The organism is Pseudomonas sp. NMI542_15 (assembly GCF_021283425.1).
Lineage (GTDB): Bacteria > Pseudomonadota > Gammaproteobacteria > Pseudomonadales > Pseudomonadaceae > Aquipseudomonas > Aquipseudomonas fortuita.
The window spans coordinates 1-57441 of sequence record NZ_JAJSRO010000021.1; the positions used below are offsets into that span (position 1 = coordinate 1).

At 62.6% G+C, this 57441-nt stretch carries 54 protein-coding genes (1 of these 54 only partly in view); 18 read left to right on the forward strand and 36 right to left on the reverse strand.

Annotation, left to right across the window (positions count from 1 at the left end):
• Positions 1 to 27 precede the first annotated feature (27 nt).
• Positions 28 to 1857 (forward strand): LTA synthase family protein, encoded by a 1830-nt coding sequence (locus LU684_RS23785; RefSeq protein ID WP_232895136.1) that lies wholly within the window; start codon positions 28 to 30, stop codon positions 1855 to 1857.
• 130 nt (positions 1858 to 1987) lie between these two features.
• Here the strand turns inward: LU684_RS23785 and LU684_RS23790 are convergent, their stop codons facing one another.
• Complete coding sequence (locus LU684_RS23790; protein ID WP_016488371.1) at positions 1988 to 2902, reverse strand: DUF808 domain-containing protein; 915 nt, start codon at positions 2900 to 2902, stop codon at positions 1988 to 1990.
• 132 nt (positions 2903 to 3034) lie between these two features.
• Between LU684_RS23790 and LU684_RS23795 the strand changes: the two genes are divergently transcribed.
• Entirely contained in the window at positions 3035 to 3646 is a 612-nt protein-coding gene (locus tag LU684_RS23795) for a TetR/AcrR family transcriptional regulator (protein ID WP_010955036.1), read from the forward strand.
• Between the two features lie 135 nt (positions 3647 to 3781).
• Here the strand turns inward: LU684_RS23795 and LU684_RS23800 are convergent, their stop codons facing one another.
• Complete coding sequence (locus tag LU684_RS23800) at positions 3782 to 4222, reverse strand: GlcG/HbpS family heme-binding protein (protein ID WP_016488372.1); 441 nt, start codon at positions 4220 to 4222, stop codon at positions 3782 to 3784.
• A 257-nt stretch (positions 4223 to 4479) separates the two neighbouring features.
• Between LU684_RS23800 and gcl the strand changes: the two genes are divergently transcribed.
• The 6 genes from gcl to LU684_RS23830 all read left to right on the forward strand — a co-directional run bounded on the left by gcl (position 4480) and on the right by LU684_RS23830 (position 12053).
• Positions 4480 to 6255, forward strand: coding sequence for a glyoxylate carboligase (gcl, locus tag LU684_RS23805; RefSeq protein WP_016488373.1), 1776 nt, complete (start codon positions 4480 to 4482; stop codon positions 6253 to 6255).
• A 54-nt stretch (positions 6256 to 6309) separates the two neighbouring features.
• Positions 6310 to 7134, forward strand: coding sequence for a hydroxypyruvate isomerase (gene hyi, locus LU684_RS23810; RefSeq protein WP_016488374.1), 825 nt, complete (start codon positions 6310 to 6312; stop codon positions 7132 to 7134).
• 89 nt (positions 7135 to 7223) lie between these two features.
• Positions 7224 to 8117 carry a 2-hydroxy-3-oxopropionate reductase gene (locus LU684_RS23815; RefSeq protein WP_016488375.1) on the forward strand — a complete coding sequence of 298 codons (894 nt, stop codon included), beginning with the start codon at positions 7224 to 7226 and terminating at the stop codon, positions 8115 to 8117.
• Between the two features lie 178 nt (positions 8118 to 8295).
• Positions 8296 to 9570 (forward strand): glycerate kinase type-2 family protein, encoded by a 1275-nt coding sequence (locus LU684_RS23820; RefSeq protein ID WP_232895101.1) that lies wholly within the window; start codon positions 8296 to 8298, stop codon positions 9568 to 9570.
• Positions 9567 to 10982: a pyruvate kinase gene (pyk, locus tag LU684_RS23825; RefSeq protein WP_016488377.1), complete on the forward strand. Its 1416-nt coding sequence runs from the start codon at positions 9567 to 9569 to the stop codon at positions 10980 to 10982. Before LU684_RS23820 ends, pyk begins: the two co-directional genes overlap by 4 nt.
• A gap of 195 nt (positions 10983 to 11177) precedes the next feature.
• Positions 11178 to 12053: an urea transporter gene (locus LU684_RS23830; protein ID WP_016488378.1), complete on the forward strand. Its 876-nt coding sequence runs from the start codon at positions 11178 to 11180 to the stop codon at positions 12051 to 12053.
• Here LU684_RS23830 and LU684_RS30835 read toward each other — a convergent pair.
• Positions 12038 to 12796, reverse strand: a complete 759-nt coding sequence (locus LU684_RS30835) for an RHS repeat-associated core domain-containing protein (RefSeq protein ID WP_442964209.1) — start codon at positions 12794 to 12796, stop codon at positions 12038 to 12040. The two genes, LU684_RS23830 and LU684_RS30835, sit on opposite strands and share 16 nt — an antisense overlap.
• Positions 12797 to 12941: 145 nt before the next feature.
• Between LU684_RS30835 and LU684_RS23840 the strand changes: the two genes are divergently transcribed.
• From LU684_RS23840 to LU684_RS23850, 3 genes are all read left to right on the forward strand, one after another.
• Entirely contained in the window at positions 12942 to 13763 is an 822-nt protein-coding gene (locus tag LU684_RS23840; protein WP_023048605.1) for an ion transporter, read from the forward strand.
• 217 nt (positions 13764 to 13980) lie between these two features.
• Positions 13981 to 14979: a sulfate ABC transporter substrate-binding protein gene (locus LU684_RS23845; RefSeq protein ID WP_060519363.1), complete on the forward strand. Its 999-nt coding sequence runs from the start codon at positions 13981 to 13983 to the stop codon at positions 14977 to 14979.
• A 173-nt stretch (positions 14980 to 15152) separates the two neighbouring features.
• Positions 15153 to 17177: a mechanosensitive ion channel family protein gene (locus LU684_RS23850; RefSeq protein ID WP_070086967.1), complete on the forward strand. Its 2025-nt coding sequence runs from the start codon at positions 15153 to 15155 to the stop codon at positions 17175 to 17177.
• A gap of 119 nt (positions 17178 to 17296) precedes the next feature.
• Here LU684_RS23850 and LU684_RS23855 read toward each other — a convergent pair whose 3' ends face one another.
• Both LU684_RS23855 and LU684_RS23860 read right to left on the reverse strand, forming a co-directional pair.
• Positions 17297 to 18223, reverse strand: coding sequence for a class I SAM-dependent methyltransferase (locus LU684_RS23855; protein ID WP_016488382.1), 927 nt, complete (start codon positions 18221 to 18223; stop codon positions 17297 to 17299).
• Positions 18224 to 18369: 146 nt separating this feature from the next.
• Positions 18370 to 19266 carry a DMT family transporter gene (locus LU684_RS23860; RefSeq protein ID WP_232895103.1) on the reverse strand — a complete coding sequence of 299 codons (897 nt, stop codon included), beginning with the start codon at positions 19264 to 19266 and terminating at the stop codon, positions 18370 to 18372.
• A 133-nt stretch (positions 19267 to 19399) separates the two neighbouring features.
• Between LU684_RS23860 and LU684_RS23865 the strand changes: the two genes are divergently transcribed.
• The 3 genes from LU684_RS23865 to LU684_RS23875 all read left to right on the forward strand — a co-directional run bounded on the left by LU684_RS23865 (position 19400) and on the right by LU684_RS23875 (position 22670).
• Positions 19400 to 19837 (forward strand): Lrp/AsnC family transcriptional regulator, encoded by a 438-nt coding sequence (locus LU684_RS23865; protein WP_019473363.1) that lies wholly within the window; start codon positions 19400 to 19402, stop codon positions 19835 to 19837.
• A 555-nt stretch (positions 19838 to 20392) separates the two neighbouring features.
• The gene (locus tag LU684_RS23870) at positions 20393 to 21925 is read left to right on the forward strand and encodes an NCS1 family nucleobase:cation symporter-1 (RefSeq protein WP_060519372.1); all 1533 of its coding nucleotides are present in this window, start codon (positions 20393 to 20395) and stop codon (positions 21923 to 21925) included.
• A gap of 16 nt (positions 21926 to 21941) precedes the next feature.
• The gene (locus LU684_RS23875) at positions 21942 to 22670 is read left to right on the forward strand and encodes an aspartate/glutamate racemase family protein (protein WP_016488386.1); all 729 of its coding nucleotides are present in this window, start codon (positions 21942 to 21944) and stop codon (positions 22668 to 22670) included.
• 120 nt (positions 22671 to 22790) lie between these two features.
• Here the strand turns inward: LU684_RS23875 and LU684_RS23880 are convergent, their stop codons facing one another.
• From LU684_RS23880 to ccmA, 17 genes are all read right to left on the reverse strand, one after another.
• A complete protein-coding gene (locus LU684_RS23880; protein ID WP_232895106.1) occupies positions 22791 to 23984 on the reverse strand; it encodes a D-amino acid dehydrogenase in 1194 nt (397 codons plus the stop codon).
• Positions 23985 to 24028: 44 nt separating this feature from the next.
• Positions 24029 to 24691: a hypothetical protein gene (locus tag LU684_RS23885; protein WP_016488388.1), complete on the reverse strand. Its 663-nt coding sequence runs from the start codon at positions 24689 to 24691 to the stop codon at positions 24029 to 24031.
• A gap of 207 nt (positions 24692 to 24898) precedes the next feature.
• Positions 24899 to 25237: an FKBP-type peptidyl-prolyl cis-trans isomerase gene (locus LU684_RS23890; RefSeq protein ID WP_016488389.1), complete on the reverse strand. Its 339-nt coding sequence runs from the start codon at positions 25235 to 25237 to the stop codon at positions 24899 to 24901.
• 82 nt (positions 25238 to 25319) lie between these two features.
• Complete coding sequence (locus LU684_RS23895) at positions 25320 to 25727, reverse strand: GFA family protein (RefSeq protein ID WP_016488390.1); 408 nt, start codon at positions 25725 to 25727, stop codon at positions 25320 to 25322.
• A gap of 193 nt (positions 25728 to 25920) precedes the next feature.
• The gene (locus tag LU684_RS23900; RefSeq protein WP_016488391.1) at positions 25921 to 26709 is read right to left on the reverse strand and encodes a PhzF family phenazine biosynthesis protein; all 789 of its coding nucleotides are present in this window, start codon (positions 26707 to 26709) and stop codon (positions 25921 to 25923) included.
• Positions 26710 to 26760: 51 nt separating this feature from the next.
• Positions 26761 to 27699, reverse strand: coding sequence for a 2-hydroxyacid dehydrogenase (locus LU684_RS23905; RefSeq protein ID WP_023047692.1), 939 nt, complete (start codon positions 27697 to 27699; stop codon positions 26761 to 26763).
• A gap of 28 nt (positions 27700 to 27727) precedes the next feature.
• Entirely contained in the window at positions 27728 to 27934 is a 207-nt protein-coding gene (locus LU684_RS23910; protein WP_232895108.1) for a hypothetical protein, read from the reverse strand.
• Between the two features lie 622 nt (positions 27935 to 28556).
• Positions 28557 to 28973 carry a hypothetical protein gene (locus LU684_RS23915; protein WP_016488394.1) on the reverse strand — a complete coding sequence of 139 codons (417 nt, stop codon included), beginning with the start codon at positions 28971 to 28973 and terminating at the stop codon, positions 28557 to 28559.
• A gap of 12 nt (positions 28974 to 28985) precedes the next feature.
• Positions 28986 to 30182, reverse strand: a complete 1197-nt coding sequence (gene ccmI, locus LU684_RS23920) for a c-type cytochrome biogenesis protein CcmI (protein WP_016488395.1) — start codon at positions 30180 to 30182, stop codon at positions 28986 to 28988.
• A complete protein-coding gene (locus LU684_RS23925; protein WP_016488396.1) occupies positions 30175 to 30651 on the reverse strand; it encodes a cytochrome c-type biogenesis protein in 477 nt (158 codons plus the stop codon). Before LU684_RS23925 ends, ccmI begins: the two co-directional genes overlap by 8 nt.
• Positions 30648 to 31184 (reverse strand): DsbE family thiol:disulfide interchange protein, encoded by a 537-nt coding sequence (locus LU684_RS23930; protein ID WP_016488397.1) that lies wholly within the window; start codon positions 31182 to 31184, stop codon positions 30648 to 30650. The genes LU684_RS23925 and LU684_RS23930 overlap by 4 nt, the downstream gene beginning before the upstream one ends.
• Entirely contained in the window at positions 31181 to 33169 is a 1989-nt protein-coding gene (locus tag LU684_RS23935; protein ID WP_016488398.1) for a heme lyase CcmF/NrfE family subunit, read from the reverse strand. The genes LU684_RS23930 and LU684_RS23935 overlap by 4 nt, the downstream gene beginning before the upstream one ends.
• Complete coding sequence (gene ccmE / locus LU684_RS23940; protein ID WP_016488399.1) at positions 33166 to 33621, reverse strand: cytochrome c maturation protein CcmE; 456 nt, start codon at positions 33619 to 33621, stop codon at positions 33166 to 33168. Before ccmE ends, LU684_RS23935 begins: the two co-directional genes overlap by 4 nt.
• Positions 33618 to 33794: a heme exporter protein CcmD gene (gene ccmD, locus LU684_RS23945; RefSeq protein ID WP_012273475.1), complete on the reverse strand. Its 177-nt coding sequence runs from the start codon at positions 33792 to 33794 to the stop codon at positions 33618 to 33620. The genes ccmE and ccmD overlap by 4 nt, the downstream gene beginning before the upstream one ends.
• Positions 33791 to 34558 (reverse strand): heme ABC transporter permease, encoded by a 768-nt coding sequence (locus LU684_RS23950; protein WP_012273476.1) that lies wholly within the window; start codon positions 34556 to 34558, stop codon positions 33791 to 33793. Before LU684_RS23950 ends, ccmD begins: the two co-directional genes overlap by 4 nt.
• 46 nt (positions 34559 to 34604) lie before the next feature.
• Positions 34605 to 35282: a heme exporter protein CcmB gene (gene ccmB, locus LU684_RS23955; protein WP_013973563.1), complete on the reverse strand. Its 678-nt coding sequence runs from the start codon at positions 35280 to 35282 to the stop codon at positions 34605 to 34607.
• Entirely contained in the window at positions 35270 to 35902 is a 633-nt protein-coding gene (gene ccmA, locus LU684_RS23960; protein ID WP_016488400.1) for a cytochrome c biogenesis heme-transporting ATPase CcmA, read from the reverse strand. Before ccmA ends, ccmB begins: the two co-directional genes overlap by 13 nt.
• Positions 35903 to 36105: 203 nt before the next feature.
• Between ccmA and fliK the strand changes: the two genes are divergently transcribed.
• The 4 genes from fliK to LU684_RS23980 all read left to right on the forward strand — a co-directional run bounded on the left by fliK (position 36106) and on the right by LU684_RS23980 (position 43757).
• Complete coding sequence (gene fliK / locus LU684_RS23965; RefSeq protein ID WP_232895110.1) at positions 36106 to 37662, forward strand: flagellar hook-length control protein FliK; 1557 nt, start codon at positions 36106 to 36108, stop codon at positions 37660 to 37662.
• Positions 37659 to 38003, forward strand: a complete 345-nt coding sequence (locus LU684_RS23970) for an EscU/YscU/HrcU family type III secretion system export apparatus switch protein (RefSeq protein WP_060519428.1) — start codon at positions 37659 to 37661, stop codon at positions 38001 to 38003. The genes fliK and LU684_RS23970 overlap by 4 nt, the downstream gene beginning before the upstream one ends.
• Positions 38004 to 38062: 59 nt before the next feature.
• On the forward strand, positions 38063 to 40786 hold the full coding sequence (locus tag LU684_RS23975; RefSeq protein WP_232895112.1) for a dermonecrotic toxin domain-containing protein: 2724 nt from the start codon (positions 38063 to 38065) through the stop codon (positions 40784 to 40786).
• A 175-nt stretch (positions 40787 to 40961) separates the two neighbouring features.
• On the forward strand, positions 40962 to 43757 hold the full coding sequence (locus LU684_RS23980; protein WP_232895114.1) for a dermonecrotic toxin domain-containing protein: 2796 nt from the start codon (positions 40962 to 40964) through the stop codon (positions 43755 to 43757).
• Positions 43758 to 43840: 83 nt separating this feature from the next.
• On the opposite strand, the gene LU684_RS23985 is transcribed toward LU684_RS23980, so the two are convergent.
• The 14 genes from LU684_RS23985 to flhA form a co-directional block, all read right to left on the reverse strand.
• On the reverse strand, positions 43841 to 44236 hold the full coding sequence (locus LU684_RS23985; protein WP_016488405.1) for a DUF2802 domain-containing protein: 396 nt from the start codon (positions 44234 to 44236) through the stop codon (positions 43841 to 43843).
• A gap of 1 nt (position 44237) precedes the next feature.
• On the reverse strand, positions 44238 to 44717 hold the full coding sequence (locus LU684_RS23990; protein WP_003254393.1) for a chemotaxis protein CheW: 480 nt from the start codon (positions 44715 to 44717) through the stop codon (positions 44238 to 44240).
• Positions 44718 to 44760: 43 nt separating this feature from the next.
• Positions 44761 to 45654: a CheW domain-containing protein gene (locus LU684_RS23995; protein WP_232895115.1), complete on the reverse strand. Its 894-nt coding sequence runs from the start codon at positions 45652 to 45654 to the stop codon at positions 44761 to 44763.
• Positions 45654 to 46442 (reverse strand): ParA family protein, encoded by a 789-nt coding sequence (locus LU684_RS24000; protein WP_016488407.1) that lies wholly within the window; start codon positions 46440 to 46442, stop codon positions 45654 to 45656. The genes LU684_RS23995 and LU684_RS24000 overlap by 1 nt, the downstream gene beginning before the upstream one ends.
• A 203-nt stretch (positions 46443 to 46645) precedes the next feature.
• The gene (gene motD, locus LU684_RS24005; protein WP_016488408.1) at positions 46646 to 47503 is read right to left on the reverse strand and encodes a flagellar motor protein MotD; all 858 of its coding nucleotides are present in this window, start codon (positions 47501 to 47503) and stop codon (positions 46646 to 46648) included.
• A 3-nt stretch (positions 47504 to 47506) separates the two neighbouring features.
• Positions 47507 to 48247: a flagellar motor protein gene (locus LU684_RS24010; protein WP_016488409.1), complete on the reverse strand. Its 741-nt coding sequence runs from the start codon at positions 48245 to 48247 to the stop codon at positions 47507 to 47509.
• Positions 48247 to 49371 carry a protein-glutamate methylesterase/protein-glutamine glutaminase gene (locus tag LU684_RS24015; protein ID WP_060519418.1) on the reverse strand — a complete coding sequence of 375 codons (1125 nt, stop codon included), beginning with the start codon at positions 49369 to 49371 and terminating at the stop codon, positions 48247 to 48249. The genes LU684_RS24010 and LU684_RS24015 overlap by 1 nt, the downstream gene beginning before the upstream one ends.
• Before the next feature lie 46 nt (positions 49372 to 49417).
• Positions 49418 to 51661 carry a chemotaxis protein CheA gene (locus LU684_RS24020; protein ID WP_232895118.1) on the reverse strand — a complete coding sequence of 748 codons (2244 nt, stop codon included), beginning with the start codon at positions 51659 to 51661 and terminating at the stop codon, positions 49418 to 49420.
• A gap of 12 nt (positions 51662 to 51673) precedes the next feature.
• On the reverse strand, positions 51674 to 52462 hold the full coding sequence (locus tag LU684_RS24025) for a protein phosphatase CheZ (protein ID WP_016488412.1): 789 nt from the start codon (positions 52460 to 52462) through the stop codon (positions 51674 to 51676).
• A gap of 20 nt (positions 52463 to 52482) precedes the next feature.
• Complete coding sequence (locus LU684_RS24030) at positions 52483 to 52857, reverse strand: chemotaxis response regulator CheY (protein ID WP_161775562.1); 375 nt, start codon at positions 52855 to 52857, stop codon at positions 52483 to 52485.
• Positions 52858 to 52977: 120 nt separating this feature from the next.
• Complete coding sequence (gene fliA, locus LU684_RS24035; protein ID WP_016488414.1) at positions 52978 to 53718, reverse strand: RNA polymerase sigma factor FliA; 741 nt, start codon at positions 53716 to 53718, stop codon at positions 52978 to 52980.
• A complete protein-coding gene (gene fleN, locus LU684_RS24040) occupies positions 53715 to 54548 on the reverse strand; it encodes a flagellar synthesis regulator FleN (protein ID WP_016488415.1) in 834 nt (277 codons plus the stop codon). Before fleN ends, fliA begins: the two co-directional genes overlap by 4 nt.
• A gap of 93 nt (positions 54549 to 54641) precedes the next feature.
• The gene (flhF, locus tag LU684_RS24045) at positions 54642 to 55949 is read right to left on the reverse strand and encodes a flagellar biosynthesis protein FlhF (RefSeq protein WP_016488416.1); all 1308 of its coding nucleotides are present in this window, start codon (positions 55947 to 55949) and stop codon (positions 54642 to 54644) included.
• 11 nt (positions 55950 to 55960) lie between these two features.
• Positions 55961 to 57441, reverse strand: partial view of a flagellar biosynthesis protein FlhA gene (gene flhA / locus LU684_RS24050; protein ID WP_016488417.1) — the 3' portion only. 649 nt of this gene lie beyond the right edge of the window; 1481 of the gene's 2130 nt are visible here — the last part of the coding sequence; its start codon lies beyond the right edge, outside the window; the stop codon is at positions 55961 to 55963.

Consider the following 57441-nt stretch of genomic DNA (forward strand, 5'->3'; position numbering starts at 1 on the left):
CGGATCATCTGCAACTGCTGGCAACCAATCGGCTCAACATTATCAACTGACTGTTGCACTTGGAACCTGAGGCCGCCCTTCCTCACCTACGCCGCACTGCCGCTGGGGTTGTACCTGGCAGTGTGCCCGGCCGCCTTGTGGCGCACACGCTGGCACCACCGGCTGATGAGCGGGGTGCTGGTCGTCAGCCTGTTCGTGATGCTGTTCGTCGCCGTGGCCGAGTGGCTGTTCTGGGACGAGTTCGGGGTACGCTTCAACTTCATCGCCGTCGACTACCTGGTGTACTCCAAGGAGGTGCTGGACAACATCCGCGAGTCCTACCCGCTACCGACCCTGTTGGGCTGTATTGCCGTGGTTGCGGTGCTGCTTGCCCTGACCCTGCACAAACCACTGGCCCGGGCGCTGGCAGCGCCCAGCGCCAACCTGCGCCAGCGCCTGGGCGGTATTGCGCTGCTGGCAGTGCTAGGCGGGCTGAGCGCGCTGCTGGTCGACCAGCAGTTCCCCCGCGGCCAGGGCGGCAATGCCTACCAGCGCGAGTTGGCCAGTAACGGACCGTATCAGTTCTTTGCCGCGTTCCGTAACAACGAACTCGACTACACCCAGTTCTATCCCAGCCTCGACGCAGCACAAGCCGGTGCGCAGATGCACCAGGAACTGGCCGAGCCCAACGCACGGTTCCAGGCCAGCGAGCCCGAGGACATTCGCCGCCACATCAGCGCCAGCGGCGAGCCACGCAAGCCCAACATCATCCTGGTCACCATCGAGAGCTTCAGCGCCAAGTACATGGGCAGCAACGGCGACCCGCGCAACCTCACGCCCAACCTGGATGCCTTGCGCCGCGAGAGCCTGTACTTCAACAACTTCTATGCCACCGGCACCCGTACCGATCGCGGCCTGGAGGCCATTACCCTGTCGATTCCGCCAACGCCGGGGCGCTCCATTGTCAAACGCATCGGCCGTGAAAGCGGCTACGGCAGCCTCGGCCAGCAACTGGCTGCAGTCGGCTATGACCCCGTGTTCGTCTATGGTGGGCGCGGATACTTCGACAACATGAACGCCTTCTTCAGCGGCAACGGTTACCGCATCGTCGACCAAAGCAGCGTGGATGAAAGCGAAATCGGCTTCAAGAATGCCTGGGGCATGGCCGATGAAGACCTGTATCGGCAGGCGCTGAAACTGGCCGATGCCGACCATGCCAAGCAGCAGCCGTTCTTGCTACAACTGATGACCACCTCCAACCACCGCCCTTATACCTACCCGGACGGCCGCATCGACATCCCCTCGGGCGACGGCCGCGAAGGTGCCGTGAAGTACACCGACCATGCCATCGCCCAGTTCCTGCGCGAGGCCAAGGGCAAGCCGTGGTTTGACAATACGTTGTTCGTCTTCGTCGCCGACCACACCGCCGGTAGCGCCGGCGTGGAAGACTTGCCGGTGAGCAATTACCAGATTCCGCTGTGGATCTATGCACCCAAACTGATCGCCCCGCGCGAAGACGCACAACTGGCCAGCCAGATCGACCTTGCACCGACCTTGCTCGGCCTGCTCAACCTCAGCTACACCTCAACCTTCTTTGGCCGCGACCTGTTGGGTGAGGATGCCTTGCCGCCACGGGTCTTGATCGGCAACTACCAGCACTTGGGGCTGTTCGACGGCAAGGACCTGGCGATCCTCAGCCCACGCGGCGGCATGCGGGTGCACCAGGATGCCTTGGGCAACAGCCGGGAAATGGCAGCCACCAGCGACAACCCGCTGATCCGCCGGGCTATCGCGTACTACCAGAGTGCGGCAAACGACTTCAGCAAAGGGCTGCTGGCCTGGAAACCACAGGATCAAGGTGCGGTGGTAGAACAATAAACCCGTGAGCCAACAACGCGGTATATGGCACCGGCTTTGCCGGTGTTCGCGGGCTTGCCCGCTGCCACAGGGTTAAAGCTGTTTCTGAGGTTTGCAGTGTACTTGTGGGCAAAGCCCCGGCCCTGCAGCCTCATGTGCCCGGCCGGATCGCCCGCCACAATTTGCCGGCAATCGCTACCACCGCCAGTACCACGGCACCGGCCACCACCCCGACAAGACCGTTTAGCAGCGCCCCGGTCAGGGCGCCACCGCGCCCCTCGCTGAACGCTTCGATGGCGTGATGCAGCGGCTCGATGCCATGCACCAGAATCCCACCGCCGACCAAAAACATCGCCGCCGTGCCGATCACCGACAGGCTCTTCATCATGTAGGGCGCAGCCCGCAGGATGCCGTTGCCGACGGCCTGGGTCACGCTAGACGCCTTTTGGGTCATCCACAACCCCAGGTCATCGAGCTTGACGATACCCGCCACCAGCCCGTATACGCCGATGGTCATGACGATGGCGATGCCCGACAGCACGATGATCTGCTGGCTCAGCGGCGCATCGGCCACGGTACCCAGGGTAATGGCAATGATCTCGGCCGACAGGATGAAGTCGGTGCGCACCGCGCCCTTGATCTTGGCCTTCTCGAAGGCCACCAGGTCGACATTGGCATCAGCCACGGCTTCCTTTCGCGCCTTGTGCTGCGCGTCGTCCTCTTCCTTGCTGTGCAAGAACTTGTGCGCCAGCTTCTCGAAGCCTTCGAAGCACAGGTAGGCACCACCGATCATCAACAGCGGCGTCACTGCCCACGGAATGAACGCGCTGATCAGCAGCGCCGCCGGCACCAGGATTGCCTTGTTGACGAATGACCCCTTGGCCACCGCCCACACCACCGGGACCTCCCGCTCGGCACGCACACCGGTAACCTGCTGAGCGTTCAGCGCCAGGTCATCGCCCAGCACACCTGCAGTTTTTTTTGCCGCCACCTTGGTCATTAGCGAGACGTCATCAAGCACCGTGGCGATGTCGTCGATCAGTACCAGTAGACTGCTTCCTGCCATGTTTGCCTGTATCCCGATAAGTGTGTGCCACGGATTCTAGCCCAAAGCCGCTGCCTTGAGCGCCCGTCGAGCCCGGTGCTACCATGCCCGATCCCTCTTAGAGGTGGCCAGACACGAGGAAGATCCCTGACCATGAGCACCATTCGCGAGCGCAACAAGGAACTGATCCTGCGCGCGGCCAGCGAGGAATTCGCCGACAAGGGCTTCGCCGCCACCAAGACCAGCGATATCGCGGCCAAGGCCGGCCTGCCCAAGCCGAACGTGTATTACTACTTCAAGTCCAAGGACAACCTCTACCGCGAGGTCCTGGAAAGCATCATCGCGCCAATCATGCAGGCGTCGACGCCGTTCAATGCCGACGGCGACCCGAAGGAAGTATTGAGTGCGTACATTCGTTCGAAGATCCGCATTTCGCGCGACCTGCCACACGCCTCCAAGGTTTTTGCCAGCGAGATCATGCACGGCGCCCCGCACCTGTCGCCGAACCAGGTAGAGCAGCTGAACGAACAGGCCCGGCACAACATCGAGTGCATCCAGCGCTGGATCGACCGCGGGCAGATCGCCCACGTGGATGCGCACCACCTGATGTTCAGCATCTGGGCGGCGACACAGACCTATGCAGATTTTGACTGGCAGATTTCTGCGGTGACCGGCAAGGCCAAGCTGGCCGACAGCGATTATGACGCGGCAGCCGAGACCATCATCCGCATGGTCTTGAAAGGCTGTGAGCCTGAAGCAGCCTGACAGGGCCAGTGGGGCTGCTTTGCAGCCCAATCGCCGGCAAGCCAGCTCCCACAGGATTTCCACAGTTCCTGATCACTGTGGTGTACCTGTGGGAGCTGGCTTGCCGGCGCTGTGGCCAGATCAGGCCACAGCGATTTAGGCTGCTACACCTGCATCCGCCTTCATACCCACCTCCTCGATTGCACTGATTGCACACTGCTCGTCGATATCCGACGTATCGCCGCTGATCCCTACCGCACCCAGCACCTTGCCGTCCTGATCACGGATCAGCACGCCCCCCGGCGCCGGCACCACCGGCCGCTCGCCCATCCCGTTCAATGCGGCAAAAAACGCCGGCCGTTGCTGCGCATCCAGCGCCAGCAAGCGCGATCCCTTGCCCAGGGCAATCGCCCCCCAGGCTTTGCCAGTGGCCACCTCAGGCCGGATCAGGCTGGCGCCGTCCTCACGCTGAAGCGCCAGCAGGTGCCCGCCGGCATCCAGCACCGCCACGGTCAGTGGCGCGGCATTGATCTTGCGGCCCGCCGCCAGTGCGGCGTTCACCAGGCTGACAGCGACTTTCAGGTTCAAGACGTTCATGGAAAGGTCCTCTTCTTGTTGTGAGAAGCCCTGAGGGCAGTTGAAAACCGATAGGGCAAATAGAACACAACGAAAGGAATTTTTGTATACAATATTTTGAAACGATCGTATGCGATGGCGCAAATAGCCGTTTTCACGGCCGCTCTGACGAATCCTGGCCCACCCGATGAAAACCCATTGACCTGAGCCGCCAGCCGTGAATACACTCTATCGCAAAGCAAGTTGTATACAATTACAAAATCGATGAGGCACAACCCATGAGCAAAATGAGAGCAATCGATGCAGCCGTTCTGGTCATGCGCCGTGAAGGTGTAGATACCGCGTTCGGCATCCCAGGGGCTGCCATCAACCCGTTGTACTCGGCCCTGAAGAAAGTCGGTGGCATCGATCACGTCCTCGCTCGCCACGTCGAAGGTGCCTCGCACATGGCCGAGGGCTACACCCGTGCCAACCCGGGCAACATCGGCGTGTGCATCGGCACTTCCGGGCCAGCCGGCACCGACATGGTCACCGGCCTGTACAGCGCCTCGGCCGACTCCATCCCGATCCTCTGCATCACCGGCCAGGCCCCGCGTGCACGCCTGCACAAAGAAGACTTCCAGGCCGTCGACATCACCAGCATCGTCAAGCCGGTGACCAAGTGGGCAACCACCGTTCTGGAGCCAGGCCAGGTGCCTTACGCCTTCCAGAAGGCCTTCTATGAAATGCGCACCGGCCGCCCAGGCCCGGTACTGATCGACCTGCCGTTCGACGTGCAGATGGCCGAAATCGAATTCGACATCGACGCCTACGAGCCGCTGGCCGTCAACAAGCCGTCCGCCACTCGCGTACAGGCTGAAAAAGCCCTGGCCCTGCTCAACGACGCCGAGCGTCCGCTGCTGGTAGCCGGTGGCGGCATCATCAACGCCGATGCCAGCGACAAGCTGGTCGAGTTCGCCGAACTGACCGGCGTACCGGTAATCCCGACCCTGATGGGCTGGGGCACCATCCCGGACGACCACGCACAAATGGTCGGCATGGTCGGGCTGCAAACTTCGCACCGCTACGGCAACGCCACCCTGCTCAAATCCGACCTGGTGTTCGGTATCGGTAACCGCTGGGCCAACCGCCACACCGGCTCCGTCGATGTCTACACCGAAGGCCGCAAGTTCGTGCACGTCGACATCGAACCGACCCAGATCGGCCGCGTATTCACCCCGGACCTGGGTATCGTGTCCGACGCCGGCAAGGCCCTGGACGTGTTCCTGGAAGTGGCCCGCGAGTGGAAAGCCGCTGGCAAACTGAAAGACCGTGCTGCCTGGCTGGAAGACTGCCAGCAGCGCAAAGCCAGCCTGCAACGCAAGACCCACTTCGACAACGTGCCGGTCAAGCCGCAGCGCGTGTACGAAGAGATGAACCAGGTATTCGGCAAGGACACCACCTACGTCAGCACCATCGGCCTGTCGCAGATTGCCGGCGCGCAGTTCCTGCACGTTTACAAGCCACGCCACTGGATCAACTGCGGCCAGGCCGGCCCGCTGGGCTGGACCATTCCTGCCGCACTGGGTGTAGTAAAAGCAGACCCGAAACGCAAGGTGGTCGCGCTGTCGGGTGACTACGACTTCCAGTTCATGATCGAAGAACTGGCAGTTGGCGCGCAGTTCAATCTGCCGTACGTCCACGTACTGGTAAACAACGCCTACCTGGGTCTGATCCGTCAGGCGCAGCGTGGCTTCGACATGGATTACTGTGTACAACTGGCGTTCGAGAACATCAACTCGACCGACGCCGCCACCTACGGTGTCGACCACGTTGCAGTGGTCGAAGGCCTGGGCTGCAAGGCCATTCGCGTATTCGAGCCGGCTGAGATCGCCCCTGCCCTGCTCAAGGCACAGAAGATGGCCGAAGAGTTCCGCGTGCCGGTCGTGGTCGAAGTGATCCTCGAGCGCGTGACCAACATTTCCATGGGCACCGAGATCAACGCGGTCAACGAGTTCGAAGACCTGGCGCTGGTCGGCAACGACGCGCCAACCGCCATCTCGATGCTGGACTGATCGCCTGACGCCCCCAGGCACGCCCTGGGGGCCTTCAACGCAAGGAGACAACTCATGCCTCGCTTCGCTGCCAACCTGTCCATGCTGTTCACCGAACAGGACTTCCTGGCCCGCTTCAAGGCTGCCGCCGATGCTGGTTTCAGCGGCGTCGAATACCTGTTCCCGTATGACTTCAGCGCTGCCGACATCAAGCAGCAGCTGGAAGCCAACGGCCTGACCCAGGTGCTGTTCAACCTGCCTGCTGGCGACTGGGCCAAGGGTGAGCGCGGTATCACCTGCCACCCCGACCGCATCGAAGAATTCCGTGCCGGTGTCGACAAGGCCATCGAGTACGCCAAGGTGCTGGGCAATACCCAGGTCAACGCCCTGGCCGGCATTCGCCCACAAGGCCCGGACTGCGCCACCGTGCGCAAGACCTTCGTGGAGAACCTGCGCTACGCCGCCGACAAGCTCAAGGCTGCCGGTATTCGTCTGGTCATGGAAATGATCAACACCCGCGACATCCCGGGCTTCTACCTGAACACCACCCAGCAGGCGCTGGAAATCCAGGCTGAAGTGGGCAGTGACAACCTGTTCCTGCAGTACGACATCTACCACATGCAGATCATGGAAGGTGACCTGGCTCGCACCATGGAAACCAACCTGCAGCTGATCAACCACATTCAGCTGGCCGACAACCCGGGCCGTCACGAGCCTGGTACTGGCGAAATCAACTACCGCTTCTTGTTCGAGCACCTGGACCGCATTGGCTACCAGGGCTGGGTGGGCGCGGAGTACAAGCCCAAGACCACCACCGAAGCGGGCCTGGGCTGGCTGAAAACCCATGTGGGAGCGGGCTTGTCCCGCGAAAGCGCCCGCAAAGACACCTCCATTGCCTGACCGATCGCATTCGCGGGGCAAGCCCGCTCCCACAGGGTTTTGTGGCAGCCCCGCAGTCAGGTATCAACAAATATAAGAGGCACATTATCATGGCTAAAATCGGTTTCATCGGCACCGGCATCATGGGCAAGCCCATGGCCCAAAACCTGCAAAAAGCAGGTCACAGCCTGTTCGTTTCCACCCACCACGACGCCGCGCCAGCCGACCTGATCGCCGCCGGTGCAGTGGCCCTGGCCAACCCGAAAGAAGTTGCCCAGGAAGCCGAATTCATCATCGTCATGGTGCCGGACACCCCGCAGGTGGAAGCCGTACTGTTCGGTGAAAACGGCGTTGCCGAAGGCGTGGGCCCGAACAAGGTCGTGATCGACATGAGCTCGATCTCGCCTACCGCCACCAAAGCGTTCGCCGAAAAAATCAAGGCAACCGGCGCAGCCTACCTGGACGCCCCGGTGTCCGGTGGTGAAGTCGGCGCCAAGGCCGCGACCCTGAGCATCATGGTCGGTGGCTGCCCGAAAGCCTTCGAGCGCACCCTGCCGCTGTTCGAAGCCATGGGCAAGAACATCACCCGCGTGGGTGGTAACGGTGACGGCCAGACCGCCAAGGTTGCCAACCAGATCATCGTTGCCCTGAACATCCAGGCCGTGGCCGAAGCCCTGCTGTTTGCCGCCAAGAACGGCGCCGATCCGGCCAAGGTGCGTGAAGCACTGATGGGCGGCTTTGCTTCATCGAAAATCCTCGAAGTGCACGCAGAGCGCATGATCAAAGGCACCTTCGACCCAGGCTTCCGCATCAACCTGCACCAGAAAGACCTGAACCTTGCCCTGCAAGGCGCCAAGGAACTGGGCATCAACCTGCCCAACACCTCCAATGCCCAGCAAGTGTTCAACACCTGCCAGGCCCTGGGTGGCGGTAACTGGGACCACTCGGCGCTGATCAAAGGCCTGGAGCACATGGCCAACTTCTCGATCCGCGGCGACAAGTAAGTTGTAGACCGTACCGGCCTCTTCGCGGCGGTTCGGCGCGAAGAAGCCAACACCGCTGAACCTGCGACCACAGGTTCAGCGGGAGCACCGAGCAACACCCGCCCCTGGTTCGGCCTGCACGGAGGCAGTTCCAGGGGCGTTTTTGGTTTTGCAGAACAACAATAACTGGGAGCCTGCCATGTCGGTCGATCCGCAAAAAATTCTCCGCGAGCTGTTCGACACAGCCATCGCTGCCGCCCACCCCCGCCAAGTCCTCGAACCCTACCTGCCCGCCGACCGTAGCGGCCGGGTCATCGTCATCGGCGCCGGCAAGGCCGCAGCTGCCATGGCCGAAGTGGTCGAGAAAAGCTGGCAGGGCGAAGTTTCCGGCCTGGTCGTGACCCGTTACGGCCACGGTGCCAACTGCCAGAGGATCGAGGTGGTCGAAGCCGCCCACCCGGTCCCCGACGCCGCCGGCCTGGCGGTAGCCAAGCGCGTGCTGGAGCTGGTCAGCAACCTCAATGAAGACGACCGCGTCATCTTCCTGCTGTCTGGCGGTGGTTCCGCCCTGCTGGCACTGCCGGCCGAGGGCCTTACCCTGGCCGACAAGCAACAGATCAACAAGGCACTGCTCAAATCCGGCGCCACCATCGGCGAGATGAACTGCGTGCGCAAGCACCTCTCGGCGATCAAGGGCGGCCGCCTGGCCAAGGCCTGCTGGCCGGCCACGGTCTACACCTATGCCATTTCCGATGTACCGGGCGACCTCGCCACCGTGATCGCCTCTGGCCCCACCGTGGCCGACCCGAGCACGTCGGCTGACGCCCTGGCTATTTTGAAACGCTACAACATCGAAGCGCCCAAAGCAGTCATCGACTGGCTGAACAACCCGGCTTCGGAAACCGTCAAGGCCGATGACCCGGCCCTGGCTCGCAGCCACTTCCAGCTGATTGCCAAACCCCAGCAATCGCTCGAAGCCGCTGCGGTAAAAGCCCGACAGGCAGGTTTCAGCCCGCTGATCCTCGGCGACCTGGAAGGCGAATCACGCGAGGTGGCCAAGGTGCACGCCGGTATCGCCCGGCAGATCGTCCAGCATGGCCAGCCACTGAAGGCACCCTGCGTGATCCTGTCAGGCGGCGAAACCACTGTGACCGTACGCGGCAATGGCCGTGGCGGGCGCAACGCCGAGTTCCTGCTCAGCCTCACTGAAAGCCTGAAAGGCCTCGCGGGCGTATACGCCTTGGCCGGCGACACCGACGGCATCGATGGCTCGGAAGAAAACGCCGGTGCCTTCATGACCCCAGGCAGCTACGCCCGCGCCGAGGCCCTGGGCCTGTCGGCCAGCGACGAGCTGGACAACAACAACGGCTATGGCTATTTCGCCGCGCTGGATGCGCTGATCGTCACCGAACCGACCCGCACCAACGTCAACGACTTCCGCGCCATCCTGATCCTCGAGACTGCCCAATCATGACGCCTGATAAAAAAGTAAAGATCCTCGCCACCCTCGGCCCTGCGATCAACGGCATCGACGACATCCGCCAACTGGTCGAAGCCGGGGTGAACATCTTCCGCCTCAACTTCAGCCACGGCGAACACGCTGACCACGCCCTGCGTTACCAGTGGATCCGCGAAGTGGAGCAGCAACTGAACTACCCGCTGGGTATCCTCATGGACCTGCAGGGGCCGAAGCTGCGCGTGGGCCGCTTCGCTGAAGGCAAGGTGCAGCTGCAACGCGGCCAGGCCCTGCGCCTGGACCTGGACAAGACCCCGGGCGACAGCCGTCGGGTCAACCTGCCACACCCTGAAATCATCGCAGCCCTTGAGCCCGGCATGGACCTTTTGCTGGACGACGGCAAGCTGCGCCTGCGCGTCACCGCCAAGCACAACGACGCCATCGACACTGAAGTGCTGAACGGTGGCGAGTTGTCCGACCGCAAGGGCGTCAACGTACCGCAAGCAGTACTCGACCTGTCCCCGCTCACCGAAAAGGACCGCCGCGACCTGGCCTTTGGCCTGGAACTGGGCGTGGACTGGGTGGCCCTGTCGTTTGTACAGCGCCCTGAGGACATCGTTGAAGCCCGCCAGCTGATTGGCGACCGTGCCTACCTGATGGCCAAGATCGAGAAGCCGTCGGCAGTCGAACAACTGCAAGCCATCGCCGAACTGGCAGACGCAATCATGGTGGCCCGCGGTGACCTTGGCGTGGAAGTGCCGGCCGAAAGCGTGCCGCAAATCCAGAAGCGCATCATCAGCACCTGCCGCCAGCTGGGCAAACCGGTGGTGGTGGCCACGCAGATGCTCGAGTCCATGCGTTTCTCCCCAGCGCCGACCCGGGCCGAAGTCACCGACGTGGCCAACGCCGTGGCCGAAGGTGCCGATGCGGTCATGTTGTCGGCTGAGACTGCCTCGGGTGACTACCCGTTGGAAGCCGTGCAGATGATGAGCAAGATCATACGCCAGGTGGAAAACGGCCCGGACTACCAGGCCCAGCTCGACGTTGGCCGGCCAAAAGCCGAGGCCACCGTGTCGGACGCCATCAGCTGCGCCATCCGCCGCATCAGCGGCATCCTGCCGGTGGCGGTGCTGGTCAACTACAGCGAGTCGGGCGCCTCGACCCTGCGCGCTGCACGCGAGCGGCCACGGGCACCGATCCTCAACCTGACACCGAACCTGAACACCGCGCGCCGCCTCAGCGTGGCCTGGGGCGTGCATTCGGTGGTCAACGACCGCCTGCGTCAGGTGGACGAGGTGGTTTCCACCGCCCTGGAGATTGCCCAGGCGCAAGGCATGGCCAGCCGTGGCGACACGCTGCTGATCACTGCCGGTGTGCCTTTCGGCAAGCCAGGCTCGACTAACACGCTGCGGATCGAGACTTTGATCTGATCCAAAGGCCCTTTCGCGGGGCAAGCCCGCTCCCACAAGTACGCCGCTGTCCCAAGGAAAGCGCTTTACCTGTGGGAGCGGGCCTGCCCCGCGAATGGAGGGCAAAGCCCTCCCCTTGCACCACGACAACAAACCTGCGGAAAAACGAGGCCCAAAGAGGCCCACCGCTCCCCCATCAACCTCACTGACTGCCCCATGTACACCAAAAATTTCGTCAACCCGTGCCCTGACTGGGCCACGGCGTTACTCAACGGCTTCAGCCAGGTGCTGCTGCTGCGCAACCCCCTGTGCGGCCTGTGCTGCCTGCTGGCCATCCTGCTGACCGCGCCCGACCTGGTCGGCGGCGCCCTGCTCGGCGCCCTGGCCGGCCTGCTCACCGCCCAGGCCCGCGGCTACGACCGCGCCGACCGCCAGGCCGGGCTGTACTGCTACAACGGCGTGCTGATCGGCATCCTGATCAGCGCCGTGTTGCCCTGGTCGGTCATGCTGCCGCCGCTGATCATCGCTGCCGGCGGGCTGTCCAGCATCATTACCCACCAGTGGCGCAAGCGCGGCGGCAAACTGCTGATCGCCTACACCGCGCCGTTTGTGCTGCTGGGCTGGGCCACCCTGCTGATCACCAGCCCCGCCCCCAGCGGCTTCGTCGAAGCCGACCCGCTGCAGGCCCTGGCGCGTGGTGTGGGTCAGATCTTCCTGCTCGACCAGCCCTGGGCCGGCTTGCTGATCATTGTCGGCATGTTCATTGCCAACCCCTATGCGGCAATGTGGGCTGTGATCGGCTCGGCCATCGGTGGCGGTGTGGCGCTGCTCGCCGATCAGGCGCAAGGTGCCTGGTTGGGGCTATACGGTTTCAACGCAGCCTTGGCGGCACTGGCCTTCAGCAGACAAGGTGAAAAGCCGTGGGTGACGCTGCTGGCGATTGCCCTGGCCTTGCTGCTGCAACCGCTATTCAAGCTGCTGCCGGTTCCTGGCCTGACCGCGCCCTTTGTCGCCGCCTGTTGGCTGATGCATGTAGCGGGTCACCTAGGTCACAGGACACAGAAAGACAGCTCACATCAATTACCGAACTGACTGGGGGCTGCAGATATCCACTCCGTCTCTGACGGCTGCCTAATGGGGGCTGGATCGGGTGCCGAGGACATCCTCTTTGGTAGGCCCCGGGGCGGAAGTGGGGGCGGTGGCGAGGGCGGAGGTAGAGGATGAAGAGGCTTCGGAAGACGGCGTAGCGCTAGCTGCTCATCGATCTTGCTCTGCAGCGCTAGATTCTGTTCTTGAAGGCGAGCATTGTCCGCTTGAGATCGCTCCAACTGTTTCCGAGTAGCGCCCAGACCAGCAACCTTCGCCACCGTAAACCGTCCATCCTTCCCTTTGGAAATCTCGTATCCAGCATTACCAATACCCAAGCTGTAAGCTTCAGAGCTGTTCTCGAAATATTTCTTCACTCCCGGTTTGAAAGCGCTCGGTATGCCTAAGCGCTTAAACTCAGCAGTTAGCCCAGTTTTCATACTTTTCATCTGACCTGACGGGTCAGAGCTGTTTATCGGATCACCCTCACAATAACAGTAAGCATTCAGCCCACCCTGCCCAAAAGGGCTTAAACCATCCGGGCTGTGAAAGCGCATAAAAATGGGGCTATAAAATCGGTGGCCATTGCCCAGCGCATAGGCTTGCAAGGTACCATCGTGCCTTTCGCCATTGAAACCTACTGAAGGAATCGGCCAATTCAGTGAATACCCATAAGCTGTGTATGACCGTATCCACTTCGCCTGACCACCCTCGACAGCGATTTGCTCGGGTAACTGTCCATTGTTCATTTCATACTCGCCTCATGCCCCCTGACCCTAAGCTATTCTGGTCCAGCCAATCCGATCCGGAAAACTAGCAATTTTAACAGCTCATTCGTTGCAGCCTTGGGCAAAGACCCTCTAGGCTCACTGCTTCGTTTTCGGAACACAAACCATGTCCCCTCCGCTATCCCTGCGCGAACGCCTCTACATCATGGTCTTCCAGACCGACACCGTAGCCGGTCGCCGCTTCGACAAAATCCTCTTGTTGATCATCCTGGCCAGCCTGGTCACTGTCATCCTCGACAGCATTGACGAAGTGCACCAGGGCTACTCCGGCGTGCTGGCGGCCATCGAATGGGGCTTTACTGCCGTTTTCCTGGCCGAGTACATCACCCGCCTGTACTGCTCGCCCAAGCCCTTGCGCTATGCCTTCAGTTTTTATGGCCTGGTCGACCTGCTGGCGATCGTCCCCGGGATCATCGCCCTGTACTACAGCGACGCCCAGTACCTGCTGATCATCCGGGTCATCCGCATGCTGCGGATCTTCCGCGTGCTCAAGCTCAGCCCGTACCTCAAGCAGGCCAACTACCTGATGGAGGCGCTGCGCGGTAGCAAGCAGAAGATCATCGTGTTCCTGGTCAGCGTATCGACCCTGGTAACGGTGTTCGGCACGCTGATGTATGTGATCGAAGGCCCGGAACATGGGTTTACCAGCATCCCCAAAGGCATCTACTGGGCCATCGTCACCCTCACCACCGTGGGCTTTGGCGATATCGTGCCAAAGACGCCGCTTGGGCAGGTGCTGTCGTCGCTGGTGATGATTACCGGTTACTCGATCATTGCTGTGCCGACCGGCATCTTTACCGCCGAACTGGCCAATGCCATGCGCGGGGAGCAGCTGCAGCATGATTGCCCGACGTGTCACAAGAAGACGCATGAGCATGGGGCGGCGTTCTGTTCCCGGTGTGGGAATGGGCTGTTTCCCAAACAATGATGCTGCCTGTACTGGCCCTTTCGCGGGCACGCCCGCTCCCACAGATACCGTGCAATTTTCAGGTTTGTGGTGGTCCTGTGGGAGCGGGCGAGCCCGCGAAGAGGCCGGGACTGGCAACGGCATAACCAAAGTGTTTTTTGTTCTTTATCCCGCTTCAAGCCACCCGCTATAGTCGCTGGCACTCTGCCCCAAAACCCTTCAAGAACAAGGAAGCAACGTGAAAAAACTCTTCACCGCCTCGCTGCTCGCCGCAGGCCTGGCCCTGGGCAACCTCGCCCAGGCCGCCCCCACCCTGCTGAACGTTTCCTACGACGTGATGCGCGACTTCTACAAGGACTACAACCCGGCCTTCCAGAAGCACTGGGAAGCCGAGCACAAAGAGAAGGTCAACGTGCAAATGTCCTTCGGCGGCTCGAGCAAACAGGCGCGTGCGGTAATCGATGGCCTGCCAGCCGATGTCATCACCATGAACATGGCCACCGATATCAACGCCTTGGTCGACAATGGCAAGCTGGTGCCGGATAACTGGGTCACCCGCCTGCCGAACAACAGCGCGCCGTTCACCTCGGCCACTGTGTTCATCGTGCGCAAGGGCAACCCAAAAGCCCTGAAAGACTGGCCCGACCTGCTCAAGGACGGCGTGCAGGTGATCGTGCCCAACCCGAAAACGTCGGGTAACGGCCGCTACACCTACTTGTCGGCCTGGGGCTATGTGCTCAAGCAAGGCGGCGACGAGGCCAAAGCCCGTGATTTCGTTGGCAAGTTGTTCAAACAAGCGCCAGTGCTGGACACCGGGGGCCGTGCCGCCACCACCACCTTCATGACCAACCAGATTGGTGATGTGCTGGTCACCTTCGAGAACGAAGCCGAAATGATCGCCCGCGAGTTTGGCCGCGACCAGTTCGAAGTGGTCTACCCAAGCGTGTCGGCCGAAGCCGAGCCACCTGTCACTGTGGTAGACAAGGTCGTGGCGAAGAAAGGTACCCAGGCTGTGGCCGAGGAATACCTGAAGTACCTGTGGTCGCCAGCAGCCCAGGAGATCGCCGCCAACAACTACCTGCGCCCGCGTGATGCGACGGTACTGGCCAAGTACACCGACCGTTTCCCCAAAGTGGAATTCCTGTCGGTGGAGAAGACCTTCGGTGACTGGCGCACCGTGCAGAAGACCCACTTCAACGATGGTGGCGTGTTCGACCAGATCTATACCGGCCAGTAATTGATGCAGGCAGGTACTGCACAATGCCCGCAGCGTGTGCAGTACCTGTAGGAGCTGGCTTGCCGGCGATAGGGCCAGTTGCTTTGACACACTTCTTCGAACTTTCTTCATCAACCGACAATCAGTTCCTTGAGTAACCCTGCCCCGCTCACCCCGGCCCAAGGAGTACTCCAGTGCTGCGCTTTCTCTCAACCCTGCTGCTCGGCTGCCTGCTGAGCACCCACCTGCTTGCCGCTGACCCCGCCCCCACCGAAGAACAACCCGCCGAACCCGCACCGGTCTTGCAAGGCGGCCTGCTGGGCGCCCTGGCCGACGGCCTGGACAGCGCCGCACAGGAACTCGACCTTGATGCCCATCTGGTTGATGCCTGGCGCCTGCGCACCGACCGCGCCGCCAAGGAAGTCGAGCGCCTGGTTGACCGGCACTCGGCCGACGACTCGCTGCATCTGATCGGCAACTTCATCCTGCTTACCCTGACTTGGGCCGCCAGCTTCGCCGCATTCACCAGCCTCGGCCGGTGGGTCGCCAACCGCGCTTCAGGCAAGCCCTGGCTACGCGAACGCAAGCGCGCCAGCAGCCTGCTCGGCTACTTGCTGCCCTATACCCTGCCGGCATTGGCCAGCTTACCGCTGACACTGTACGCCAGCCGCTTTCTCGACCCGTCGGTAGCGCGCGCACTGGGCCTGAGCCTGGCCTACGCCACCAGCAGCGGCCTGTTCTCGACCTCGATCATCCTGTGCCTGGTGACCCTGTTCGACGCCGGCCACAAACGCGCCGCTGTGGCGGTAATCAAACGCCTGGCCCCCCGCCCGCTGTTCATGATCGGCTTTCTCGCTGCCTGGAGCGATGCCCTGACCAGCCCACAGATTGCCCGCCAGCTTGGCGGCAACATCACCGCCAGCGTCGCCGTGGCCACCGGCCTGATTGCCACCTTCATCTTCGCCAGCCTGGTGGTCCGCCTGCGCCGCCCGGTCGCGCACCTGATCCGCAACCGCGCCTTCAAGGACCGCGTGCAGCATCGCGCGGTGCAGGAAACCCTGCGGATCTTTTCGGTGCTGTGGTATTTGCCGATCCTGCTGATGATCTTGGTGTCGGCCATTCACCTGATCGGCGCCGGCGAAGAAAGCCAGAAAGCATTGCAGAAGGCCTTGCTGACCACAGTGCTACTGGTCTCCACGGTGTTTGTCAGCACACTATTGCAACACCTGCTGGCACCGCGCGACGCAGATGCCGGGCAACGGGTACGGCCCTACAGGGAACTGCTGCGCAGCCTGGCCCACGCGCTGCTGCGCATCGCCATGGCAGTGGCCTTCATCGAACTGCTGGGGCGCATCTGGGGCGTTTCGGTGATCGGCTTTGCGCTAAGCAACAGCCTCGGCCAGGCCATCAGCAATTCGCTGTCGAGTATCGGCCTGATCCTGCTGGTCACCTGGCTGCTGTGGGTGGTGCTCGATACTGCCATTCAGGAAGCGCTCAAGCCTGCGGTGGGGCGGCGCGCATCGCGCCAGCCGAGTACCCGGGTACGGACCATCCTGCCGATGCTGCGCAACGCCATCAAGGTCATCCTCATCGTCATCTGCACCATCACCACCATGGCCAACCTGGGGATCAACGTCGCGCCTCTGCTCGCCGGTGCGGGGGTGATCGGCCTGGCCATCGGCTTCGGCTCGCAGCAACTGGTGCAGGATGTGATTACCGGGTTGTTCATTCTGATCGAGGACACCATTTCCATCGGCGATTGGGTCGTGCTTGACTCCGGCCATGCCGGTACCGTCGAGAGCCTGACGATCCGTACGTTGCGCCTGCGCGATGGCAAAGGCTTTGTGCACTCGGTGCCGTTCGGTCAGATCAAGGCGGTTACCAACCAGTCGCGGCAGTTCGCCTATGCGTTTTTCTCGGTGCAGTTCACCTACGACAGTGATGTGGATGCGTCACTGGCACTTATCCATGAAGTGGGCAAGTCGATCAGCGAAGACCCGCTGCTACGCATCAACCTGCAAGGGCCGCTGCAGGTGTTCGGGGTGGACCGCATGGACCTGAACGGGTTTGTGCTGACGGCGCAGTTCCGCACCATTTCCGGCGGGCAATATGCGGTGAGCCGAGCGTTCAACGAGCGGCTGAAGAAGCGGGTGGACCAGACCGACAACGTCAGTTTTGCCCAGGTGTACCCGCTGCCGCTGCAGGCCCTGGGGGCTTGATGCTGCCAGCACTGGCCCTATCGCCGGCAAGCCAGCTCCCACAGGACCCCACCACATTCAGGGTTGTGCTGCCCCTTGTGGGAGCTGGCTTGCCGGCGATAGGGCCGGTACTGGCAACTTCAGGTCTGGCGGAATACCAAGGCCTTGAGCCCCCCGGCCGGGTCCACATCCGGAAACTCCGGCGGGTTTTCCAGCCGCTCGACAAACGCCAGCGATGGCGCCTGCTCAGCCATCCCCTCGATCAGAAACTCCGGCCCGATCGCCGGGTCGTTGACACACGCCAGCACCGTTCCACCGGCGCTCAGCAACTCTGGCAAACGCCGCAGGATCTTCGCGTAATCCTGGGTCAGCACGAAGCTGCCACGCTGGAAGGTTGGCGGGTCAATGATGATCAGGTCATAAGGCCCGTACTTGCGCACCTTTCCCCACGACTTGAACAGCTCATGCCCCAGATACGCCACCCGCGATGCGTCATGGCCATTGAGGCGGTGGTTGTCCCGACCCCGTGCCAGCGCCGACTTGGCCATGTCCAGGTTCACCACCTGCTCGGCGCCCCCGGCAATCGCTGCTACCGAGAAGCCGCAGGTGTAGGCGAACAGGTTCAGCACGCGCTTGCCCGCCGCCTGCTCGCGCACCCAGCGGCGGCCGTAGCGCATGTCGAGAAACAGGCCGATATTTTGCCGCACGCCCAGGTCCAGCAAGTAGGACAGGCCGTCCTCGACCACCTCACGTTGCTGACACGGCTCGCCCAGCAGCCACTGACCAGGGCTGTCGGGCAAGTAGCGGTGCTGGATGAGGATGGCTTGGCCGGCCCATTGCGGGCACTGGGCCAGGTTGCGCAGCATGGCTTCCAGTTCGGCCAGTTGGCCCTCGGGCAGCTCGCGGAAGAGGGCTACCGAGAGCACGCCTTGCAGCCAGTCGACAGTGACCTGCTCCAGGCCTGCCCAGCAGCGGCCACGGCCATGGAACAGGCGGCGGGTTTCCTGCGGGGCAGGGTCGAGGGCGGCGAGCAGGTGCTGCTCCAAGGTGTGAATCGGGGAAGTCATGGTGGGTCGCAGGCTGGCAAAAGCGGCATTCTACCTTGTGGGCCTCTTCGCGGGTAAACCCGCTCCCACAGGGACCCCACAGTATTCAGAGCTAAGGTGATCCTGTGGGAGCGGGTTTACCCGCGAAGAGGCCGGGCAAGGTCACTTCAATTCTTGACTGCAAGCCGCGCCGGCCGGAACCACCATCCCTGCTGCATCCCCGCCGCTGACAGCAGAATCAGCCCTACCCCCAGCCATTGCAGCGGAGCAAGGCGGTGCCCGAAGGCCACCCAGTCCACCAGAATCGCAGCAATCGGGTAAATGAATGACAGCGCCCCCGTCAACGCTGTGGGCAAACGCTGAATGGCACTGTACAGCAGCACATACATGAGGCCGGTGTGGACGATGCCCAGCGTCAACAGGCTGGCCAGCGCTGGCACTTCACCCGGCAATCCCCCGAGTTTGACCCACGGCGCCAGCACCAGTACACCCGTCGTTACCTGAATCAACGCGATCAGGTGAGGTGGCGTGCCTTTCAGCCGCTTGATGATCAACGCCGCAATGGCATACAAAAACGCCGCCCCCAGTGCCAGGGCAATGCCCAGCAAGTATTCCTCACCGCCGCCCTGCCCCGCACCATGGGCGCTGACGATGGCCAACATGCCGAGGAACGCCACGCTAAGCCATGTAAGCTTGGCCAATGTGATCTTTTCGCCCAGAAACAGCGCTGCCAGCCCCACCAGCATGAACGGCTGCACGTTGTACACCGCGGTCCCGATGGCGATCGACGCACGGGAATACGAGGCAAACAGCAGCAGCCAGTTGCCGACAATGGCCACGCCGCTGGCGATCGCCAACAGGAACGCCGTGCGGCTGATGACTCCGGCCCGCAAAAAGCCGAAAGCGGCGCAAATCACCAGCAGGGTCACGGCACCGAACACGCAGCGCCAGAACACCACCTCGAGCACCGGCTGCCCCGACACCAGCACGAACCAGCCGATGGTCCCGGAAATCAGCATGGCGGCGACCATTTCCAGCGAGCCATGGCGCAACGAACTGTCCATCTCACACCTCCCGTTGTTGATGGCAACAGTATGCAAAGGTTACAGCTCAGCCTTCCAGCGGATAACCAAGGCAGATTTGCATCCTTGCCTTTACTATCAAGGCAAATTACGCGAATTACCTGACGAGGTGACCATGACCGATGCCATCGACCAACTGTTGATCAATGCACTGATGGAAGACTCGCGCCGCTCGCTCAAAGCCCTGGCGCAAGTCAGCGGGCTGTCCGCGCCCAGCGTCAGCGAGCGCCTGCGCCGCCTGGAAGAGCGCGGTGTGCTGCGCGGTTACACCGTGGAGGTCGATCCGCGCGCCTTTGGTTACCAGTTACAGGCCATCGTGCGCATCCGCCCACTGCCGGGCCAGCTGCAGGAGGTAGAACGGCAAATCATCGCCATCCCCGAGTTCACCGAGTGCGACAAGGTCACCGGGGAGGACTGTTTCATTGCCCGGTTGCATGTGCGCTCGATGGAGCAACTGGACACCCTGCTCGACCGCATCAATGTGCTGGCCGAGACCAACACCGCCATCATCAAGAAAAGCCCGGTGAAGCGGCGATTGCCGCCAATGGAATGAATTCGCCTGTTCCGGCCTCTTCGCGGGTAAACCCGCTCCCACAAGTACTGCACCAGATTTGGGCTTGTGATGAACCCTGTGGGAACGGGTTTACCCGCGAAGAGGCCAGCGCAGAAAAACCTGACGATTTTTTGTACACACAAATGTCACCATAAGTGCCATTTTTGTGTGCACTTTCTTCAGAAACGCCCCATTGCGTTACACACTACCCGCAACTAATTTTGACCATTCGATCAACTAAATAGTCGACAGAAAATTTAAACCTGTTCATTCGGTCAATTTATACCTCACTTATTTCATTAACTTATCTTTCAAAAAGATAAGTTCGAAATGTGCATCTGTTACAACTTGCTTTCCCCTGGCATGGAACTCGCTTTTGTGTGTTCGTGTTTTGTATACAACTTAAACAAAACATAAATACACAAGAACCCGCCACGCCGGTCCAAAGCCGGCCGCCGCGCCCAGAACCCTGTGATGCCAAGCTGCACCGACGAGGTGGCGAGCCCGTGCGCATGCCCGCTCATCGCAGTCAAAGTGCATCAGGAGCCCGCCGGAATGAGTAGCAGCCTCGACCTTGCCCCTGAACTATCCGTCGCCAGCACCCACCCCGCTTCCAACCTTGTTGGCGAGGTGCCGCAACTGGCGCTGAGCCCGCGCCTGCACAACCGCGACCTTGCCCCGACACGCACCGAAGGGCGGCGCTGGGGTGGCTACAGCATCTTCGCGTTGTGGACAAACGATGTGCACAATATTGCCAACTACTCCTTCGCCATGGGCTTGTTCGCCCTCGGCCTGGGTGGCTGGCAGATTTTGCTGTCGCTGGCCATTGGCGCAGCGCTGGTGTACTTCTTCATGAACCTGTCCGGCTATATGGGGCAGAAAACCGGGGTGCCGTTCCCGGTCATCAGCCGCATTGCCTTCGGCATCCACGGCGCACAGATACCGGCGCTGATCCGCGCAGTCATTGCCATTGCCTGGTTCGGCATCCAGACCTACCTGGCCTCGGTGGTGCTGCGTGTGCTGCTTACAGCCGTGTGGCCGCAAGTGGCGGCCTACGACCACGACAGCATCCTCGGCCTGTCGAGCCTGGGCTGGGCGTGCTTCGTGTCGATCTGGCTGGTGCAGCTGGTGATCCTGGCCTACGGCATGGAGATGGTGCGCCGCTACGAGGCCTTCGCCGGCCCGGTGATCCTGCTGACCGTTGCCGCCCTGGCGGTGTTCATGTACGTCAAGGCCGACGCGCGCATCGCCTGGTCGGTCGCCGAGCCACTGACCGGCGTTGATATGTGGCGCAACATCTTCGCTGGCGGCGCATTGTGGCTGGCGATCTACGGCACCCTGGTACTGAACTTCTGTGATTTCGCCCGCTCCTCGCCGTGCCGCAAGACCATCCGCGTCGGCAACTTCTGGGGCCTGCCGGTGAACATACTGGTGTTTGCCGTGATCACCGTGGTGCTGTGCGGCGCGCAGTTCCAGATCAACGGCCAGATCATCGACAGCCCGACCCAGATCGTCGCCGCCATCCCCAGCACGCTGTTCCTGGTACTGGGCTGCGTAGCCTTCCTGATTGTCACCGTGGCGGTGAACATCATGGCCAACTTCGTCGCCCCGGCCTTCGTGCTCAGCAACCTGGCGCCACGCCACCTGAACTTCCGCCGCGCGGGGCTAATCAGCGCCACGCTGGCGGTGCTGATCCTGCCGTGGAACCTCTACAACAGTCCGCTGGTGATCGTGTACTTCCTGTCCGGCCTGGGCGCCCTGCTCGGCCCGCTGTACGGGGTGATCATGTCCGACTACTGGTTGCTGCGCAAAGGCTGCATCAACGTGCCGGAGCTGTACACCGAGCACCCGACCGGCGCCTACCACTACAGCAAGGGCATCAACCTGCGCGCCGTGGCCGCCTTCGTGCCTGCTGCGTTGCTGGCCATCGTGCTGGCCCTGGTACCCCATTTCCACAGCGTGGCCCCGTTCTCCTGGCTGATCGGTGCCGGCATCGCCGCCGTCCTGTACCTGCTGATCGCACCACGCAACCGCCACTACCACGACGTCAGCGGCGAATGCATCGCCGTCGACCACAGCAGCCATTGATCAGGGAGGACTGCCCATGCGTATTCTGATCGCCAACGTCAACACCACCGAAGCCATCACCGAAGCCATTGCCCAACAGGCCCGTGCAGTAGCCGCACCCGGTACCGAAATCGTGGGGCTTACCCCTTGGTTCGGCGCCGAGTCGGTGGAAGGCAACTTCGAAAGCTACCTGGCTGCCATTGCGGTGATGGACCGGGTGCTCGCCTACGAAGGTCCTTACGACGCCGTGATCCAGGCCGGTTACGGCGAACACGGCCGCGAAGGCCTGCAGGAACTGCTGAACGTGCCGGTGGTGGACATTACCGATGCGGCCGCCAGCACCGCGATGTACCTGGGGCATGCTTACTCCGTGGTAACCACCCTGGACCGTACCGTGCCACTGATCGAAGACCGTCTGAAGCTGTCTGGCCTTTATGACCGCTGTGCCTCGGTGCGGGCCAGCGGGCTGGCGGTGCTGGAGCTGGAAGCCGACCCGCAGCGGGCTGTGGAGGCGATTGTCGAGCAGGCCGAACGCGCCGTGCATGACGACAAGGCCGAAGTGATTTGCCTGGGTTGCGGCGGCATGGCCGGGCTGGACGAGCAGATCCGCCAGCGCACCGGCGTGCCGGTGGTGGATGGGGTGAGCGCAGCGGTGACCATTGCCGAATCGCTGGTGCGTATGGGCTTGAGCACCTCCAAGGTGCGCACCTATGCCACACCGCGGGTGAAGAAAGTGGTGGGTTGGCCGATGCGCCTAGGCCGCTGACTGTTTGGTTTGCCTGTACTGGCCTCTTCGCGGGTAAACCCGCTCCCACAGGTATCCCACAGCATTCAGGCTTGTGGTGAACCTGTGGGAGCGGGTTTACCCGCGAAGAGGCCGGTAGGGTCAACCGATTTTTCTAGCCAGCCGCTCTGCACTGCCACAGGCCAGCGTAAACCCCAACGCCCCATGCCCCAGGTTCAGCCACAGGTTGCGATACACCGTCCCCCCTATGATCGGCACCCCGGTCGGTGTCGCCGGTCGCATGCCCGCCCACTCCACCGCCTGCCCATAATCCGCAGCCATCGGTAATGTCTCCAGCGCCAGCCGTCGCATGCTCTGCAACCTGCGCTTTTCCACCGATTCGTCGAACCCGACAATGTCCACCATCGCCGCTACCCGCAGCTGCTGCCCCAGGCGGGCATAGACGATCTTGCGTTCATAGTCGGTAAGGCTCACTTCCGGTGCCCGATGCCCAGTGCTGATCGGTGCCGTCAGGCTGTAGCCCTTCAGCGGGTAGACCGGTATCTGCACCCCCGGTAATGCCAAGCTTGGGCCACGATGCCCGGCACACAGCACCAACTGTTCCACGTCCAGTTGCTCGTTGCCCAGTTGCAGCGCTACGACCTGGTCCTGGCGCCGTACCAGCTGCGTCACTGGCCGCCCAAGCAGGAAACGGCATTGCCCCGAAGCGCGCAACAGTGCCTCCAGGCGCTGGCAGAACAAGTGGCAATCGCCCACCTCTTCATCCGCTGTGAACACGCCACCCACAAACGGTGCGCCCTCCAAGGCAGGGTCCAGCGCGCGCAACTCGGCGGCCGCCAGCACCCGCTGGCTGGCCGGGTCCGTCAACTGAGCCCGGCCATGGGCAAAGGCCCGCTCGCTGCGAAAAGCCACCAGCTTGCCATTGCGCCGCCAGTTGAAATCACCCAGGTTCTGGTCCTCGCGCCATTGCGCCAGCACGGCCTGGCTGCGCAGCGCCAGCTCCAGCAGCTGCTCGGCATTTCGGCGATTGACGCTGCGCCGGCAAGCCAGGGTGAATGCCAACAACCAGCGCCACTGCGCCGGGTCCAGGCGCAAGCGCAGGCGCAGCGGCGACTCGCCCTGCAACAGCCAGCCCAGTGCCTGCCACGGCACCCCGGCATCAGCCAGCGGTGCCACATAGCGATAGGACAATTGCCCGCCATTGGCGAAGCTGGTAGCCGACGCCAAGCTGTCGCGGGCCTCGATCAAATCAACCGACCGCCCTTCACGAACAAGCGCGTAAGCCGTCGCCAGGCCAACCACCCCGCCCCCGATTACCGTTACCCGCTGCTTCATCGCGCTTCCCTGTGGTGGCTTCCTGGCCAAACAGTACCAGCGGATCAGGTCGGGCAGCTATGCGCACCGTCATTCAGGCCCTGGCGCACGTTGCGGCTGAGCAGGCTAGCCTTGCCGTCGTGCCAGGTCAGGGTCAGTACATAGAGGGTGTCGAAGTCATCGCCGTTCCAGTCCTGGGTGATCACCCGCTCTTCACCCAAGGCCTTGCCGGCCACCGTGTTGATCAGTTCAGGCAGGTAGCCGTGGGACCAGGCGGTGTAGATGGTCGCGTTGCGGTATTTGTCGCTCAGTAATTCATCGGCCAGTTCATCGGTATCGTTGGCGCCGTAGTCGATATTCACCGGCAAGCCGAGGCGGATGGCGCTAGGGGTGATGGTCATCAGCGGGCGGATGTAGCTGTAGCTTTCGTCCTTGCTGCCTTCCTCGACCTGCCGCGAAGGGTTGGCGGCAAACACGTAGTCGGCATTACCGAAGCGCTCTGGCAGCAAGGTTGCCAGGTCCAGTGCGCGATTGAGGCCCTGGCAGTTCAACTGGCCAAGCCCCTCACCCGGCTTCTCCGCATGGCGCAGGAACACCAGGGTCTGTGTGCCATCCACCGGTTGAGCCCGGCTGTCGACAGCCTCCAGCGCCAGCGGTACGCCGACGACCGTGAGTGCCAGGCTCAGTACCAGATGGCGACGACGACGGAAGAATGTGGGCAACTTCATCAAGGCAGGCTCGTGTGGCAGAGAAAATCGGGTTGACCCGCCACATCGCCCCATCGGTTGCAGGGCGCCCTTGCAGTAAATGCCATCCTTGGCAACGAGTGAGCGTCAGAGTGCCCTGAACCCGTTTGGTTCCTCCCTGGAGGTGGATGCCGTTCCCTAGGCAAGCCTAGTTTAGGGGATGGGTGTTGCTAAATTATGTCCGGTGCTTCAATCATCCCGCGTCAGCACTTCCAGCAATTCGATCTCAAAGGTCAGGTCCGAGCCAGGCGGTATCGCCCCCACGCTGCGCTCGCCATAGCCCAAGTGTGCTGGAACCTGCAGTTTGCGCTTGCCGCCAACGCGCATCCCCATCAGGCCCTGATCCCAACCTTTGATCACTCGACCGGTACCAATAACGCACTGGAACGGCTTGCCGCGTGACCAGGACGAGTCGAACTCGCTGCCATCAGCCAGCCAGCCGGTGTACTGGGTGGTGATCAGGGCGCCCTTGACGGCGGCTTTGCCTTCACCCTCGACCAGGTCGATGATCTGCAGTTCTTGGCTCACAGGCACACTCCAACGCTGAAAAACAAAGCCGCCCTTTTCTCAGGAATGCACGGGTTTGGCAAGAAGGATCGACAGGCCACTTTTAACTGCTCTGCTCAAACACTTCTTGACCGGTCAGCTCTTTGGTCTGGTTGGCAAAGCAGTACCAGGCGGGCTTCTGCTCGACAAAAATCTGCAGATCGAAATCCCACTCCTGATCCCCATCCAGCAGGCCGACCGGCACCGCATGGAAGTCATTGGACTTCAGCCGGTAATACAGGTGCGTGCCGCATTGGCCGCAAAACCCTCGCTGCGCCCAGTCGGACGAATCGTAGACATTGGGGGTACGCCCTTCGATGACCGGCGGCTGGCTGCAATGCACCACCAGCAACGGGCCGCCGGTCCACTTGCGGCACATGCTGCAATGGCAGGCGCTGATATGGGTGTTGTCGACGGTGACCTTGAGCGTGGTGGCGCCGCACAGGCAGGTGCCTTGTTTTTCCAGGGCCATGGCTGGCTCCTTGAGCGGAAGATGGGCCAGCAATTATAGATGCCAGCTGCAACGCGGTCGGTGTAGGAGCGGCCTTGTGTCGCGATCGGGCTGCAAAGCAGCCCCTTGGGTGATGCATCTACGCGAAAGCCGAGGGGCGCGCGTTGCGCCGCTCGCGACACAAGGCCGCGCCTACAAAGGATCGCGTGAAGCGTCAGATGTACACAGTGCCGCGCAGGTACAACGCCGCCCGCCCGCTGATGATCACCCGGCCATTGCCCGGTACTTCGCACAGCAGCTGCCCTTTACGTGCACCGCCCTGCTCGCAGCTGAGCACCTGCTTGCCCAGGCGCTCAGCCCACACCGGCGCCAGCGAGGTGTGTGCCGAGCCAGTGACCGGGTCTTCATTCACGCCGACCCGCGGGCCGAACCAGCGGGTGACAAAATCAAAGCCACGCCCTGCAGCCGTCACGGCAATGCCGCGCACGTCGAAGGCCGAAAGTGCCACAAAGTCAGGCTTTAACGTATCGAGCAACAGGGCGTCATCAATCACGACGACGTAGTCATCGCTACGGTACACCGCCTGTGCCTGGCTCAGGCCCAGCGCTTGCAACAGGCCCGCCGGGGTTTCCACGATGCCCGGTTGTTTGGCCGGGAAATCCATGGCCAGCAACCCGTCAGCGCCACGGCTGACACGCAATTCGCCACTGCGGGTATTGAAACGCAGCACCTGCGCCTGCTCACCCAGTTGCTCGAACAGCACATAGGCCGACGCGAGAGTCGCGTGGCCGCATAGGTCAACTTCAACGGTCGGGGTGAACCAGCGCAGGTCAAAGGTTTCGCCGTTGCGCACGAAATAGGCCGTTTCCGACAAGTTGTTTTCTTCGGCGATGCGCTGCAGCACATCGTCCGGCAGCCAGGCCTCAAGCGGGATCACCGCCGCCGGGTTGCCACCGAACGGTTCAGCGGAAAAGGCATCGACCTGGAAGATTTCGAGTTGCATGCTCACACTCCTTGTTGCCCGGGCCTTGCCAGGCAGATGTCTGAAAAGGGGTTACGGGCGTACCGGGGTCAATACCGGCTCGCCGGCAAAGAAAGCCTGCAGGTTGCGCAGCACCAGGGTCACGGTATCGCGCGCAGCCTCCGGTGACTGGCCGGCAACGTGGGGCGTGAGCACGGTATTGGCCAAAGCCTTGAGGCCTTGGGGTACTGCCGGTTCGTCGTCGAACACGTCCAGCGCGGCGCCCGCCAGCTGACCCTGCTGCAATGCGGTAATCAGAGCCTGCGTGTCGACCACGCTGGCCCGGGCAATATTCACCAGATAGCCATTTGCGCCCAGCGCCTGCAGTACCTGAGCATCGACCAGGTGCTGGGTATTGGCGCCACCGGGAGTGGCCACGACCAGGATGTCGACAGCAGCGGCCAGGTGCAGCGGGCTGTCGTACCAGGTGTAAGGTACATCTTCGCGCGGCGTGCGGCTGTGATAGCTGATGGACATGTCGAAGCCCAGATTGGCGCGCTTGGCAATGGCCTGGCCCACCGCCCCGAGGCCAAGAATACCCAGGCGTTTGCCGCTCACCGAGGGGCTGATCACCCGGTTCCATTCACCGCGCCGGGTGCTGGCATCAGCACGGGGGATGTCGCGCAGTAGCGCCAGCAACAGGGCCAGGGTGTGGTCGGCGACTGCGCTGGCATTGGCACCAGCGCCATTGGTTACGGTGATGCCGCGGGCGGCGGCGGCAACCAGGTCGACTTGCTCGTAGCCGGCGCCGATCACGCAGATGATCTGCAACTTGGGCAATGCGTCGATTTCGGCGGCAGTCAGCCCCAGCGGGCCGCGAGTGAGCACGGCATCGATTTCACTGGCGTGGCGCTGAATGGCCTCGGCGCGCAGTTGCGGTGAGGGGGCACGGATAAGGCGGTAACCGGCCTGCTCCAGCATGGGCAGGTAATCGTCGACGGTTTCTACCAGTACCAGGACTGTCTTGCGCATGCCACCTCCGGGTCAATTCGAGGCGTCATTATGCGGAGTCACCAGCCAGTACAGTCAATTGAAATAACAAGGCAAAACTGTACTGTGCTGCTCCGCTGTAGCCGCTGCTCTTGCTCTTGCTCTTGCTCTTGCTCTTGCTCTTGCTCTTGCTCTTGCTCTTGCTCTTGATCTTGATCTTGCTCTTCGCGACTTCAGGAGGCCGAACGCAGGCCTTGCGGAGGGAGGTGACGGGCATGGATGCCCGTCAAGCGCTGGGCCCCAGGATGGGGCCTGCAGCGCGGTCCTCCCGGGAGCGAGGCCGGAGTGAGGGGACCCCGGAGCGCAGCGCAGGGGCCGGATGATGGGAGCGCAGCGTTTTTTGGTTACTTTTTGTCGCGTTTGACAAAAAGTGACTCGCCGTAAGGGCGAAAAGGTGAGTGTGCGTCGCCATCGCAAATGGCCTATGCGCGAGCTAAAAACCAGCACCGTTTCGCTTGTCGCTTGGAGGCGTGGAGGCGTGGGCATCAATGAGGAGGCTAACATTCATTTTCGAAGGTGGCGTCAAGTCACCTTTCCGCCCTTACGGCGGGTCACTTTTTGTCAAACGCGACAAAAAGTAACCAAAAAACGCTGGCTCCCATCATCCGGCCCCTACGCTGCGCTCCGGGGTCCCCTCGCTCCGGGCTTGCTCCCGGGAGGACCGCGCTGCAGGCCCCATCCTGGGGCCCAGCGCTTGACGGGCATCCATGCCCGTCACCTCCCTCCGCAAGCCCTGCGCTCGGCCTCCTGAAGTCGCAATCTGCGTCGCCTGAGCTACCGCGCGCTTAAAAGCAAAAGCAAAAGCAAAAGCGAAAGCAAAAGCAAAAGCCGAAGCAGGGTTACTGGGCGAACGCTCGCCCTAACCCACCCGGCACGCCACTGCTGTCAGTGTCCTGCCAAGGCCCATTCGGGCTCAGCGACCAGCTCCAGCCGTTATCAAACCGGTAGTACGTACGCTGCCGGTAGAACGTATTGGGCTGCTTTTCCAATACATATACACCCAGTTTGGGGTCCCAGTGGCTGGCACCGCCAGGCGGTGGCGCAAAGCTGGCCGAGGTACGCGGCATCGGCTTGGGAATCGCCGCCGGTTTGCTCGGCTGGGTGGACGGTTGCCCACCCGGCAACGGCTTGACCACCGGCCCTTGCGGCGGCACGCGCTCGATCGGGGGTGCCGGCTGTTCATACGGCTGATGCACCGTACACGCAGACAAACCCAGGGCCAGGGTGATCAGGGTCAGGCGGACGGTGCTGTGCATGGCTTTGCTCTCTTACAGGTCTGGGCTGTCGATGGTCAGGTGCTGGGTAGCCTGGGTGGTGCTGGGCAACGGCGCGCCCTGGCCAATCCACTCGCCGCGGGTAGGCTGGCCAGCGCGGGAAACCCGTGCAACCAGTTGGACTTCGGCAAATTGCGACAGTTTCATCTGCGGCATCATCGCGTCAGCATCGGACAACTCCACTTCGATCGGCAACTGCGCCACCGTCACCCGCTTGGCTGCCAGGGGCATCGGCGGGCCATTGCTGGCGCGAGCGAAGATGAACACCGTATCGTCAGGTTTTACCTTGTCCTTCAGTGCCGCCGCCAGTTCCACCCGCACTTTCAGCCGCGCAGCCACCGGCGCGGGCTCTGCAGCCTGCCCTGCCGGGCCACCCAGGCGTTCGGCAGCGCGGTCGATGCCGCCTTGCAGGGCATCGCGCGATGCATCGCCTTCCGGCAACTGCGCCAGCAGGCGCTTCCAGTAGTCGATGGCTTCCTGGTAACGCTCGCCTTCAAAGGCCGCGATACCGCGCAGGCCCAGGCTGGTCACCTCGTTGGGGTCGGCCTTCAGCGCTTCATCCGTCAGTGCCTGCAACTGCGGGCTCCACTGCTTGTCGGCCGCAAAGTACAGGGCCTGGGCCCACTGGCCCAGCAGCTCGGGCTGGCGGCCAGCCAAGGCCACCGCCCGCTCGAAAGTACGCGCAGCATCGGCCGGGCGCTGCTCGGCCATGTAGGCACGGCCCAGGAAATACACGGCCTCGGCCGACTCAGGCTGGGCCTGCACCACACGCTCCAGGCGCGTGGTCATTTCTTCCATCGACTTGGGTGCTTCGGCGAATTCCTGGGTCAGCGCCACCTTGTCGGCCGCACCAAAATGCAGGTACAGCCCCAGCGCCATCAGCGGTACCAGCACGGCAGCCAGTAGCGGCAGGGCTTTGCCCAAATGCCCCTGGCGTGGGGCATCGGCGCCTTCGGTATCAGCCAGCAATTCGCGGGCAGCCTCGTCACGGCCCTTGGCCAACTGTGCCTCATCGAGCACACCGGCAGCCTGCTGGGCAGCCAGTTCGGCAACGCGTTCCTGATACAGGGCCACGTTCAGGGCAGTGCGGTCTTCTTCCTGCTGGCGACGGCGGCCACGCAGGATCGGGATCAGCAAAAAGCTGAGGGCGGCGAGCAGCAGCAGGCCCGCGCTAAGCCAGAATTCAATCATGGGTCTGTTCTTTTTCCAGCAGTTTGGCGAGTCGCTCGCGTTCTTCGACAGAAAGCTCGTTGTTGCCCGGCAAAGCCGTACCACGGCGTCGGCGCACGATCACCGCCAGCACCACGAAACCACCGGCCAACAGGATGCCCGGGCCGAACCACAACAGCCAGGTACGCCCGCTGAGCGCCGGCTTGTAGCGCACGAAGTCACCGTAGCGGTCCACCATGAAGTCGACGATCTGCTGGTTGCTCTTGCCTTCGCCAAGCATGCGGAAGATCTCTCGGCGCAGGTCGGCAGCAATCGGTGCGTTGGAATCGGCGATGTCCTGGTTCTGGCACTTGGGGCAACGCAGTTCCTTGGTCAACTGCTGGTAGCGCTCGCGCTCGGCTTCATCGCGGAACTGGTAAGTGTCGATGGCCGCCTTGGCCACACTGGCCAGGCTCATGCCCAGCACGGCAGCTGCCAGCCAGCGCCTCATTGCCTGGCCTCATCGACCAAGCCCTGGTACAGCGGTGCCAGCTGCTCACGCCACACCGTGGCATCGACAATGCCCACATGCTTGTAGCGGATGATGCCCTTGGCGTCGATCAGGAAAGTTTCCGGCGCGCCGTACACCCCGAGATCCAGGCCAAGGCTGCCCTGCTCGTCACGGATATCCAGCTGGTAAGGGTTGTGGAATTCGGCCAGCCATTTCTGCGCAGCGGCGTTGTCGTCCTTGTAATTGACGCCGTGGATCACCACGCCCTGCTGCGCCAGCTGGTTCAGGTAGGGGTGCTCGACCTTGCACGACGGGCACCAGGTGGCCCACACGTTGACCAATGCCGGGCGGCCCTGCAAGTCGGCCTGGGTCAGGGTCCGGTCGCCCTGGGTCGAAGCCAGGGAAAACACCGGGAACGGTTTGCCGATCATTGCCGAAGGCAGCTCGTCGGGCTTGAGAAACAGCCCCTTGTAGAGAAACACCGCCACCAGCAGGAACACTGCCAGGGGGACTACCATGATCCAACGCTTCATGCAGCTGCTCCAGACACGCCCAGGGCCTCACGCACCCGGGTCTTGACCTTGACGCGGTAGCGCCGGTCGAGTGCCGCCAGCAACCCGCCCAGGCCGGTCAGCAGACCGCCCAGCCAGATCCAGCGGACATAAGGCTTGATGTGCACACGCACGGCCCAGGCGCCGTTCTCAAGCGGCTCGCCAAGGGCAACGTAAAGGTCGCGGGTAAAGCCGGCGTCGATGCCGGCTTCCGTCATCATCGATTGCTGCACGGTGTACAGGCGCTTTTCCGGGTGCAGGGTCGTCACTTCACGGCCACCACGGCTGACGACCACCGTACCCTTGTCGGAGATGAAGTTCGGCCCTTCGAAGTGCTTGGCGCCCTGGAACAGGAACTGGTAGCCACCCAGCTCCACGCTTTCGCCCGGGGCCATGCGCAGGTCGCGTTCGGCGCTGTTGTTGCTCGACAGCACCACACCCAGCGCACACACCGCCAGGCCCAGGTGTGCCAGTTGCATGCCCCAGTAGCTGCGGCCCAGGCCCGGCAGGCCCTTGAGCAGGCCTTTGTGACGGGTCTTGTCGAGGATGTCGCGCAGCCCGCCAAGTACCACCCAGGCAGCCAGGGCGAAGGCGGTCAGGGTCGGCCAGTCGAAGTCGTCAACGATAAAACCGGCAACCGGAGCAAGAATGGCACTGCCGATCAGCACCGGGGTCATCATGCTGACCAGCCATTTGCCCGGGGTGTCCTTCCAGCGCACCACCACGCCCACGCTCATTACCACCATCAGCAGTGCCATCAGCGGCAGGAACAAGGCATCGAAATAGGGCGGCCCCACCGACAGCTTGGCCCCGGTCAGGGCATCAAGCACCAGCGGGTACAGCGTGCCGAGCAGAATCATCGATGCGGCCACCACCAGCACCAGGTTGTTGGCCAGCAGCAGCGTCTCGCGCGACCACAGGGCGAAACCGACCTGGCTCTTGACCACCGGTGCGCGCAGGGCGAACAGGGTCAGCGAACCACCGACCACGAACAACAGGAAGAACAGGATGAAAATGCCCCGCGATGGGTCGGCAGCAAATGCGTGCACCGAGGTCAGCACGCCGGAACGCACCAGGAAAGTACCCAGCAGGCTCAGCGAGAATGCGGCAATTGCCAACAGCACGGTCCAGCTCTTGAACACCCCGCGCTTTTCAGTCACCGCCAGCGAGTGGATCAGCGCCGTGCCCACCAGCCAAGGCATGAACGAGGCGTTTTCCACCGGGTCCCAGAACCACCAGCCACCCCAGCCCAGCTCATAGTAGGCCCACCAGGAGCCCAGGGTGATGCCGACCCCCAGGAAAGCCCAGGCGACGATGGTCCAGGGCCGCGACCAGCGCGCCCAGGCAGCGTCCAGACGGCCGCCGAGCAAGGCGGCAATGGCGAAGGCAAAGGCCACCGAGAAGCCCACGTAGCCCATGTACAGCATCGGCGGATGAACGATCAGGCCGAAGTCCTGCAGCAACGGGTTTAGATCGCGACCGTCGGTGGGCACTTGCGGCAGCAGGCGCTGGAATGGGTTGGAAGTAATGATCAAAAAGCTCAGGAAGCCGACGCTGATCATGCCCATCACTGCCAGCACGCGGGCCAGCATCACCTGCGGCAACTGCCGCGAAAACACCGACACGGCAAAGGTCCAGCCGCCCAGGATCAGCGCCCACAGCAGCAGCGAACCCTCGTGGGCGCCCCACACGGCGCTGAATTTGTAGTACCAGGGCAAGGCGCTGTTGGAGTTGCTGGCCACATAGGCGACCGAGAAGTTGTCAGTCATGAAGGCATGGGTCAAACAGGCGAAGGCAAAAGCCAGGAAGGCGAATTGCCCCCAGGCCGCCGGCCGTGCCAGGCTCATCCACAGGCTGTCGCCACGCCACGCGCCAAGCAGCGGCACACTGGCCTGCACGGTGGCAAAGCAGATGGCCAGGATCATCGCCAACTGGCCGAGTTCGGGTATAACCAGCGCCGCATTCATGGCCTGGCCTCCGTTCCTGTGGCGGCCTGGCCGCTTTCCTTCAGGGCCTTGGTGACCTCGGGCGGCATGTACTTCTCGTCGTGCTTGGCCAGTACTTCATCGGCCACCACCACGCCGTCGGCGTTGACTTTGCCCAGGGCAACAATGCCCTGCCCTTCGCGGAACAGGTCAGGCAGGATGCCGCGGTAGGTGATCGGCACCGACTTGTTGAAGTCGGTGACCACAAAGCGCACGTCCAGCGAGTCGGACGAGCGCTGCACCGAGCCTTTCTCGACCATGCCGCCAGCACGGATGCGGGTGTCCAGCGGCGCTTCGCCATTGGCGATCTGGGTGGGCGTATAGAACAGGTTGATGTTCTGCTGCAATGCGCTCAAGGCAAAGCCGACGGCAACCCCGACACCGACCAGCAGGCCGACGATGAGCAACAGGCGTTTCTTGCGCTGCGGATTCACTGGTTGTTCTCCCGGCGCAAACGGCGCGCCTCTTCTTGCAGGTAGCGACGACGGGCCAGCAGCGGCGCGGCGACATTCAGCGCCAGCACTGCCAGGCAGATGCCATAGGCCGACCACACGTACAGGCCATGGTGGCCCATGGCGAGAAAATCACCGAAGGTGGCAAAGCTCACTGTGCGGCCCTCCGCCCCAGGCTGTTCAACACTTCATCCTTGACCCAACTGGCGCGCGCCTCGCGCTTGAGCACTTCAAGGCGCATGCGTAGCAACAGCACGGCGCCGAAGAAACAGTAGAAACCCAACGCCGTGCACAGCAACGGCAGCCACATTTCGGCGGGCATCGCCGGCTTTTCGGTGAGGGTGAAGGTGGCGCCCTGGTGCAGGGTGTTCCACCACTCCACCGAGTACTTGATGATCGGGATGTTGACTACGCCGACAATCGCCAGCACCGCGCAGGCCTTGGCCGCACTGTCACGATTACTGATCGCCTGGCCCAGCGCAATAATGCCGAAGTACAGGAACAGCAGAATGAGCATGGACGTAAGGCGGGCGTCCCACACCCACCAGCTGCCCCAGGTCGGCTTGCCCCAGATAGCGCCGGTAACCAGCGCCACGGCGGTCATCCAGGCGCCGATGGGCGCGGCACATTGCAGGGCGACGTCGGCCAGTTTCATCTTCCACACCAGCCCCACCACACCGGCGACGGCCAGCAGCACGTAGCAGGATTGCGCCAGCATCGCCGCCGGCACATGAATGTAGATGATGCGGAAGCTGTTGCCTTGCTGGTAGTCCTGGGGGGCAAACGCCAGGCCCCAGGTGATACCGACCAGCAGCAGGAGCACGGCAGCGCCGGCCAGCCATGGCAGCATGCGGCCGCTGATGGCATAGAACCATTTCGGGGAGCCCAGCTTGTGGAACCACGTCCAGCTTATTTTCATCAGGGTACATCCAGGGTATTTGCCGGGCTTGAGAGCCCGGGACTCGTTATTCGCCGACGCTGATCTTCAGGCCGGCCGCTATCGCAAAGGGTGCCAGGGTCACGGCCAGGGCCGTCAGGCTGGCGAGCCAGAGCAGGTGGCCGGTTGCGGGCATATTTTGCAATGCCGCTTGCAACGCACCACTGCCCAGGATCAATACAGGGATATACAACGGCAGAATCAGCAACGCCAGTAACAAACCACCGCGCTTCAGACCGACCGTCAGGGCGGCGCCCACCGCACCCAGCAGGCTCAATACCGGCGTGCCCAGCAGCAAGGAGCCAAGCAGCACCGGCAGGCAATGGCTCGGCAGCCCCAGCATCAGCGCCAGCAGCGGCGCCAACAATACCAGTGCCAGCCCGGAAAAGATCCAGTGCGCCAGCACCTTGGCCAGCACCAGCAACGCCAGTGGGTGCGGTGACAGCACCCACTGCTCCAGCGAGCCGTCCTCGAAATCGCTGCGGAACAAGCCGTCCAGCGACAGCAGCACTGCCAGCAGTGCCGCCACCCAGACCAGGCCCGGCGACAAGGTTTGCAACAATTGGCTTTCTGGGCCGACCGCCAAAGGGAACAGCGCCACGACGATGGCAAAGAACACCAGCGGGTTGGCCAGCTCGGCAGGGCGACGGAACAGCAGCCGTGCTTCGCGACGCAACAACAAAATGAATACGCTCATGCCGCCCATTGCCCCAGGTTCAGTTCACGGTAACCGGAGGGCTTGCGTTCCAGCGTGTGGTGGGTGGTCAGCACCACCGTGCCGCCCTGCTCGCAGTGTGCCGCCAGGTGCGCTTCCAGCTGGGCCACGCCTTGCTTGTCGAGCGCGGTGAACGGTTCGTCGAGAATCCATAACGGCGGGCAAGCCAGGTGCAGCCGGGCCAGGGCCACGCGGCGCTGTTGGCCAGCTGACAGGGTATGGCAGGGTACGTCTTCGAAACCGCGCAGGCCGACCGCCTCCAGCGCCGCCCAGATCGCCTCGCGGCTGGCCGGCTGGTGCAAGGCGCACAGCCAGGTGAGATTTTCCTCGGCGGTGAGCAGGTCCTTGATACCTGCGGCGTGGCCAATCCACAGCAGGATGCTTTCCAGCGCATGGCGCTGCTCGGCCAGTGGCTTGCCGCCCAGCAGAATCTGCCCGGCGGTCGGCTGCATCAAGCCGGCCAGCAGGCGCAGCAAGCTGGTCTTGCCGCTGCCATTAGGGCCGCTGATTTGCAGCATGTCGCCGGCGCCCAGCTCGAAATCGAGCTGCTCGAACAGCAAGCGCCAGTCGCGCTCGCAGGCCAGGCCTGCGGCTTGGAGGTGAAGGGTCACGGTTTCGCCTTATCTTTGTAGGGCTTCGGTTCGGCGTCGCCTGCTTCGCGGGCTTGCCCGCGAAGCAGGCGACGCCGCTCCAGAACCCTTGTGTCTCAAGTCGCCCCGCGCGCTGCCGTTATACTGGCAACCACGGGCGCCCGGCATTATTACACGCGCCGCCGCGCTGCCAAGAGGCCGGGCTCGACAGGTTGTATACAATCATGACTGAAATCAATAGTCTCGGCGCACAAACCGCGATCAACAGCCAAGCCATGAAGGCAGGCATGACCGGTGAACTGCTGCGCCTGATCCAGGCGCAGCCGGGTCTGCTGGCCCCCGGCGAGACCGCGCAGGCCGAAGTCGTGTCGTTGCGCCAGACGGGCCAGGAGTTCCAGTTGGTACTGCGCCTGATACAGGCCAACGGCGTGCAGACCCAGCTGCAAGCCAGCGCCAGCCAGCCACTGCCCCAAGGCAGCCAGGTCACCGTCAGCCAAACCGAAAGCAACCGACTGGCAATCATGCTGCAGCAGGCCAATACCAGCCAGATCGCCACCCTCACCCGCCTGGACACCAGCAAAGTGCCCGTCGGCACCCTGCTGCAAGGCAAGGTCCTGACCAACCAGGCATTGGCCCAGGCGCCCGGCCAACCGCCGATCTACCGGGCGCTGGTCAGCCTGCTCAACAGTGCACAGGCCGGCGCCACCTTGAGCGTCGACAGCCCACGCCCCCTGGCCATTGGCAGCCTGCTCAGCGCGTTGGTGCAAGGCGACCAGTCGCTGCGTTTCGTGCCGCTTAGTGGCAGACAGGACCAACTGAGCATTGCCCAGCAACTGCTGACCCAGCAAAACCGCCAAGCCTCCCTGCCCGGTGTGCTCAACGCGCTGCAACAGCTCGCCCGCGACCCGAGCGCCGATGGCGACCTGCGCGCCAGTGCCGAACGCCTGTTGGCCGGCCTGCCGGACGCGCGGCAACTGGGCGACGCCAAAGGCGTGGCCCAGGCGCTGAACAACAGCGGCGCCTTCCTTGAAGCGAAACTGCTGGGCGGTTTTCCTGCCAGCGTGGCCACTGATCTTAAGGCACACCTGCTGCGCCTGATCACCCAGGCCCCGGCCAGCACACCAGGCATGCCCAACCTGGCGCCCGCCAGCCTGGCCGTGACCATGCCGGCGCTGGCCCGCAGCGCACTGGGCATGCTCGAACGGGTCAGCCCCAAGCCGCAGCCAGGGGCGTTCCCCCTGCCGTCGCGCCTGCTCAAGGCCCTGGAAGACGAAGGCGACCTGCAACAGCTGCTGCGCCTGGCCGCAGCTGCCGTTTCACGCTTGCAAAACCATGCCATGAGCAGCCTGCAACAAACCGGCACACTGGAAAACGGCAACCTGCAGACCACCTGGCAAACCGAAGTGCCGATCCGCCACGGTCAGGAGTTCATCCCGCTGCAAGTCAAAATCCAGCGCGAGGAAACACCGCAACAGCAGGCCGACCGCCAACATGAAGCGCAAGACCCGCTGCAAGCCCTGTGGCGCATCGAGCTGGCCTTCGACCTGTCACCCCTTGGCCCGCTGCAAGTCCAGGCGCAGTTGAGCCAAGGCCGCCTGAGCGGGCATCTGTGGGCAGAACGTGAACCCACCGCAAGGCTGATCGACAGCCAGCTCGGTGCCTTGCGCCAGCGCCTGCTGGACCGCGGCCTGGACGTTGGCGACCTGGAATGCCACCCGGGCATCCCCCCTCAAGGCCCGCGCACACGGGTGGAGCAACGCTGGGTAGACGAAAACGCATGACACAGCAACCAACACGCCAGGCCATTGCCCTGACCTACGACGGCCAGCAGGCCCCTACCCTCAGCGCCAAGGGTGACGATGCGCTGGCCGAGGCCATCCTGGCCCTGGCCCGCGAGCACGAGGTGCCGATCTACGAAAATGCCGAGCTGGTGCGCCTGCTGGCGCGCCTGGAGCTGGGCGAACAGATTCCCGAAGCACTGTACCTGACCATCGCCGAGATCATTGCTTTCGCCTGGCAACTGCGCGGCCGCGTCCCGGCGGGCTTCGCCGACGACACCGCCACGACCCGTGACATCACGCCAGCGCTGCTGGGGCTGCCCCCTCCCGGCAGCGTTACCTGACGCCGTGAGTTGCACCCTCACACTACCCTGATGCCCTTCATCGATAGAAGGGTTACTCAATGCGCCCCATTCCGCACCACAGCCTGGCCCGTATCCGCCAGGCACTGCAGGACTTTCCCCGCCCCGACCTGCTGGCACAACAGACACTTTCCGAATGGCTTACCTCGAAGGGGGTGGCGCAGTCGCCTTTGCTGACCGACGTGGTCACCTTCCACTACCGGATAGAACCGGCGGGAGAAGGGCGTTCACAGGGCAGTACGAAGGCCGTCATCACCCAGAAGATGAACCTGGTCGAAGCATTGCTTGCCAACTGGCAGGGCGAACCGGCCGCAGGCTATGACGGTTTCCACTATGGCGACTGGGCAGGCCTGCCGCCACAGGACCCATTGACCATCGTTGAACGGCTTGCGCCACTGAGCCCGTTATCCAATGCTTCGCCCTATCAGGTGTTCAACGGCCTGTACAAACGCACAGAGCCTCCCCGCTACGCCCCGGATACGCGCCTGCCGATACGCGCAGAAGACTTTCAGGCCGCTAACTGGAGGCTGAATTTTCACACCCTGTTCAAACAACAACTCGACAACTACTGGGCTCAACACAATGACGATTATCGGCAGGCCATTCACCTTGCCTTGATTGCCGCCTGCAACCGTCAGGTAATAGAGGGCAGCCTGTCCGAGCCTCAGCGCCAGCTGGTCTGGCGAGTTTGCGGGTTGTTACCTCAGGGCGACCTCAGTATTTCGATGCTGAACGTCTACGGTTATACCGCGACCGATATTCTGTACATCAAACAAACCAGCGACCCAGGGGTTGTCCTGTACATTCCAGGCAATGCTTCGCCGCTTCATGCGTTCACCGATGCGTCCGCCATGAAGGATTGGTTCGCAGAACAATGCAAGGTCCCCGACAAGCGCAATGCAATGCTGGTCCACTTCGCCCGTGCCGACTGGCCCGACGGCCTGGACTTCAGCGGCTTGCGTACGGCCTTGATCGGCTTGGGCTTGTACCCTGCTGCGCATCATTTCAACCCCCAGCACCCGGGTTTTGCGACCAGCGGGCATTGGGACCCGCAAGCGATCATCGACTATCGCCCCGACACCTACTCCCCCCCGATCATCGGCGACCTGTTCGAGCACCTGAGCTTGCAGCGCAAGCGCCGCACCTATGCCGATACCGACAGCCTGATCACCAGCAATCATGACATCGACAAGTCCCGCTGGGGCAACTACCTCTCTGTGGCCACTGCGCTGCTTGCCCCGTTTGCCCTCCTTTTGCCCGAACTGGCTCCGTTGCTGGTGATCGGTGGCCTGAGCCAATTCACCCTTGGCCTTGATCAGGCCATCAATGGCAAGAGCCTGGAGAGCCGAAGCGCAGGCGTCGCCGACCAGACATTCGGCTTGTTCAACGCGCTCCCCCTGGCCGGCCAGGGCTTTGCCAGGGAGGCGTCGGTGTTTCGTTGCAGCCGCCCCGGGTTCTTCACCCCGTCACGCCTCTCCAATGTGCTGGGTATGCCGGTTGGCGCCGCCCCCATCGCCCAGGCGAGCGACTCGGTAGAGTTGGCATTCCGTGAGCAAGCGACCCTGTCCTCCGACAGCCTCGCGGCTGTGGTGACGCGTGTCGACGAAAACCTCGAGCACCGCTTCATGGCATGGCTGCAAACACCCGAGGGCGTGGTCAGCGAATGGGTCGAGTACGAGTTTGCCAGCGACAGCTTCGTCCGCTCCCGTGACACACACATGATCGTGCCACCGCGCTGGCGGCTCGCCAATACCAGCGACACCTCGCTGACGCTGTCCAGAAGGCGATTCAACGCCACCGATGAGCAGCGCAACACGACGCTTCGGGCATTGGGGATCGACGTGGAGATGCCCATCGACTACGCCCTTTACGGGCAATTGGTGCGCACACCGATTCCCAGACTGATCAGCAGCGTCTGGGTGGGTGAGAGCGTGCTGCAAGGTGAATTCCTCGAAGCACTGGCCCACAACACCCGCATCGCCCGCCTCAGCGGGTATCGCTACCAGATTCTGCTATCGCAGCAAGACCCACTGGTTTTTGAACGCAATATGCGCCTGCTCCGCACCAGGGCTGAAGGCGCGCAGCTGCTCCCTCTGGAGACTCAAGGTTTCTTTCAGGCGTTCACCCAATCAGCTTATTACCCGCAGTACCAGGCCGCCATCGCAGGCAACGGCGGGCTCGGCCGCAACCTTGCCTCTGCGTGCGACATCTTGCGCTACCGCTTGCTCAAGCACTATGGCGGGCTTTATCTGGATGCCGACGATCGGCTGCTGGACACCACCAGAGGTGAGCTCAACCCACCCTTGGCCACCGTGATGCTCCAGGCCACGGATGATGGCCTGCTGTTCTCGCCGCCGGTGTCTAACGACCAGTTGGGCATGTACGTCAAGTTCAACAACAGCATGATCGGCAGCCTCCCCGGTAACCCGACGCTGGACGCGGTGTCCGATGAGATCCTGCGACGCTACGGCATGGAACCCGAGTTCTACAACAGCCGCCCGGACCCTCGCCTGGCGCCGTTGCCGTTCCAGGCGTACGCCCGGCGTCTGAGCCTGTTGACCGGCCCAGGTGTGCTCAATGCCGTAGTAGACCAACGACTGCCGCTCCTCAAACAACTGCGTGAAATCTGTCATTTGCTGGTGTCACCGGTTTACGACATCCATGCAACGCTGAACTTCGATATGTTCCATGCCGTGCTGCAACAACACGTACCGCTCGACAGGGTGGCCCGCATGGGCCACGAGCACAGCTGGGCCTATACCTGAAACGGTCGCGGCGGGCCAGGTACAAGCCGGGGGCAATCGACGGGTTTCGTCGTCGCGCACGGCTTGGTTTACCAAGGATGCGCAACGCCTGCGACACCCACCTACATATGTAGTGCCACCGCCCCCCGTATGCAGGTCACCTTTGCCAGCCCATACAGACTCAAAGGTGACCGCCATGACAACCCAATACGTCAATGCCAAGGGCGTGCAATTTGTGCGTGACAGCCTCGCCGGTTTTCCGCGCCCGGACCGTGCGGCAGCCAGTGCCATCCATCAGTGGGCCCAGGAACGCTCCATCGACCTGGACCCAGACCGCGTCGACGCGGTCACCCTGCATTACCAGTTCAGCCCCAAGCTCGGCTGGATTGCGCTCGTCGCGCAGAAGATGACACTGACCCAGGCCGTGCTCTCGAACTGGCAGGGTGAGTCGGCCAACAACTGGTTAGGCGCGGCGATCGATGCTCCTTGGGCCGGCGAGTTACCCGAAGGGCCACTGACCATTGTCCAGACACTGCGCGAGCAAAACCTGTTTGACCATCACGCACCCTATAGCGTCTACAACGGGTTGTTCAGGCACAGCGACCACCCGCTATACAACGCAGACACGCACGTCCCGCTGGCAGCTGAGGAGTTCCAGTCGTTTATCTGGGGCCTGGACTTGCAGGTGCAGTACAAGTCGATGCTCGACAGCTACTGGGATGCCAACCTGGAACGCTACCGTATCAGCGCAAAGATCAACTTCATCGCCGCCTGCAACAAGCAAGTCACCGAGGGCAGCCTCAGTGATGCCGGCAGAAAGCTGGCCTGGCAGGCATGCGGCCTGCAAGCCTCAACGTCGGTAACGCCCGGTGACGAAAAGCCGGGCAGCAAACCGAGGCTGCGCGCCAGGTGGCTAAATGTGTACGGCTACACCGCCACTGACCTGCTGTGCCTGCACGACGGCGTCAGCGGCCTGGTTTTACTCTACATTCCGGGTAATGCCTCGCCCCTGCACGAGTTCAGCGACAAAAAGGCCATGCTGGACTGGTTCGCCAACCAGTGCCGTACCCCGCGCACGCGCGACGCCCTGCAGGGCCACTTCGCCCTGACCGATCGCGAAGACGGTTTGAGCTACAGCGGCCTTCACACTGCCCTGTGCGGCCTGGGCAGCTACCCAGCTCCCTACCACCTCGACAGCAACCGCCCCGGCTTCACGGCGCAGGGCATCTGGCCCCCACAGGACTACATCAACTACAAGGTCAAGGACTACAGCCCCCTGATAGAAGGCGACCTGTTCCTTTCCCTGGCCCGCCGCCAGAAACAGCGCAGTTACCAGGACGCTCATTTCATCATCACCAGCGACAGCGAAGTGACCAAGGCCAAATGGCGCGGCTACTTGAACTCGGCAATCAACGTGCTGGGCCCTTTGGCCCTGGTAGTGCCCGAGCTGGCCCCGCTGTTCGCCCTGGGCGGCATCGCCCAGTTCGGCCTGGGCCTGGACCAGGCCATCCACGCCAAAAACGCCCGGCAAAGCGCCGAAGGCATCGGCACGTCGGTGTTTGGGGTGCTCAATGCACTACCGCTGGTGGCTGCCGGGGTGTCCAAGGCACCTGTGCTGCTGCGCTTCAAGCATGAAGGTTTTGTGATCCCCAGCCGGGTCAACGAACAAATCGGCTACCCCTTGAGCCCCATCACCCCCCCTGAGCTGCCGCTGGCCGACGTGGCAGATTATTTCCATACTCCAGACCCCATCGCGCCTCTGCCAGGTGCCGACGACGGTGTGGCCGGTGCCGTTGTCAGGACGCCTCGCTACGACGGTTCGCCCGACCTGCTCACGACGATGATCGGCGGTTATCAAGAGCATGTGCTCTACGACATGGAACTCGATGCCTTTCGCCTGGAAAGCGACCTCAATGAGGTTGAGCCAAGCTGCTACATCGCAACGCCCGGCTCGCTCAATCTGGTCGAGGTGGATGCCCGAGCGCGTCAGGTGACCGATGACATGCGCATGGCGACCTTGCGTGCATTGGGCGTTGATCTGAACCTGCCCATTGCGCTACCGGTCGTACCTACCGAGGGACTGCGACCAATCCCTAAACACGTCCTGAATATCTGGGTAGGCGACAAGGTCATTGAGCAAACCCTGATCGACAATATCGCCCGCAACGCCCGCACGCTGCAGGAGACTCAGTATGTTCATCGCCTGTATCTCTCCAGGGCCGAGCCGGCTGCGTTCCAGGCCAACCTGCAGCTTTTGGCGGAGCATGCGCCCGGGGTAGAAGTATTGCCACTTGAGGACCAGCCGTTCTATGCGCGTTTCAAGGAGAGTGCCAACTTCCCCCAATACCAGGCAGCGATCCACGGTAACGGTGGGGTGGCCAGCAACTTTTCGTCGGCGTCGGACGTTTTGCGCTATGCCCTGCTTGAACAGGAAGGTGGCCTGTACATGGATGTCGACGACACGCTGCTGGCGCCTGGTGAGTACCCTGTGTTCATCGATGGCGCCCCCAGAGGCACGCGGGGAGAGCGCCTTGATGACGTAGCACTTGCCACCTCTGAAAACGGCCTGCTGCTGCACTCGGCGGTGTCCAACGAAAAATTGGGCATGAACTGCCTGTACAATGGCAGCCTGGTAGGCAGCCACGCGAATAATCCGACGCTCAAGGCAATCCTGGAAGAAATGCAGGCGCGCTACGAACAAGCGCCAAACTTCTATCAAAGCAAGCCATCCCTACAAACCGACCCGCAAGCGTTCTATGGTTATGCCCAGGCCCTTAGCCACCTCACCGGGCCGAAGTTGCTCACCGACGTGGTCGACCGTCTGTTGCCTGAGCTCGGCATGATGCGTCAGATCATCAACCTGTATGCGTTCCCCCGCACTAACTCCTGGCAGTTCGTCAGCCTTCCTGAGTTTCAGGCGGTGCAACGGCAACTGCTGCCACTCAACCGCATTGCCAGGATAGGGGGATACAACTCCTGGGCCAGGCCCTGAGCGGCACGTCCAGCTAGGGCCCGACAGGCTTGAGCAAGCAACCGCGGCAATAGAAAAAGGCGACCTCAGGTCGCCTTTTCACGTTATTCGCTGCGATGCAACTTGCTCATCAACTCTGCCTCGGCCCGCGTCAGCCCGCAGGTTTCGGTCAACTCCGACACGCTCGCGCCCATCCCCACCAACTTGGCCGCCTGGCTGAACGTGACACTACTGGGGTCGCGTTGCTCCAGCCGCTCCAGCCGGTCAGGCACACTGGCCACCGACACACGCAGCTCGTGAAGGGCCTCGCCCATGCGCACGGTACCGTTCTGGTAGTCGTCCAGGCGCTTGGCCAAGTCCTTGATGCGCTGGTCACGCAGGGCATCGCCCTCGGCCTGCTGCGCAGCCAGCTCGCGCTGGCGCTTGCTGTAGTTGAGGAAGAACCACAGGCTCAGCGCCCAGACCAGCGCCAGGAAGATGACAGCAACCTCTAGGATCAACTCAGATGTTCTCCAGCTCGGACCACTCTTCCTCGGTCATCATCTTGTCCAGTTCGACGAGGATCAGCAGTTCACCGTTCTTGTTGCACACGCCCTGAATGAATTTGGCCGACTCTTCGTTACCCACATTCGGCGCGGTCTCGATTTCGGACTGGCGCAGGTAAACTACCTCGGCCACGCTGTCGACCAGAATGCCGACCACTTGCTTATCGGCTTCGATGATGACGATACGGGTGTTGTCGGTGACCTCGGTCGGCATCAGGCCAAAACGCTGACGGGTGTCGATCACTGTCACCACGTTGCCGCGCAGGTTGATGATACCCAGCACGTAGCTTGGCGCACCCGGCACCGGGGCAATCTCGGTGTAGCGCAGCACTTCCTGCACCTGCATCACGTTGATGCCGTAGGACTCGTTGTCCAGACGGAAGGTAACCCACTGCAGGATCGGATCTTCGGAACCTTGTGCAGACGACTTTTTCATTCCCCTACCCTCAAAATCCGCTGTTTGGCGGTTGTGTTCTGTGTCATTTCTGTTTGGCGTGCATCTGCTTGACCGCGCCGCTGGCGATCAGCTCGGCCAGTGCGGCGACGTCGAGCAATGCACACATGTGTTCAATCACCGTGCCAGCCAGCCAAGGGCGCTGGCCCCGCTGGCTGCGCCACTTGATTTCGGACGGGTCCAGGCGCAGCGAACGGCTGACCTGGTGTACGGCCAGCCCCCATTCGTAGCCCTGCACGGAAATCACATAATTCAGGCCTTGGCGAAAATCGTCGCGGTAGCGGTCGGGCATTACCCAACGCGCCGTGTCCAGCACCTTCAGGTTGCCGGCCTGGCAGGTCAGGATGCCGAGGAACCAGTCCGGCTGGCCGAACAGCGGGGTCAGCTCCTGGCCGGCCAGGTTGTAGATCGAGCCCAGGCACACCAGCGGCACCGCCAGGGTCAGGCCGGCGACATCGAACAACAGGCATTCGAATGGTTCGGCCGCCCACACCGGGCGGCCGTCCACGGTGGCCGGCGGCACCGGCAGGTTCGGCGCCGGGAGGTGCACGTCGACCAGCGGCACTGCGGGTTCCACGGTTTGTTCTTCGACCAGCACCGGGATGGCGGCCTCGGCGATCACCTGCTGCTCGACCACCGTGACCACCGGCGCTTCTATCGGCATGACGCTGGGCAACACCGCCACCTTGGGTTCGGCAAACGGCCGTTGGGCAAGGCTGACAGGGGATTGGGCTGGCATCGGCCCGGCGGGCTGACGCGCATCACGTGCCTGCTCCTCGCGCACCGCCTCGGCGAACTCGTCTGGCGCCGCTGGCGGCTCAAACAGCTCTTGGGCTTCGGTGGCCTCCTGCAGCAGGCCGTCGAGGTACGACTGCAGGGCCATCTGCGGCCGGGTGCTGGTGTGTCGGGTCTGGGTCATCAGGCCACCTGCACTGCGGTCTTGTAAGTCAGCAGGTGCTTGAGCAGCGCCCGATAGGCAATCAGACCGCGGCTCTTGCTGTCGAACTGCGAGGGCGTGACGCCCTTGCGGCTGGCATCGCGCAGGCGCGTATCGACTGGGATGTAGCCCTGCCACACCTGTTGGCCGTAGGTATCACGCAGCAGCTTGAGTGTGCCCAGGGAGGCCTGGGTACGGCGGTCGAACAGGGTGGGTACGATCTGGTACGGCAGCGCCTGCTTGCGCGAACGGTTGATCATGGCCAAGGTGCCAACCATGCGTTCCAGGCCCTTCACTGCCAGAAATTCGGTCTGCACCGGTATCACCAACTGCTGGCTGGCGGCCAGGGCATTGACCATCAGCACACCCAGCAAGGGGGGGCTGTCGATCACGGCATAGTCGAAATCCTGCCACAGCTGCGCCAGACTCTTGGCGATCACCAGGCCCAGGCCATTTTGCCCGGGTGACTGGCGCTCCAGCACTGCCAAAGCGGTGCTCGACGGCAACAGCGAAATGCGCTCGTCGCTGGTAGGCAGCAACAACTGCCCGGGCAGGCCGTCTGGTACTGCGCCCTTGTGCAGGAACAGGTCGTAGCAGCTGTGCTCCAGCGCATCGGGGTTGTGCCCGAAATAGCTGGTCATCGACCCGTGCGGATCGAGGTCGACGACGACCACGCGCTTGCCAGCCTCAGCCAGCAGGCCAGCCAGGGCGATGGTTGTGGTGGTCTTGCCGACGCCACCTTTTTGATTGGCTACTGCCCAGACTCTCATCAAGCAAACTCTATCTATTGATTTGGCAGGGACACTGTAGAAACAACTATCCAAGAGCCGGCACGACCCCTGTGGGAGCGGGCGAGCCCGCGAACACCGGCGCAGCCGGTGCCACTCACCGCGTCGCCTGCTTCGCGGGCATGCCCGCTCCCACAGGGGACGGAGTCACTTTCAATACAATGGCGCGACGGGGAATTGACGGATCACTGCCCCGCCACCGTTGCTGACGTTGCCGGTGCACTTTGTGTGCCAGCCCGGCGCAATGCGGCATCCGGCGTTGCATTGGCACTGCCCGAGCCCGTCAGGCTGCGGCGCACTTCGAGGTTACGGGAAATCACCAGCACCACCCGGCGATTACGCGCGCGACCGTCGGCGGTGTCATTGCCGGCCACCGGCTGGTACTCGCCATAACCCACCGATGCCATGCGTGCCGGGTTGACCCCTTCCATGGCCAGCAAGCGCACGATGCTCGCCGCCCGTGCCGACGACAGCTCCCAGTTGGTCGGGTACTGTGCCGTGCGGATCGGCAGGTTGTCGGTGAAGCCTTCGACATGCACCGGGTTGGCGAATGGCTTGAGGATGTTTGCCACCTTCTCGATGATGGCAAACGCCTTGTCGCTGGGCATGGCATCGCCACTGCCGAACAACAGCGATGAATTCAGCTCGATCTCGATCCACAGCTCGTTGCCGCGCACGGTCATCTGGTTGCTGTTGATCAGGTCGCCAAAGGCATCGCGCACGTCATCGCTGATGGTTTTCAACGGGTCGACCTGGGTCGCCGCCAAGCCCGCTTCGGTCTGCTCGCTGTCTTTGACCAGCGGCTCTGCCGGGCGCACGCTCAACGGCTGCTCATCGCCAATAGGGATCGGTTTCATGCTGCGCTCAGGGTCGTTGAACACCCCGAGCAAGGCCTGGGAAATGACCTTGTACTTGCCCTCGTTGATCGAGGAAATCGAGTACATCACCACGAAAAAGGCGAACAGCAAGGTGATGAAGTCAGCGTACGACACCAGCCAGCGTTCGTGGTTTTCGTGTTCCTCGGTATGACGACGGCGACGCATGGGTTACTCCATGAAGCCTTGCAGCTTCAACTCGATCGAGCGCGGGTTTTCACCCTCGGCAATCGACAACAGGCCTTCGAGCAGCATCTCGCGGTAGCGCGACTGGCGCATGACGTTGGCCTTGAGCTTGTTGGCGATCGGCAGCAGGATCAGGTTGGCGCTGGCCACGCCGTAGATGGTGGCGACAAAGGCCACGGCAATGCCGTTGCCCAGCTGCGAAGGGTCAGCGAGGTTGCCCATCACGTGGATCAGGCCCATCACCGCACCGATGATGCCGATGGTCGGCGCGTAGCCGCCCATGCTCTCGAATACCTTGGCAGCCTGGATGTCACGGCTCTCCTGGGTCAGAAAGTCGACTTCAAGGATGCTGCGGATGGCTTCTGGCTCAGCGCCGTCCACCAGCAATTGCAGGCCTTTGCGCGCATACGGGTCGGGCTCTGCATCGGCCACGCCCTCAAGGCCCAGCAGGCCTTCCTTGCGCGCGGTCAGGCTCCAGTTCACCACACGGTCGATACCACCCGCCAGGTCTACCCGCGGCGGGAACAGTATCCAGCGCAAAATCTGCAAGGCGCGCTTGAAGGAAGACAGCGGCGACTGCAACAAGGCTGCCGCCAGGGTGCCACCCAGCACGATCAGCGCCGCCGGGCCATTGACCAACGCGCCGGCATGGCCACCTTCCAGAAAGTTGCCACCGACGATGGCGACAAAGGCGAGAATCAGGCCGATCAGGCTGAGGACGTCCATCAGACGCAGGCCTCCACCAAGTGCTTGCCGATTTCGTCCAGGCTGTAGACCGCATCGGCCAGGTTGGCCTTGACGATGGCCATGGGCATGCCATAAATCACGCAGCTGGCTTCATCCTGGGCCCACACGGTACTGCCGCCCTGCTTGAGCAGGCGTGCACCTTCACGGCCATCGGCGCCCATGCCGGTGAGCACCACCGACAGCACCTTGTCGCCGTAAGACTTTGCTGCCGAACCAAAGGTGATGTCCACGCACGGCTTGTAGTTCAGGCGCTCGTCACCGGGCAGGATCTTCACGGTGCCACGGCCGTCGATCATCATCTGCTTGCCGCCGGGGGCCAGCAGGGCCAGGCCTGGGCGCAGCACGTCGCCGTCCTCGGCTTCCTTGACGTTAATGCGACACAGCTTGTCCAGGCGTTCGGCAAAGGCCTTGGTGAACGCCGCCGGCATGTGCTGGATCAACACGATCGGCGCCGGGAAGTTGGCAGGCAGCTGGGTCAATACCCGCTGCAGGGCCACGGGGCCGCCCGTGGAGGTGCCAATGGCCACCAGCTTGTAGGGTTTGCGCTTGGGGGCTGGCGAGTGCGACGCCGCCGGGGCAGCTGCACGGGCCGGCGCCGCAGGACGGGCTGGCGCGGGGTTGGCGAAACTGCTGGCGGGCGCAGGGCTGCTGGCCGGCACCGGCGCGGCGGCCGGTGCCGTCCTGGCATAGCTGCCCAGGCGGCGGTTGCTGCGCGAAAGGGTATGCACCTTCTCGCACAGCATTTGCCTGACCTTGTCGGGGTTGCGCGAAATGTCCTCGAAGTTTTTCGGCAGGTAATCCACCGCGCCAGCATCCAGCGCGTCGAGGGTGACGCGAGCGCCTTCGTGGGTCAGCGAGGAAAACATCAACACCGGCGTCGGGCAGCGCTGCATGATATGCCGCACCGCGGTGATGCCGTCCATCATGGGCATCTCGTAGTCCATGGTGATGACATCGGGCTTGAGCGCCAGCGCCTGGTCGATTGCTTCCTTGCCATTGGTCGCGGTACCCACTACCTGGATCGTCGGATCCGCCGAGAGGATTTCCGAGACGCGGCGGCGGAAGAAACCGGAATCATCCACCACCAGGACCTTGACTGCCATAAACACTCCATTAGGCGGCGCAACCCGCCAGGGTGCGCCACCGAAATCAAATACGCCGTGCGGCGTAACGCTTGAGCATGCTCGGGACGTCGAGAATCAACGCGATACGACCGTCACCGGTGATGGTGGCCCCGGACATGCCCGGGGTGCCCTGCAACATCTTGCCCAGCGGCTTGATTACCACTTCTTCCTGGCCCACCAGTTGATCGACGACAAAGCCGATGCGCTGCGTGCCAACCGACAGGATCACTACGTGGCCCTCGTGCTGCTCTTCGTGCACCTGGCCCTGTACCAGCCAGCGCTTGAGGTAGAACAGCGGCAGCGCCTTGTCGCGCACGATCACCACTTCCTGGCCGTCGACCACGTTGGTGCGCGACAGGTCGAGGTGGAAGATTTCGTTGACGTTGACCAGCGGGAAGGCAAACGCCTGGTTGCCCAGCATCACCATCAGGGTGGGCATGATCGCCAAGGTCAGCGGCACCTTGATGACGATCTTCGAGCCCTGGCCCTTGGCCGAGTAGATATTGATCGATCCGTTGAGCTGGGAAATCTTGGTTTTCACCACGTCCATGCCCACGCCACGGCCAGACACGTCGGAAATCTCGGTCTTGGTCGAGAAGCCCGGGGCGAAGATCAGGTTGTAGCAGTCCGATTCACTCAGGCGCTCGGCGGCATCCTTGTCCATCAGGCCTTTTTCCACGGCCTTGGCGCGCAGGATGTTCGGGTCCATGCCCTTGCCGTCGTCAGAGATCGACAGCAGGATGTGGTCACCTTCCTGTTCGGCCGACAGCACCACACGGCCGGTGCGGGCCTTGCCAGAGGCTTCACGCTCATCGGGCATCTCGACACCATGGTCGACGGCGTTACGCACCAGGTGCACCAACGGGTCGGCCAGGGCCTCGACCAGGTTCTTGTCCAGGTCAGTCTCTTCGCCGACCAGCTCCAGGTTGATCTCTTTCTTCAACTGGCGGGCAAGGTCGCGCACCAGACGCGGGAAGCGGCCGAACACTTTCTTGATCGGCTGCATGCGGGTTTTCATCACCGCCGTCTGCAGGTCGGCAGTGACCACGTCGAGGTTGGACACGGCCTTGGACATGGCCTCGTCGCCGCTGTTCAGGCCCAGGCGTACCAGGCGGTTACGCACCAGCACCAGTTCGCCGACCATGTTCATGATTTCGTCCAGGCGCGCGGTGTCAACGCGGACCGTGGTTTCCGCTTCGCTGACGGCATGCTTCTCTGCTGCCGGAGCCGGTGCACGAGGGGCCGGCGCAGGCTTGCTGGTGGCCGCGGGTGCGGGGGCAGCAGGGGCTGGCTTGGCGACCGGCTGGCTGTCGGCCTTGGCTTGAGCAGGCGCTTGCACCTTGGCAACAGCCGGGGCCTCGACCGCAGCAACGTCACCACCAAACTTGCCCTTGCCGTGCAACTGGTCCAGCAGGGCCTCGAACTCGTGCTCGCTGATTTCGTCGCTGGCGGCGCTGTTGTCAACCGCGACCGGCGCCGGCGCGTTGGCGGCAGGCAAGGCATCGGCCTGGAATGTGCCCTTGCCATGCAACTGGTCGAGTAACGATTCGAATTCTTCGTCGGTAATTTCGTCGCTTGCCGCGTCTGCAGGCACGGCGACCGGCTGTACCGCGACTTCGACACTGAACTGGCCTTTGCCGTGCAACTGGTCGAGCAGCGACTCGAATTCGGCGTCAGTGATTTCGTCACCTTCGCCACTGCCAGCCTCGCCCTGCATCTGCTCGTCGACCGCGGCTTGCGCCTTGACCGCATCGAGCGAGTCGAGCAACTGCTCAAACTCGCTGTCGGTGATGTCCTGTTCATCGGCAGGGGCCGTGGCCGCAACCGGCGCCTCGGCTGACGGTGCCGCTGCAACAAGCGCTTGGGCAACCTCGGCGCCACCGGGTTCGGCCAGCCGCGACAGGGCCGCCAGCAGCTCGGGCGTGGCCGGGGTAACCTCGGCACGCTCGCGCACCTGCCCGAACATGCTGTTGACCGTGTCGAGTGCCTCAAGCACCACATCCATCAGTTCCGCATCGACCCGGCGCTCACCTTTGCGCAGGATGTCGAACACGTTCTCGGCGATATGGCAGCACTCCACCAGCTCGTTCAGCTGAAGGAAGCCGGCGCCCCCTTTTACAGTGTGGAAACCGCGAAAGATCGCATTGAGCAAGTCGGCATCGTCGGGTCGGCTTTCCAGCTCGACCAGTTGCTCGGACAGTTGCTCAAGAATTTCGCCGGCTTCTACCAGGAAATCCTGGAGGATTTCTTCATCGGCGCCGAAGCTCATCAAACGTGCTCCTTAAAAACCCAGGCTGGACAGCAAATCATCGACATCGTCCTGACCGGACACAACGTCTTCACGCTTATCGGCATGAATCTGCGGACCTTCACCCCGAGTCGGATGTTTTTCTAGATCTTTTTCTGCGCGCAGTTGATCGTGGTCATGCTGGATACCGGCAAAGCGGTCGACCTGGCTGGCCATCAGCACCAGTTTGAGCAGGTTGCTTTCCACCTCGGTCACCAGCGTGGTGACGCGTTTGATCACCTGCCCGGTCAGGTCCTGATAGTCCTGAGCCAGCAGAATGTCGTTGAGGTGGCCGGCAACCTTGCGGTTACCTTCAGCGCTGTGCGTGAGGAAACTGTCGACGCGTTTGACCAGGTCACGGAACTCCGGCGCTGCCACTTCGCGGCGCATGAAGCGCTGCCAGTCGGTACTCAGGGCCTTCGCTTCGCTGGCCAGGTCGTTGAGCACCGGGGTGCTTTCCTCGACCAGGTCCATGGTGCGGTTGGCCGCACCCTCGGTCAGCTTGACCACGTACGACAGGCGCTCGGTAGCGTCGGTTATCTGCGACACCTCCTCGGCCTGTGGCATGGTCGGGTCGATCTGGAAGCTGACGATAGCGCTGTGCAACTCGCGGGTCAGCTTGCCGACCTCCTGGTACAGGCCACGGTCGCGAGTCTGGTTCAGCTCGTGAATCAGCTGTACCGCCTCGCCGAAACGGCCCCGCTCCAGGCTTTCGACCAACTCCTGGGCATGTTTCTTCAGGGTCGATTCGAACTCCCCCAAAGACGTTTGTGATGAATCCATGGCGCGCCCCCTGACGTGACTCAGCCGTTGACGCGTTCGAAGATCTTCTCGATCTTTTCTTTGAGCACCTGGGCGGTGAACGGCTTGACCACATAGCCATTGACGCCGGCCTGGGCCGCTTCGATGATCTGGTCGCGCTTGGCCTCGGCAGTCACCATCAGTACCGGCATGGTTTTCAGCTTTTCACTGGCACGCACTTTACGCAGCAGGTCGATACCGGACATGCCGGGCATGTTCCAGTCGGTCACCAGGAAGTCGTAGTGGCCGTTTTCCAGCATCGGCAGCGCCGTGGTGCCATCGTCGGCTTCTTCGGTGTTGGTGAAGCCCAGGTCACGCAACAGGTTCTTGATGATCCGCCGCATCGTCGAAAAGTCGTCAACGATGAGGATTTTCATGTTCTTGTCCAATTAGACCTCCAAGCAGTCTCAAACGCGCCCGGCCGACCGGGCACGCACTCATTCAATTCGGTACAACGTGGAAAACGCACGTGGAAAACGACTGCAACGACCCCGGGCTCAACGTGCCCGCCATTCCCCCAGGCGGCTACGCAGGCGCGCGGCACATTGGCTGTGCAACTGGCTGACCCGCGATTCGCTGACCCCAAGCACCTCGCCGATTTCCTTGAGGTTCAGCTCTTCGTCGTAGTACAGCGCCAGTACCAGGCGCTCACGCTCCGGCAGGTTGGCAATGGCCTCGGTCAGGGCAGCCTGGAAGCGTTCGTCCTCAAGGCCACGTGCAGGTTCGACGTGGCCACTGGCGCCATCCTCATGCAGCCCTTCGTGCTCGCCGTCCTGCAACAGGTCGTCAAAGCTGAACAGGCGGCTGCCCAAGGTATCGTTCAAGATCCCGTAGTAATCATCGAGACTCAACTGGAGTTCGGCAGCAACTTCATGATCTTTAGCGTCTCGACCGGTTCTGGCTTCAACGGCACGCATCGCGTCACTGACCATGCGGGTGTTGCGGTGCACCGAACGCGGTGCCCAGTCGCCCTTGCGCACCTCGTCCAGCATGGCCCCGCGGATGCGGATGCCGGCATAGGTTTCAAAGCTGGCGCCTTTGCTGGCGTCATACTTGTTGGCCACTTCAAGCAGGCCGATCATGCCGGCCTGGATCAGGTCCTCGACCTGCACGTTGGCCGGCAACCGCGCCAACAGGTGGTAGGCAATGCGCTTCACCAGCGGGGCGTAGCGTTCGATCAGCTCGTACTGGCCGTCTTTCGCTGCCCGGCTGTACATCTTGAAGCCGCTGGCATTCATAGCACGGGTCCCGCGCTGGTGGGCTGCACCAGACGCTCGACAAAGAACTCCAGGTGACCGCGCGGATTGGCCGGCAGCGGCCAACTGTCAACCTTCTGGGCAATCGCCTTGAAGGCCAGCGCGCACTTGGAGCGTGGGAACGCTTCGTAGACGGCGCGCTGCTTCTGCACCGCCTTGCGCACGCACTCGTCGTACGGCACGGCACCCACGTACTGCAGGGCCACATCGAGGAAGCGGTCGGTGACCTTGGTCAGCTTGGCGAACAGGTTGCGCCCTTCCTGCGGGCTCTGCGCCATGTTGGCCAGCACACGGAAACGATTCATCCCGTAGTCGCGGTTGAGCAGTTTGATCAGGGCGTAGGCATCGGTGATCGAGGTGGGCTCGTCACACACTACCAGCAGCACTTCCTGGGCGGCGCGAACGAAGCTGACCACCGACTCACCAATCCCCGCTGCAGTGTCGATCACCAGCACGTCGAGGTTGTCGCCGACTTCACTGAACGCCTGGATAAGACCGGCATGCTGGGCCGGGGCCAGGTGCACCATGCTCTGGGTGCCCGAGGCTGCGGGGACGATGCGCACGCCGCCAGGGCCCTGCAACATCACGTCACGCAGCTCACAGCGCCCTTCGATGACATCGGCCAGGGTACGTTTGGGGGTAAGGCCGAGCAACACGTCGACGTTGGCCAGGCCCAGGTCGGCGTCCAGCAGCATGACCCTGCGGCCAAGCTCGGCCAGCGCCAGGGACAAGTTCACTGAAACGTTAGTCTTGCCGACGCCACCTTTGCCACCGGTCACGGCGATCACCTGTACGGGATGCATGCTACCCATGTCTGTTCTTTACCTTGTCTCGCTGGGACTGAGGCCACACGTGGGGCAATTCTGCGTACCCCTTGGCATAGCTACTTTGCACACGCTTCATGGTCAACCCGCTCGCCGGGGGTTGTGATAGAGATCAGCGAACATGTCGGCCATGGCCTCTTCGCTGGGCTCGTCCTGCTGCTGCACATTGACCGCACGGGAGACCAGTTGGTGGCCGCGCGGCAGGTGCAGGTCGTCAGGAATGCGCGGGCCATCGGTCAGGTAGGCCACGGGCAGTTCATGACTGATGGCAAGGCTCAGCACATCGCCAAGGCTTGCCGTTTCATCCAGCTTGGTCAGGATGCAACCGGCCAGACCACAACGTTTGTAGCTGTGGTAGGCGGCGGTCAGCACCTGTTTCTGGCTGGTGGTGGCCAGCACCAGGTAATTCTTCGCGGCAATGCCACGCCCGGCCAAGGTTTCCAGCTGCATGCGCAGTGCCGGGTCGCTGGCCTGCAGGCCGGCGGTATCAATCAGCACAACGCGCTTGCGCAACAGCGGTTCCAGCGCCGCGGCCAGGGACTGGCCCGGGTCGACGTAGGTCACTGGCACGTTGAGGATGCGGCCCAGGGTCTTGAGCTGCTCCTGCGCGCCGATACGAAAGCTGTCCATGCTCACCAGGGCCAGGTTCTGCGCGCCGTACTTGAGCACGTAGCGGGCAGCCAGCTTGGCCAGGGTGGTGGTCTTGCCCATGCCGGCAGGGCCGACCATGGCAATCACCCCGCCCTCTTCGATCGGCTCGATTTCCGGCATTTCGATCATCCGCGCCAGGTGCGCCAGCAGCATGCGCCAAGCCTGGCGAGGCTCTTCGATCTCGGTGGTGAGGTCCAGCAGCTCACGGGCGATCGGCCCGGACAGGCCGATACGCTGCAGACGGCGCCAGAGATTGGCCTGCTGTGGCTTGCTGCCTTGCAGCTGGTTCCAGGCCAGCGAACCGAGCTGCACTTCCAGCAACTCGCGCAGGCCCGACAGCTCGGAGCGCATCGCATCGAACAGGCGCGGGTCGACCGGCGCGGCAGCCGGGGCAGCGGCGGGCTCAGGGGCATCGACGTGCGGCTCGATCAACGGCTCGGCGGCCGTCAGCGACTGCCCGGCAAACAATTGGCGGTTGTTGTCGCTGCTGTCCTGGCGGTGGTCCAGCTCGGCCTGGGCGGTAGCGATGCGCGTGTGGGTCTTGCGCAGCTCTTGTTCCAGCTCGGCGTTAGGCACGCGCGGGGCCAGGGCGGACAGCTTGTAGTCCAGCGCGGCCGTCAGTTCGACACCACCGGCAATGCGGCGATTGCCAATGATCGCGGCATCGGCGCCCAGCTCGTCACGGACCAGCTTCATGGCCTGACGCATATCGGCGGCGAAAAATCGCTTAACTTGCATTATCCACTACCTCAGCCGTTAGGGCCCACGGTGGCAACGATGGTGACTTGCTTGTTGTCCGGTATTTCCTGATACGCCAGCACATGCAAATTCGGTACAGCCAGGCGACCGAAACGCGACAGCATGGCGCGGATCGGGCCGGCGACCAGCAGGATGGCCGGCTGGCCCTGCATCTCCTGACGCTGGGCCGCTTCGATCAGCGAACGTTGCAGCTTCTCGGCCATGCTCGGCTCCAGAAGAACACCATCTTCCTGACCCTGCCCGGCCCTTTGCAGACTATTGAGCAAAATCTGTTCCAACCTTGGCTCCAGGGTAATCACTGGCAGCTCCGACTCAACGCCGACAATGCTTTGCACGATGGCGCGACACAATCCGACGCGCACCACCGCCACCAGCGCGGCGGTATCTTGACTCTTGCCGGCGTTGTTCGCGATGGCTTCGGCAATACTGCGAATATCGCGCACCGGCACCTGTTCCGACAACAGCGCTTGCAGCACCTTGAGCAGGCCCGACAAGGAAATGACACCGGGCACCAGCTCTTCTGCAAGTTTAGGCGATGCCTTGGACAGCACCTGCAGCAGTTGCTGAACCTCTTCGTGGCCGATCAGCTCGTGACAGTGCTTCTGCAAGATCTGGTTGAGGTGGGTGGCCACCACGGTGCTTGCGTCGACCACGGTGTAGCCCAGCGACTGCGCCTGTGAACGCTGGCCGACATCGATCCACACCGCCTCCAGGCCAAACGCCGGGTCGCGTGCGGCAATGCCGTTGAGGGTGCCGAACACTTGCCCAGGGTTGATCGCCAGCTCCCGGTCCGGGTAAATCTCCGCTTCGGCCAGGATTACCCCCATCAAGGTCAGGCGATAGGCGCTGGGCTGCAGGTCGAGGTTGTCGCGAATATGCACGGTGGGCATGAGGAAACCCAGGTCCTGGGACAGCTTCTTGCGCACACCCTTGATCCGCGCCAGCAACTGGCCGCCCTGGTTGCGGTCGACCAGCGGGATCAGCCGGTAGCCGACTTCCAGGCCGATCATGTCGATGGGCGTCACGTCGTCCCAGCCCAGTTCCTTGGTATCAAGCGCGCGCTGCGGCGAGGGCAGCAGGTCTTGCTGCCGCTGCGCCTCCTGCTGCGCGTCCAGCTTGGCCTTGTGCTGCTTCTTCCACACCAGGTAGGCACCGCCACAAGCCAGCAGGCCAAGACCGAGGAAGGCCACGTGGGGCATGCCAGGCACCAGCCCCATGACGATCATCAGCGCACCGGACACCGCCAGCGCCTTGGGCGAATCGAACATCTGCCGGTTGATCAGCTTGCCCATGTCCTCGGAGCCCGAGGCACGGGTAACCATGATTGCGGCGGCAGTGGACAGCAGCAGGGATGGCAATTGCGCCACCAAACCGTCACCGATGGTCAGCAAGGCGTACACCTTGCCGGCATCACCGAAACTCATGCCGTGCTGCAGCATGCCGATCAGCATGCCGCCAATCAGGTTGATGA

Bases quoted from the DNA above. Each gene is read 5' to 3' on its own strand.
- LU684_RS23790 (WP_016488371.1), bottom strand. From the start codon at position 2,902: ATGGCAGGAAGCAGTCTACTGGTACTGATCGACGACATCGCCACGGTG.
- LU684_RS23795 (WP_010955036.1), top strand. From the start codon at position 3,035: ATGAGCACCATTCGCGAGCGCAACAAGGAACTGATCCTGCGCGCGGCC.
- LU684_RS23800 (WP_016488372.1), bottom strand. From the start codon at position 4,222: ATGAACGTCTTGAACCTGAAAGTCGCTGTCAGCCTGGTGAACGCCGCA.
- gcl (WP_016488373.1), top strand. From the start codon at position 4,480: ATGAGCAAAATGAGAGCAATCGATGCAGCCGTTCTGGTCATGCGCCGT.
- hyi (WP_016488374.1), top strand. From the start codon at position 6,310: ATGCCTCGCTTCGCTGCCAACCTGTCCATGCTGTTCACCGAACAGGAC.
- LU684_RS23815 (WP_016488375.1), top strand. From the start codon at position 7,224: ATGGCTAAAATCGGTTTCATCGGCACCGGCATCATGGGCAAGCCCATG.
- LU684_RS23820 (WP_232895101.1), top strand. From the start codon at position 8,296: ATGTCGGTCGATCCGCAAAAAATTCTCCGCGAGCTGTTCGACACAGCC.
- pyk (WP_016488377.1), top strand. From the start codon at position 9,567: ATGACGCCTGATAAAAAAGTAAAGATCCTCGCCACCCTCGGCCCTGCG.
- LU684_RS23830 (WP_016488378.1), top strand. From the start codon at position 11,178: ATGTACACCAAAAATTTCGTCAACCCGTGCCCTGACTGGGCCACGGCG.
- LU684_RS30835 (WP_442964209.1), bottom strand. From the start codon at position 12,796: ATGAACAATGGACAGTTACCCGAGCAAATCGCTGTCGAGGGTGGTCAG.
- LU684_RS23840 (WP_023048605.1), top strand. From the start codon at position 12,942: ATGTCCCCTCCGCTATCCCTGCGCGAACGCCTCTACATCATGGTCTTC.
- LU684_RS23855 (WP_016488382.1), bottom strand. From the start codon at position 18,223: ATGACTTCCCCGATTCACACCTTGGAGCAGCACCTGCTCGCCGCCCTC.
- LU684_RS23860 (WP_232895103.1), bottom strand. From the start codon at position 19,266: ATGGACAGTTCGTTGCGCCATGGCTCGCTGGAAATGGTCGCCGCCATG.
- LU684_RS23865 (WP_019473363.1), top strand. From the start codon at position 19,400: ATGACCGATGCCATCGACCAACTGTTGATCAATGCACTGATGGAAGAC.
- LU684_RS23870 (WP_060519372.1), top strand. From the start codon at position 20,393: ATGAGTAGCAGCCTCGACCTTGCCCCTGAACTATCCGTCGCCAGCACC.
- LU684_RS23875 (WP_016488386.1), top strand. From the start codon at position 21,942: ATGCGTATTCTGATCGCCAACGTCAACACCACCGAAGCCATCACCGAA.
- LU684_RS23880 (WP_232895106.1), bottom strand. From the start codon at position 23,984: ATGAAGCAGCGGGTAACGGTAATCGGGGGCGGGGTGGTTGGCCTGGCG.
- LU684_RS23885 (WP_016488388.1), bottom strand. From the start codon at position 24,691: ATGAAGTTGCCCACATTCTTCCGTCGTCGTCGCCATCTGGTACTGAGC.
- LU684_RS23895 (WP_016488390.1), bottom strand. From the start codon at position 25,727: ATGGCCCTGGAAAAACAAGGCACCTGCCTGTGCGGCGCCACCACGCTC.
- LU684_RS23900 (WP_016488391.1), bottom strand. From the start codon at position 26,709: ATGCAACTCGAAATCTTCCAGGTCGATGCCTTTTCCGCTGAACCGTTC.
- LU684_RS23905 (WP_023047692.1), bottom strand. From the start codon at position 27,699: ATGCGCAAGACAGTCCTGGTACTGGTAGAAACCGTCGACGATTACCTG.
- LU684_RS23910 (WP_232895108.1), bottom strand. From the start codon at position 27,934: ATGCCCGTCACCTCCCTCCGCAAGGCCTGCGTTCGGCCTCCTGAAGTC.
- LU684_RS23915 (WP_016488394.1), bottom strand. From the start codon at position 28,973: ATGCACAGCACCGTCCGCCTGACCCTGATCACCCTGGCCCTGGGTTTG.
- ccmI (WP_016488395.1), bottom strand. From the start codon at position 30,182: ATGATTGAATTCTGGCTTAGCGCGGGCCTGCTGCTGCTCGCCGCCCTC.
- LU684_RS23925 (WP_016488396.1), bottom strand. From the start codon at position 30,651: ATGAGGCGCTGGCTGGCAGCTGCCGTGCTGGGCATGAGCCTGGCCAGT.
- LU684_RS23930 (WP_016488397.1), bottom strand. From the start codon at position 31,184: ATGAAGCGTTGGATCATGGTAGTCCCCCTGGCAGTGTTCCTGCTGGTG.
- LU684_RS23935 (WP_016488398.1), bottom strand. From the start codon at position 33,169: ATGAATGCGGCGCTGGTTATACCCGAACTCGGCCAGTTGGCGATGATC.
- LU684_RS23950 (WP_012273476.1), bottom strand. From the start codon at position 34,558: ATGAAAATAAGCTGGACGTGGTTCCACAAGCTGGGCTCCCCGAAATGG.
- ccmB (WP_013973563.1), bottom strand. From the start codon at position 35,282: ATGGGCGGCATGAGCGTATTCATTTTGTTGTTGCGTCGCGAAGCACGG.
- fliK (WP_232895110.1), top strand. From the start codon at position 36,106: ATGACTGAAATCAATAGTCTCGGCGCACAAACCGCGATCAACAGCCAA.
- LU684_RS23970 (WP_060519428.1), top strand. From the start codon at position 37,659: ATGACACAGCAACCAACACGCCAGGCCATTGCCCTGACCTACGACGGC.
- LU684_RS23975 (WP_232895112.1), top strand. From the start codon at position 38,063: ATGCGCCCCATTCCGCACCACAGCCTGGCCCGTATCCGCCAGGCACTG.
- LU684_RS23980 (WP_232895114.1), top strand. From the start codon at position 40,962: ATGACAACCCAATACGTCAATGCCAAGGGCGTGCAATTTGTGCGTGAC.
- LU684_RS23990 (WP_003254393.1), bottom strand. From the start codon at position 44,717: ATGAAAAAGTCGTCTGCACAAGGTTCCGAAGATCCGATCCTGCAGTGG.
- LU684_RS23995 (WP_232895115.1), bottom strand. From the start codon at position 45,654: ATGACCCAGACCCGACACACCAGCACCCGGCCGCAGATGGCCCTGCAG.
- LU684_RS24000 (WP_016488407.1), bottom strand. From the start codon at position 46,442: ATGAGAGTCTGGGCAGTAGCCAATCAAAAAGGTGGCGTCGGCAAGACC.
- motD (WP_016488408.1), bottom strand. From the start codon at position 47,503: ATGCGTCGCCGTCGTCATACCGAGGAACACGAAAACCACGAACGCTGG.
- LU684_RS24010 (WP_016488409.1), bottom strand. From the start codon at position 48,247: ATGGACGTCCTCAGCCTGATCGGCCTGATTCTCGCCTTTGTCGCCATC.
- LU684_RS24015 (WP_060519418.1), bottom strand. From the start codon at position 49,371: ATGGCAGTCAAGGTCCTGGTGGTGGATGATTCCGGTTTCTTCCGCCGC.
- LU684_RS24020 (WP_232895118.1), bottom strand. From the start codon at position 51,661: ATGAGCTTCGGCGCCGATGAAGAAATCCTCCAGGATTTCCTGGTAGAA.
- LU684_RS24025 (WP_016488412.1), bottom strand. From the start codon at position 52,462: ATGGATTCATCACAAACGTCTTTGGGGGAGTTCGAATCGACCCTGAAG.
- LU684_RS24030 (WP_161775562.1), bottom strand. From the start codon at position 52,857: ATGAAAATCCTCATCGTTGACGACTTTTCGACGATGCGGCGGATCATC.
- fliA (WP_016488414.1), bottom strand. From the start codon at position 53,718: ATGAATGCCAGCGGCTTCAAGATGTACAGCCGGGCAGCGAAAGACGGC.
- fleN (WP_016488415.1), bottom strand. From the start codon at position 54,548: ATGGGTAGCATGCATCCCGTACAGGTGATCGCCGTGACCGGTGGCAAA.
- flhF (WP_016488416.1), bottom strand. From the start codon at position 55,949: ATGCAAGTTAAGCGATTTTTCGCCGCCGATATGCGTCAGGCCATGAAG.